At 74.8% G+C, this 57,671-nt stretch carries 19 protein-coding genes and 1 pseudogene (1 of these 20 running past the window's edge); 3 read left to right on the top strand and 17 right to left on the bottom strand.

Annotated elements, in window-relative coordinates:
- The 9 genes from ACH5AO_RS24920 to eccD form a co-directional block, all read right to left on the bottom strand.
- Window positions 1-35,450, bottom strand: the 5' portion of a protein-coding gene (locus ACH5AO_RS24920; RefSeq protein WP_398928187.1) for a lonely Cys domain-containing protein. The gene continues 3,223 nt to the left of window position 1, outside the view; only the first 35,450 of its 38,673 coding nucleotides appear in the window; its start codon is at window positions 35,448-35,450; its stop codon lies beyond the left edge, outside the window.
- 2 nt (window positions 35,451-35,452) lie between these two features.
- Window positions 35,453-35,824 (bottom strand): hypothetical protein, encoded by a 372-nt coding sequence (locus ACH5AO_RS24915; protein ID WP_398928185.1) that lies wholly within the window; start codon window positions 35,822-35,824, stop codon window positions 35,453-35,455.
- A 4-nt stretch (window positions 35,825-35,828) separates the two neighbouring features.
- The gene (locus ACH5AO_RS24910) at window positions 35,829-36,284 is read right to left on the bottom strand and encodes a YbaB/EbfC family nucleoid-associated protein (protein WP_398928183.1); all 456 of its coding nucleotides are present in this window, start codon (window positions 36,282-36,284) and stop codon (window positions 35,829-35,831) included.
- Between the two features lie 23 nt (window positions 36,285-36,307).
- The gene (locus tag ACH5AO_RS24905) at window positions 36,308-39,526 is read right to left on the bottom strand and encodes an AAWKG family protein (protein ID WP_398928181.1); all 3,219 of its coding nucleotides are present in this window, start codon (window positions 39,524-39,526) and stop codon (window positions 36,308-36,310) included.
- Between the two features lie 72 nt (window positions 39,527-39,598).
- Window positions 39,599-40,099: a type VII secretion system-associated protein gene (locus ACH5AO_RS24900; protein WP_398928179.1), complete on the bottom strand. Its 501-nt coding sequence runs from the start codon at window positions 40,097-40,099 to the stop codon at window positions 39,599-39,601.
- 58 nt (window positions 40,100-40,157) lie between these two features.
- Window positions 40,158-40,478 carry a WXG100 family type VII secretion target gene (locus tag ACH5AO_RS24895; protein ID WP_398928177.1) on the bottom strand — a complete coding sequence of 107 codons (321 nt, stop codon included), beginning with the start codon at window positions 40,476-40,478 and terminating at the stop codon, window positions 40,158-40,160.
- Window positions 40,479-40,543: 65 nt separating this feature from the next.
- The gene (locus ACH5AO_RS24890; protein ID WP_398928176.1) at window positions 40,544-40,885 is read right to left on the bottom strand and encodes a hypothetical protein; all 342 of its coding nucleotides are present in this window, start codon (window positions 40,883-40,885) and stop codon (window positions 40,544-40,546) included.
- Window positions 40,886-40,976: 91 nt separating this feature from the next.
- Window positions 40,977-42,458: a type VII secretion protein EccB gene (gene eccB / locus ACH5AO_RS24885; RefSeq protein ID WP_398928174.1), complete on the bottom strand. Its 1,482-nt coding sequence runs from the start codon at window positions 42,456-42,458 to the stop codon at window positions 40,977-40,979.
- Window positions 42,459-42,500: 42 nt separating this feature from the next.
- Window positions 42,501-43,901, bottom strand: coding sequence for a type VII secretion integral membrane protein EccD (gene eccD, locus ACH5AO_RS24880; RefSeq protein WP_398928172.1), 1,401 nt, complete (start codon window positions 43,899-43,901; stop codon window positions 42,501-42,503).
- Window positions 43,902-44,211: 310 nt separating this feature from the next.
- Between eccD and eccCa the strand changes: the two genes are divergently transcribed.
- Window positions 44,212-48,183 (top strand): type VII secretion protein EccCa, encoded by a 3,972-nt coding sequence (eccCa, locus tag ACH5AO_RS24875; protein WP_398928170.1) that lies wholly within the window; start codon window positions 44,212-44,214, stop codon window positions 48,181-48,183.
- A gap of 35 nt (window positions 48,184-48,218) precedes the next feature.
- On the opposite strand, the gene ACH5AO_RS24870 is transcribed toward eccCa, so the two are convergent.
- The gene (locus ACH5AO_RS24870; protein WP_398928168.1) at window positions 48,219-49,397 is read right to left on the bottom strand and encodes a S8 family serine peptidase; all 1,179 of its coding nucleotides are present in this window, start codon (window positions 49,395-49,397) and stop codon (window positions 48,219-48,221) included.
- A gap of 74 nt (window positions 49,398-49,471) precedes the next feature.
- Between ACH5AO_RS24870 and ACH5AO_RS24865 the strand changes: the two genes are divergently transcribed.
- A complete protein-coding gene (locus ACH5AO_RS24865; RefSeq protein WP_398928166.1) occupies window positions 49,472-52,774 on the top strand; it encodes a right-handed parallel beta-helix repeat-containing protein in 3,303 nt (1,100 codons plus the stop codon).
- Between the two features lie 63 nt (window positions 52,775-52,837).
- Here the strand turns inward: ACH5AO_RS24865 and ACH5AO_RS24860 are convergent, their stop codons facing one another.
- The 3 genes from ACH5AO_RS24860 to ACH5AO_RS24850 form a co-directional block, all read right to left on the bottom strand.
- Window positions 52,838-53,299, bottom strand: a complete 462-nt coding sequence (locus tag ACH5AO_RS24860) for an ATP-binding protein (RefSeq protein WP_398928164.1) — start codon at window positions 53,297-53,299, stop codon at window positions 52,838-52,840.
- Between the two features lie 212 nt (window positions 53,300-53,511).
- The gene (locus ACH5AO_RS24855; protein ID WP_398928162.1) at window positions 53,512-54,171 is read right to left on the bottom strand and encodes a hypothetical protein; all 660 of its coding nucleotides are present in this window, start codon (window positions 54,169-54,171) and stop codon (window positions 53,512-53,514) included.
- A 146-nt stretch (window positions 54,172-54,317) separates the two neighbouring features.
- The gene (locus ACH5AO_RS24850; RefSeq protein WP_398928160.1) at window positions 54,318-54,860 is read right to left on the bottom strand and encodes a carboxymuconolactone decarboxylase family protein; all 543 of its coding nucleotides are present in this window, start codon (window positions 54,858-54,860) and stop codon (window positions 54,318-54,320) included.
- Between the two features lie 106 nt (window positions 54,861-54,966).
- Between ACH5AO_RS24850 and ACH5AO_RS24845 the strand changes: the two genes are divergently transcribed.
- Window positions 54,967-55,563, top strand: coding sequence for a MarR family winged helix-turn-helix transcriptional regulator (locus ACH5AO_RS24845; RefSeq protein ID WP_398928158.1), 597 nt, complete (start codon window positions 54,967-54,969; stop codon window positions 55,561-55,563).
- Window positions 55,564-55,576: 13 nt separating this feature from the next.
- Here the strand turns inward: ACH5AO_RS24845 and ACH5AO_RS24840 are convergent, their stop codons facing one another.
- From ACH5AO_RS24840 to ACH5AO_RS24825, 4 genes and pseudogenes are all read right to left on the bottom strand, one after another.
- On the bottom strand, window positions 55,577-56,149 hold the full coding sequence (locus ACH5AO_RS24840; protein WP_398928156.1) for a helix-turn-helix domain-containing protein: 573 nt from the start codon (window positions 56,147-56,149) through the stop codon (window positions 55,577-55,579).
- Between the two features lie 300 nt (window positions 56,150-56,449).
- Window positions 56,450-56,728, bottom strand: coding sequence for a hypothetical protein (locus ACH5AO_RS24835; protein ID WP_398928154.1), 279 nt, complete (start codon window positions 56,726-56,728; stop codon window positions 56,450-56,452).
- A 5-nt stretch (window positions 56,729-56,733) separates the two neighbouring features.
- Window positions 56,734-57,456 (bottom strand): glutamine amidotransferase, encoded by a 723-nt coding sequence (locus ACH5AO_RS24830; RefSeq protein WP_398928152.1) that lies wholly within the window; start codon window positions 57,454-57,456, stop codon window positions 56,734-56,736.
- Window positions 57,457-57,544: 88 nt separating this feature from the next.
- Window positions 57,545-57,671, bottom strand: a pseudogene (locus ACH5AO_RS24825) (hydroxymethylbilane synthase); the annotation flags it as partial.

Below are 57,671 nucleotides of genomic sequence, written 5' to 3'. Positions count from 1 at the left end.
GAGGCGCGCAGCACCTCGGCCAGGGAGTGGGCGCCGGTGAGGATGGACCAGGCGATGACGGCCCTGCGGAAGGCCGGGAGTCCGGTGCCGTCCGCGCCGAGCGCCCGGTGGGCCTGCAGCAGCCACAGGGCCGGTCCCACGCTGCCGCCGACGTAGCGGAAGCCGCGCCCGTCGTGCGCCATCCGGTAGGCGCCCCGCCGGCTTCCGCGGGGGTGCGGCGGGTGGGGGGAGTTGACGCGGTCGGGCAGGGTGCGCCACAGGGCCGTGGGTTCCGGGCCGTACACGGCGGCGCCGAGCGCCCGCATCAGCGGCTCCAGGCCGGGCTCGTCCCGGAGGAACCGGGCGACGGCGCCGGGGGCGGGGGACGGCTGTCCGGGGGCGGCGGGGAAGAACGTCCGGTCGGCCGCCTCGGCACCGTGCCGGCGGGACAGCCAGGTGTGGAGCCGGAGGGCGAGGTCGCGGACCTGGCGCAGGTTCTCGGGGTCGGAGGCGAGCTTCGCCGCGACCGTGAACTCGAAGCGGGCGCTGAGCTGCCGCCACTGCGGGTGTGCGTACAGCGCGGCGAAGCGCACCTTCTCGGCGGTCCCGGCGACCTGCCAGCCCGGCACGGACCACGGGTTCGTACGGCCGTCGGGGCGCTCTTGGTCCGGGGCGGGCGGGACCTGGACGGCGGGCAGGGGGCCGGGCGGCGCGCCGGTCCTGCCGTGCGGCCGTACGCGCAGCCATCGGGTGGGGCCGCCGTCGGCGGATTCCAGCAGGTGGATGCCCGGCGCGCCGCTGCCGGTGCCGTCGTCGGGGGTGACGGCGGCCGGGCCGGTGTTGATGTACACGTCCAGGCCGGTGGCGTCGGCGATGGCCGCGGCCCGTCGGGCGACGGCCGCGGTGTCGTCCCGGCCGGTGCCGGGGTCCGTGGCGCAGGCGAGCACCGTGACGCTGGTGAAGCCGGCGGCGGCCGGTCCGGGGCCGAGGATCCGCCCCACCGTCTCGGCGGTGGCGCCGACGGGGAGGTCGTCGTCGCGGACGAGGGTGAACCCGTCGCTCCCGCCGTGCGACGTCCAGAAGAAGGTGCCGCCCGCCCCGGTGGCGGGCAGGGGGCGGCGCGCGGCGACGCGTTCCCCGCCGGGGCCCCGGTGCCACTCGGTGTAGTGCGTCGCCTCGTGCAGGCCGTCGTAGAAGGGGCCGCGCAGGGCCCAGTCCCGTGCGGTGAACGACGCCTTGCCCACCGGGCGGCCGCCGTGCCGGATGTCCCGGACGACGAGGGCGCCCTGCGCCGGTGCGGGCCCGTGGCCGGTCCACGGCGCGTTCCAGTAGTCGGGTTCCGGATACGACGGTGCGACCGGGGCCGGGGCCAGGGCCGGAGCGGGAGCCGGGAGGGACGGTGCCGGTGCGGCGTCCTCCCCGCCGTCCTCCCTGAGCAGGATGTGCTCGTAGCGCAGGCCGCTGGCCGGGTCGGTCAGGGTCCGGCGGGCGACGACGGTGTGGTCGGTGGGGGTGCGGTGGACGGCCGCCGCGTGCTCCGGGTTCCTGGCGAAGACGGCGACGTCACGGGCGGAGGAGCGTTCCACCTCGAACAGCGCGGGGAGCCGGCCCGCGGGCGGTTCAGTGGACGTCAGCCGGGACAGGGCCGCCTGCCGGGTGTGGTGGGCGACGTGGAAGCGGGGGGTGGACACGGTGTGCAGCGGTGTGGCCGGTCCGCTGCCGTCGGGTGCGGGCAGCAGGTCGGCGGGCAGCCAGGCGGCCCACCAGACGGGGCCGTCGAGCGGCGGTAGCAGGGCGAGGGCCTCGTCGGCGAGCGCGCTGTGCTGGTCCACCTCCGCCTGGAGGTCCGCCGGCCGTGCCGCGACCGCCTTCCGCAGTTCCGGCAGGAGGGCGGCGAGGCGCCGCGCGCGGTCGGGGCCGGACGGGGGCACGGACCGGGCGCGCTCGGCCACGGCCCGGAAGTCCGGGCGTGCCATCAGCAGCGTGGGGAAGTCCGGGCCGCCGTCGGCGAGCGCGGCGGAGATCGCGTTCAGTGCCGCCGGGTGGGCGGCCGGGGCGGCGAGGAGGGCGGCGTCGGGCCCGCCGAGGAGGTGCAGGGCGGAAAGGTGGGCGGTGTCCAGTGCGTGGAGGGGGGAGGTGCCGTGCCGGCGGTGCCACGCCGTCAGGGCCTGTGCGCGGGCGTCGGCCCGGTCCGTGGGGTCCTGCCCGTGGTGGCGCAGGGCGGCGGCGAGTCCATCCGGTACGGAGAGGGTGCCGGTGACGTCGCCGGACAGCCGGCCCGCGCCGGTGCCGTACAGGGCGCGGTGGGGCAGCCGCAGCGCGCCGGGGTCCGGGGCGCCGGGGCGGGTGGCGGGGCGCAGGACGGTCTCGGCCCAGCGGTGGAGCCGTGCCGCGTCCGCCGTGGCCGCGGCCCGTTCGGCCACGTCGCCGACTCCCGCGGCGTGGGAGGCGAGCAGGATCTCGATCAGGGAGTGGCGGCCGTCGGGCAGCAGCCGGGCGAGGACGGCTTCCCTGAAGGCGAGCACGTCGGCCCGGGACACGCCGGGCAGCAGCCCGTACCGGGCGAGGGCGTCGTGCGCCGCCCGGGCGAAGCCGTGGGCCACGGGATGTCCGCGCTCGTGGTGGAGTTCGCGGTACCAGGCGCTGTCGCGGTCCGGTGCCGCGGGCGGGTCGAACCAGGCGGTCAGTTCCGCGCCACGGGCGAAGGCGTCCATCAGTTCGGGGAGCGTGGCGCCCGCCCGGGGGTCGAGCAGCCGCCGCAGCGCGGCCGGGTGGTCGGCGCCGGACCGGCCGGGTTCGAACAGCGGCGCGGCGGCGGCCGCCGGGTCGCCGGTCCGGGCGGCGTGGTGCCGGTGGAGCGTGCGCAGTGCCCGGCGTGCGGCGTCGAGGACCCGCGGGTCGCCGGCCAGGGCGTGTCCCACCGCCCGCTCGTAGGCGCGGCTCGCCTCCGGCCAGCGGGGGTCGGCGTACAGGGCGGCCAGGCGTTCGGCGTCGACGGCAGGGTCGTACGGCCCCGCGTCGGGCCTGCCGGCCGGGCGCGGGGCCGCCGGCCCGGTGCCGGGGGCGTCGAGGATCACGAGGGGGGCGCGGTGGGGCGTGCCGGAGGCGGCCGACAGCCGCCGCAGGAAGGCGGTGGCCTCCCGCGCGGTGACGAGGGCGGAGCCGTGGGGGGTGCCCGCCCACAGGAGCGGTCCGTCCCCCGGCGCGGCGGGGAAGAGCGCGCCGTGCCGCCAGGGCACCGGTGTCCGGTCGTCCGTCCACTGCCCGGTCTCGTCGTCGTACGACGTGAAGTGGGCCGTTTCCGGCAGGGTGGCGAGGGTGCGGTGCCGCGCGAACCACTCCTGGGCGGTGTGGGCGGTGAGGCCGGACCAGGTTCCGTCGGGCGCGACGACCGGCCGGGTGAGGATCTCCCGCTCCCAGTCGGCGGTCCCGGGCCGGTCGGGGACCTCCCGTAGCACCACGTGCGTGTGGGAGCGGCGCAGTGCCTCGTCGTAGCGGACCTCCCGCGACACCTCCTGGAAGCGGACCGTCCGCGGGTACAGGGCCCTGCGCTGTCCGGGGGTGCGTGCGAAGGGCGCCACGTCCCGTGCGGTGGAGCGCCGTACCTCGTACAGCACGGGGTGGCGGCCCTCCGGGGCGGTGGGGGCCCGGAAGGGGCGCAGGGCGGCCGTGCGGGAGGTGACGACGGTGTGGAAGGCGGGCCGGACGGTGTCCGGGGAGGACGGGGAGGTGCGGGCCGACGGCTGCGGGCCGGGTTCCCAGGCGGCCCAGTAGGCCGTGGTGTGCAGCGGGGGGAGCAGGGTGAGGGCCTCGGCGGCCATGTGGGTGAGGACGGTGAGTTCGTCGCGGATCCCGGGGGCCAGTTCGGCGGCGCGGGCGGCGGCCTGGCGCCCGAGGGCCTCAAGGGCCGCGGGCCTGCCGGGGTCCGGGGCGGGGTGGCGGGCGGCCTGCCGCAGCAGGGACCGCAGCCGCGGATCACGCAGCAGGAGCAGCGGTACGTCCTGCTCGGCGGCGCCCCGGGTGACGAGGCTCTGGGCCAGCCCGGACAGCATGTCGTCCAGGCCGTCGTGCTCGCCGGGCGGCCGCGCCGTGACGTGGCGGACCAGGGCGGCGTCCGGCCCGCTGACCAGGTAGAGGGCGGGGACGTGGGTGGCGGTGACGTTGCGCAGCAGGGCCTGGTTCTCGTGCCGCCGGAGCCAGGAGCGCAGGGCGGAGCGGCGTTCCCGGGCCGGTGCGCCGGCGGGCCGGGGCAGGTGTGCCAGGTCCTCCTCGCTCCAGGTGCCGCCCTCCAGGCCGGCGAGTTCGGTGATCGCGGCCGGTTCCGCCGCCCCGGCGGTGATCCAGGGGGTGAGCCAGCCGCTGCGCTGCTGGTAGAGGCGCCGGTGCGGGAGGTGGAGGTGGTCGCGCAGGGTGTCGCCGTCGGGGCCGGCGAGTGCCCGGCGCAGCGCGGGTACGGAGGCGAGGCGGGCGCGGGGGGCGAAGGCGGCGTCGGCCCATGCGTGGAGGCGGGCCGCGTCGACGTCCGCGGGCGCCGGTTCGCCCTCGTCGCGCACGCCGGCACGGTGGGACGCCTCCAGGACCTCGGCGAGCGAGTGGGTGCCGGACCGCAGGTGGTCGGCGAGCAGTGCCGTGCGCAGGCCGAGCAGGCCGGCGCGGTCGCCGCCGGGAAGCGCGGCGAACGCCCGCAGCAGCCATTCCAGCAGCGTGTCGTGGCCGTGTCCGGCGCGGTGGCCGCGCCGGTCGTGCCGGTCCCGGTACCAGGCGCCCGCCGGATCGTGGGCATCCGGCGCCGCGTGTCCGGCCCGGGTGTCGAGGCCGGCGGTGTTCAGCTCGGGCCGGGCCCTCCACAGCCGCCGCAGCGAGGTCCGGTCCGGGTCGTCCGAGGGGTCGTGGGCCGCGGCGGTGAACGCGGCGACGAGGGCCTCCAGCGAGGTGGGGGTGTCCTCGTCCAGCAGGCCGGAGAGCCGCCGGCGCGGGTCGTCCCCGGCGGGCGGGCCGGGGAGGAAGGCGGCGGCCGCCGAGTGCGGGCCGACGTGGTGCGCCAGATAGGCGTACAGGGTGCCGGCCGCCGCGCGGGCGGCGTCCCGTACGGCCTCCTCGTGCGCGAGGAGGCGTCCCAGGGCCGTCTCGTACCGCGCGGACAGGGCCCACCAGCGCGGGTCGGCGTACAGGGCGCCGAGTCCGGGCTCCGCGGCGGGGCGCCGCGCCGGCGCGGGCGGCGGCATGTACCCGGCCTCCCTGACCTTGACGAGCGCGTACCGCAGGGGGCCCTCCCCGTAGCGGCGGACGCCGCGGCCGACGGTGCGGAACTCGGTGCCCGGCGGGTACAGGGCCTCGGCCTCGTCGACGAAGGCCGAGAACATGGCGGTCTCGCGGGCGCTGGAGGCGGGGACCTTGACCAGGGCGCGGTGGGTGCCCGACGGCGGGGTCCGCCGGTGGACGGCGAAGTCCAGGGCGCTGGAGTGCTGGAGGGTGGTGCTGCGGAAGAACGGCATCGTGATCCGCTCGGGGCCGTACAGGGGCGAGTCCGTGCGCGGGCGCCGCAGCGTGCCGGGCACACCGCGGTCGCCCCACCACACGGTCCGCCCGACCGGGGGCAGCAGTTCGAGGGCCTCGGCGGCCATCTCGATGTGCAGGCGCACCTGCGGGTACATGCGGTCGACGAGGGCGTCGAGCCGGCGCCGCAGCCGGTCCCGCTCGGGGCCCGGTCCGAGGTCGGGGAGGGCGCGCAGGCCGGCGATGACGTGGTCGAAGCCCGGTTGGGTGGTGAGGGTGAGGGGGAGGTCGTCGCCCTCACCCACCACGTTCCTCCTGACGGCCCGCCAGGCGACGGTGCGCATCAGCCAGCGGCTCGCGCCCTTTCCGAACCGCTCGCCGTTCAGATACGCCTTGATCAGTTCGTAGTCCGCCAGGCTGTAGACGAACAGGGCGCTCATGTGGCCCGGGGCGATGCGGAGCAGGGCGCGCCGTCCGGCGTCGCCGTACCGCGTGAGCCAGTCCCGCGCCACCGCCAGGCGCTCCTGGTCGTCGTAGCGGGTCGAGCCGGGGGCGAGCAGTTCGCCGACCATGGTCCGCAGGTCGTCCGGGACGGCGATGTCCCCGGTGACGACGTCCGCGGGGTAGCGCGCGGTGTCGCTGTAGAGGGCCTCGTGGGGCGCGCGCAACGCCTGGGCGAAGGCGGCGGCCTGCGGGGTGGTCCCGATGAGGTCCCAGGGCACGAGGTGGTCGCGCGCCCAGTTGTGCATGCGGCCGGCGTCCAGGGTGACGGCGCGGCGTTCCTCGGGCGAGCCCATGCCGATCCGGTGGGAGGCGAGCAACACCTCCCGCAGCGAGTGCAGTCCGGCCGGGACGGTCCAGGCGATCAGCGCCGAACGCAGCGGCGGCAGTTCGGCGGGGGTGGCGCCGATCTCGCGTGCGGCGCGCAGCAGCCACAGGGCCGGTCCGTCGGCGCCGCGCGTCCCGCGGAAGCCGCGGGCGTCGTACGTGTTCCAGGCGGCGGTGTGGGTGCGGTCCGGGGGCACGACCGTCTGCCCCCGGTGGCCGATGCGGTCGGGCAGGGCCCGTGCGATCGTGGCCGCTTCCCGGCCGGCCGCGTAGACCGCGTTCGCGTACGCCTGGAGCACCCGCGCGAGGTCGGGCCGGGCGGTGGGGCCCAGGAGGTGTGCGAGGGGGCCGCCCGGCTGCTGCCAGGCGGGGTCGTGCGGCGGTACCAGGGCCCGGGTGGCGGCGTCGGCGCCGTAGCGGTGGGTGAGGAAGCGGTGGGCCCTGCCGAGGGTCTGCCGGGCGGCGGCGTACACGCCGGGGTGCGCCGTCAGCGACTGGGCGAGGGCGAACTCGAAGTGCAGGCTGCGCTGCCGCCACGGCGCCGTGCCGTACAGACCGGTGAAGCGGGGGGTGTCGGGGGCGCCGGTGATCTGCCAGGAGGAGATCTGCGGGGGCGGGCCGGTGCGGGTGGCTCCGCCGGGGGCGGAGTCCTCGTCCTCGGACTCGGAGAGGCCGGCTTCGTCCTCGGAGTCCGAGGGGTCGTCGGAACTGTCCGCGTCGTCGGACTCCGCGAGGCTCATGCGGTCGGAGTCGTCGCCGGGCCCGTCCGTCCCCCGCGTGCCGTGCGGGCCCGTCGCCGGGTCAGCGTTGATCTGCCCGGCGCCCGGGTAGGAGAGCGCGGCCGGGGTGCCGGGGGCGTCCCCGGGCGTCGTGGCGGTGGACGGGGGCTGCCCGCCGGGGTGTTCGGTCACCCAGGTGGTGGCCAGTCCGTCGGCGTCCTCCAGCAGGTGCGGCAGCCCGCCGGAGACCGCGGCGCGGCCGGCCGCCAGGTGGACCGTCAGCCCGGACGTGTCGGCCAGCCGCCGGGCCCGCGCGCGGGCCTCGGCCAGGTCGGTGACGGTGCCGGCGGGACCGCAGGCCAGCACCGTCACGCTGGTGTACCGGCGGCCGAGCAGGGGCCGCAGCAGCTGCCCGACGTGGGAGCCGTCGTCCCGGCGGACGCGGCCGCCCTCGAGGACGAGGGCCAGTCCCGCGGGGCCGCCGTGCGAGGCGAAGAAGAAGGTGCCGCCGGAGGCGTCCGGCAGGGAGCGGTGCGCCGGCACGGGGGTCCCCGAGGCGTCGCGCCGCCACTGCACGAAACCGGTCGCGGCGTCCAAGTGCGCGTACGCGGCCCGGCGCCGCGCCCAGTCCTCGTTGTCGAAGGAGGCGACGCCGAGCAGGCGTCCGTCGCGGGCGCGGATCTCGCGCAGCACCACGTACCGGTCGCGGTCCTCGTCGTGTGCGCCGTCCGCGGCGGCGCGGAGCAGGTCGTCGGGGGCGCCGACGCGCCGCAGCGGGGGCATGACGGTCGCCGGGTGCGGGGCGGGGATCTCCTCGGCGGAGACGGGCTCGTACGGCACGCCGCGGCGTTCGAAGACGACGGGACTGTGCCGTACGGCGCGGAACGACACTCCGGGCGGGTAGGCGGCCTCCTCCTCGCTGACGTAGGCCACGAACGGGGTGACGTCGCGTGCCGTCGACCGCCGCACGTGCACGAGACCGCGGTGCGTGTCCTGCGGGAGGCCCTTGTTGCGGAACATGAAGCCGAGGGCCGTGTCGCGCCGCAGCGACGTGCTGCGGAAGAACGGCACGGTGATGGAGTCCCGTCCGTAGACGGGTCCGTGCTCGGGTGCGTCGACGGGTCCGGGCACGCCCCGGTCGCCCCACCAGACGTCGCGCCGGACCGGCGGCAGGATCTCGAGCGCCTCGATCGCCATGTCGATGTGCAGGGGCAGTTCGGCGTGCACCTGGTCGGCGATCTCGTACAGCCGGCTGCGCAGGGCCGTGACCTCGGGGGTCGTCGCGCCGAGATCGTCCGTGCCCCACATCCGGTCGAAGAGGGCGTTCATACCGGGCCGGCCGCGCAGGACGATCGGCAGGTACTCCCGTGCGCCGGACTCGGCCGCCTTGCGGGTGACCGACCAGGCCTGGAGGCGCACCAGGCGGCGGCTCATGCCGGCTCCCAGGCGTTCGCCGTTGAGGTGGGCCTTCATGAGCCGGTAGTCGGCGGCGCTGTAGAGGTGCAGTGCCGTCAGGTGGCCGGGGGTGAGGTCCTCCAGGGCCTCCCGTCCCGCGTCGCCGTGGTGGTCGAGCCACTCGGCGAGCGCCCTGCTGCGGCGGTCGGTGACCCGCAGGGTGCCGTCGAGACCGTCGTCGACCAGGGCGGTCAGGTCCCCCGGGATGTCGATGGCCTGGGGGGTGACGTCGCCGCCGTACGTCATCCGCTCGCCGTACAGCTCCCGGTGGGGCGGGGTCAGGCCGTGGCCCTGATAGGCCTGGAGGATCCAGATGTGCAGTCCCGCGCCGTCGCGCAGGGCGATGGCGCGCTCGTCGGCGTCGGTGCTGCCGGTGCGGTGATCGGCGAGGACGATCTCGTACAGGGACTGCAGGTCCGCCGGCACGAGCCAGGACAGCAGCGCGGCCCGGAACATGGCCGCCTGGGCGGGCGAGGACGGCCCGAGGGCCTTGTAGGTCTGCAGCAGCCGCACCGCGGGGCCCGTCTCGCCGCCGACCCGGCGGAATCCCCGGCTGTCGTGCACGGTGCGGTAGGCGCTGCCCGGTGTGTGGCGGGCGCGGGCGCCGGCCGGGCGGGACAGGGTGTCCGCGAGCGGCGGCGGCAGTCCGGGGCCGGCGTGGGCGGCCCGGGTGAAGGCGGTCATGAGCGCGTCGAGGGTGAGCACGCCCGCCTCCAGCGTGCGCAGGCGTTCGAGCTCCGCGGCGGGGTCGGCGGGCGGGTTGTCGGGGTCGAAGAAGGCGCGTGCGGCGGCGTCCTCGCCGTGGCGGGCGGAGAGTTCGGCGTGGAGGCGGAAGGTGGCCTCCCGGGCGGCCTCGGTGACCATGGGCACCCGGCTCAGCAGGCCGGCGAGCTCGAACTCCAGGGCGGTGCTGCGCCGGCGCCACTCACGGTCCCGGTAGAACGGGGCGAACCGGACCGTGGTGGGGGCGCCCGCGGGCTGCCAGGACGACACGGACCAGCCGGGAGCCGTGTCGGTGGGGTCCGCCGGGCCGTCCTCGTCCGTGACGGCGGGTTCCGGCCGGCCGGCCGGGCGGAGGGCGAGTGCGGTGTTGACGTCCGCGGGGTCCGGGTAGGCGGCGGACCGTCCCGCGGGCGCGGAGCCGGCGGACTCCGACGGGGTCAGGGCGGCGAAGTGGAACGTCCCCTCGGGGCTGTGGCGGAGGTTGTGCCCGGGCCAGCCGTGTGCCCCGTCGCTCGCGGTCAGGACCGGGGACGGTGTCTCGAACAGGATCCGCTCGTCGCGCAGCTCGGCCATGGCGGTCTGCCGGGGAGACACCTCCTCGTCCACGAGCGAGTGGTCGAAGGCGTCGTTGGGGATCCAGCCTCCCAGCGACACCCCGGATCCGGTGGCCAGGATGGGGAAGGCGCCGGCGATGTGACGGACGGCCGTGCCTCCGAAGGCGGTGACCTCCCGCTGCCGCCAGTGCGGATTGCCGGTGGGCCCCGTGTTCGCCACGGTCCGGTCGGCGTCGATCCCGCCCGGGAAGAAGCCGACGTACAGGTAGCCGGACCAGGAAGCCCCCCTGCCGTCGGTGCGCAGCAGACCGGGGGTCTCGGACCAGGAGACGAAGGCCGATCCGTCGAGGCCCATCGCGCTGATGACGTGTTCGCGCAGGTCGACGGCCTGGGGCCGGCGAGGCGTCATGCCGCGTTCGAAGACGCTGTCGGGCGTGCGCCCGTCGACGCGCCACAGGGGGGTGCGCCGCCAGTCCGGCCGGTCGCTCCAGATCCAGCGATCGAAGTCCTCCGGTCTCCTCAGTCCGCCCCGTGCCGCGGTCCGCTGCCAGACCTGGTGGGCGGGGAGCGCGGACAGTTCCTCGGCCGTGAGGGGGCCGCCGAGAGCGGTGAGCGGTTCGAAGTACCGTACGCGCTCCAGCCTGTCGAGGGGGGTTGCCTCGATCCGGCGGGCCTGGAGCTGCCCGTCGTCCCCGCCGGTGTAGACCTTGTCGACGACCGCCGAGGACAGGCCGGTGCGCGGCAGCCACAGATCGGTTCCCGCGGTGAGGGCGCGCCTGACCTCGCCGTCGGGACCGTCGAGGAAGGGGTACTTGACGACCGCCTGGTTCAGATCGACCGCCTGTCCCGCCATGACCGAGACGCGCAGCAGCCGCGCTCCGGCCGGCAGCGACTGCGGTTTCGTGGCGGAGAGCCCGAGCCTTCCCCGGGTGACGGTGATGCCGTCGTGCGGCGAACCCTGTCCGGGGCCGAGCACGAGATAGGCGTACGCGCTCGGCTGCCCGGTGTAGGGCCAGCGCGGGACGTCGGCGGGCAGCCCGCGCACGGGCTGCCGCGGGTGCTCGATGACCATCCTCAGCGGGGAGTCGTGGTCACGCACGTGCGTGACCCGTCCCGAGCGGTCCACGCGCGCCGTTCCCGTCACCGGGACGCGGGGCACCGAGGACGCCGGGATCACGAAGACGCCCCCGGCGTTGCCGGTGTGCACCATGCCCGCGACGAAGGGGGGTGCGCCCGCCGTGTTCCCGTCGGCGAAGGTCTGTTCGACGTCGACGGCCAGGGAGGCCGCGACCTCGATGCGGAGCATGCCGACCGGCTGACGCCCGTGGGTGACGGCCTGCCGCGGGTCGGTGAAGGCGAACAGATGGGGCTCGGGTTCCGGCACGCCCTCGTCCAGCATGCTGTCGGGCGGGCGGTGGCTCGTCACGTACAGCACCTGCGGCCGCGCGTTGGTCACGTACGCGGCGGGCAGCCAGGGGATCTCCCGCGCCCACGGGCCGGTGGCGCCGGCGACGGACCGGGTGCGCAGGCGCGCGGACTCCGACGGGGCGGAGACCTTGTACGAGGCCGGCACGGCCGGTCCCCGCAGTGCCGTCCGCCTCCAGACCCCCGGGGCCCCGGTGTCGGGGTCGGGCGGGGTGATCAGCCGCAGCGGCGCGGGCCCGCCCGCCGCCGGTGCCGTGCCGGGGGCGGTCTCCCGCGGCGCGGCGGGCATCGTGATCAGCTTGCCGCTGAAGGCCCAGCTGTCGCGTCCCGTGCGGTCGGAGAACAGCTGCGGCAGGGGGGAGGGCCGGGTCGGGGCGCCGCCCTTCGACATCAGGAACACCAGGGGGGCGCCGAGCGGTGTGACGCGCAGCAGCGGCGCCAGGTCCAGCAGGGCGAGGAACTCCGCGTCGGAGACCCGCATCGGGGGCATGCCGGACAGCCGCAGGACGACGAGGCCCGCGCTGTCCGCGGCGGTCCACACCGCGAGGGGGTCCTGCGCCGGCGCGCCGTCGGCGGTCCAGTCGGCGGGCACCTCCGTGATGCGCGTCCCGCCGCCGGGCTCTTCCTCGGGCCGGCCGAGGACGCGCAGGTCGACGCCGCCGGGTGCGGGGATGCCGCTCCAGTTGTAGCCGCGCTGCGCCCGGCCGTCCGTGAGCTGGTGGTGCGGCCCGAACGCGCCCTTGAGCGCCAGGTGGAACGCGGCGAGGAGCGCGTCGTCCGTCGCGTCCAGTCCGGCCGCGGCGACCTGCGCGGTGAGGATCCACAGCTCCTGCTGCCGGGCCGGGGTCCACGGCTCGGTGGGCGGCAGGTGGAGCACCCGGCGCCCCAGTGTCTCCTTGGCGGCGGCGTCGAGGCCGCCGATCCTGCGGGCCGCGGAGACCACGGCCCACAGGGCGCGTGCGGTGTCGTCGCCGGTGAGCGGGCCCGCCGCGGGGGGCCGGCGCAGCACACCGTGGACGAGCTGCTCGCCGAGCCTGGCGAGCAGGGTCAGCCCGTGCCGGAGGTAGGGGTCGCCGATGTCCTCGGAGAGCCGGGCGTCCGGATTCCCGGCGAGCCGCCGTGCGGCGAGGTCGAGTACCGCGCGGTGGGCGGCCCGCCGGTCGGCGCCGCCCGCGGCGGCGCGCTCCGCGGCGGCCGTCCACAGCTCCATGCGGAACGGGGTGAACCGGCTCAGCAGCGGGTCGTTGGCCCGCATGGTCTCCATCGCGCCGATGCCTCGGAGCAGCCGCGTCCAGTCGGCCCGGTCGGTCTCGGCCTCCGGTCCGAACACCTGGCGCAGCGCCCGTACCAGCCGCAGGGTGACGTGGCGGACGGCGGACGGGGCCGGGCCCTCCCCGGTGTGCAGGCCGGCGGTGACGGCGAGGGCGTCCAGCTCCTCGTCCGTCGGCTCGGGCACGAACTCCGTCACCCGGCCGGGCTCACCCCCGGGGAGGTCGAGGAGGATCCGCGCGTCGGTGTCGAAGCCGCTGCTCATCACGGACGCCCTGGTCACCCGCCGGGAGGCGTTCGCGGTGTGCTGGCCGAGCGGGACGGTCTCCAGGGGGTCGTGGGTGGTGGGCGCCGGACGGTTGTCCAACTGCGCCAGCATGGGATCGCCGGCCGACGCGGACCAGCAGACCTCGAGCCCCATGCGGTGCCCGGGGGGCAGTTCGCCGACCTGCGGCAGGCCGCCGATGTAGCGTCCGCCGTCGGCGGCGCCCAGCCACACGGTACGTCCGTCCCTGAGGGGCAGCTGGAGTCCGCCGGGCAGGCCATGGGCCGCGAAGACGTGGACCGCGGTGTCGTCCGCCGTCCGTGTCTCCTCGCCGACCAGGACGGTGCGTCCGCCGGCGGGCATGAGGTGGACCAGCTTGCGGGCGCGGAGGTAGGTCCGCAGGAGGCGTTCGCGGTCCCGTACGTCGTCGGCGTGCGCCATCGTCCCGAACCGCTCGTTCCGGTCGGAGACGAGGGGGCGGGTGTCGACGTCGCTGTCGCGGAACGGGGTGCCGTCCAGCGCCGTCCACGTCCGGTCCGCGACGGGTGCCGTCACGGGACCGGTCACGGGCTCCGTCACGGACGGCGGCGCGAACGCGACCCACGCGCCCACGGCTTGCCCCGGACCGTGGTCGATCAGCGCCGGGACGTGGTTGCCGTGCCGGTCGCGTACGAGCCGGGCGTCTCCGCTGGACGCCCACACCGTTCGCCCGGTGCGCCGGGCCGCCTCGCGCAGGACCGCGAGGTCGCGCACGTTGGCGGCGAAGGGGACGAGGATCACGAGGGGCGTGTCCAGGGGCAGTGCGGCCAGCTCGGGGTCGGCCGCCAGCCGCCGGGCGAGGTCGTCGGCGTCCCACGCGGTGCCGTCGGCGGTGAGGACTCCCTCCGGCCCGCCGTCGCCCCACACGGCGTAGGCGCGATCGCCCCACGGTGCGGGTTCGTTCGCGGTCTCCGTGTCCGGACCGCCCGCCCGCTCCTCGATCGTGCGGACCCGTCCGAGGTGCACCCGGAGCACGCTTCGGGCCGTCAGATTGCGTCCGGCCGGGGCACCCGACGCGGTCCTCATCAGGGTGTGCGGGGGCAGCGGCGGGACGTCCGGGGCGGTCGCCTCCTCCTCGTCGCCGGCGCGTGGCCGCGAGGCCGTCCCGGGGCCGAACACGGTCAGGCCACCGGCGGCGGGCGACGGCTGGGCGGGGCCCGTCCGCCGTGTCGCCGCGTTCCAGTGGCCCGGGGCGCCGGTGCCGGGATCCGGCAGGCAGTGCACGGTGAGCGGGGCGGCCGGCGCACCGGTCAGCGCCATGGGGGCGCTGTAGGCGAAGGCCGGGCGGCCGGTGCGCTGCGCGAACCGGTCGGCGAGATCGGCGGAGAGGGTGCCGGGGCCGGTGGTCAGGAAGACGACGGGGACGGTGAGCGGCGCGGCGCCCAGTGCGGTGTCGAGGTCCAGCAGGGCGAGGAACTCGGCGTCGGAGACGCGGACCGTGCGGCCGCCGGGCAGATGGAGGCCGACGCTCCCGGGCGTGTCGGCGTGGACGAGGCGCAGCTGGGGGTACGGGAGGCCGGGCCCGGACCAGGCCGGGACGACCGGTCGCGGGGGCGTGCCGGCCGGGCCGGGGACCGCCTGCCGGACGTGGTCGATGACGACTCCGGCCGGGGCCGGCGCCCCGCTCCAGTTGACGCCCTGGGAGAACGGGGTGCTCCCCGGGCCCAGTTGGACGCCGGGCAGCAGCACGGCCGGGGCGAAGGCGTCGTTCTCCACGAGGTGGAAGGCGGCGAGCGCATCGGTGTCGGTGAGGTCCAGTCCCGCGACGGCCGCCTTGGCCGTCAGGGCCCACAGCGTCTCCTGCGCCGCCCGGTTCCAGGGGTCGGCGGGGCCCAGGTGCAGGATGGCGCGGCCCCTGCGTTCCCGCTCGTGCGGCGGCATCAGGGACGACAGGTGGGCTGCCCTGACGGCGGCCCACAGGGTGGTGGCCCGCTGCCGGGGCGTCGGCGCCGCGGTGGCCGGCAGCCCGTACGCGTGGCGGACCACGGCCTCGCCGGCGGTCCGGAAGTACGCGAGGACCAGGTCGACGGCGGGTGAGGGGAACTCCGCGGTGAGCCGGGCGTCCGGCCGCCGCGCCCGTACGGTGCGGGCGTGGTCGAGCAGGGCCACGAGGCCGGCCGGGTCGGCGGGGCGGCCGGTGTGCTGCTCGGTGAGGAACTCCCACAGCTCCATGCGGAACGGGGTCAGCCGGTTCACCGCCGGGTCGGCGGCGCGCAGCTGTTCCAGTGCGGCGATCCCCTGCCACAGGCGGGCGTACCGTGCGGCGTCGTCCTCCACCTCGCTGCCCAGGCCCCGGCGCAGGGCGCGCACGAGCCGCAGCGCGGTCGCCCGGGTCTCGGACGGCACCGGGCCGGTACCGGTGTGCAGTCCCGCGTCGCGGGCCAGCCGGTCGAGGTCGGCCGCCAGGGGTTCGGGGCGGTGGCGGACGATCCGGCCCCGCTCGCCGTCGGCGGCCGCCAGGGCGCTCCGGCGGAGATTGGTCAGGCCCGACGAGCGGGTCGGGGCGTCGGTGACCCGGCGGCTCTCGTTGGCCACGTACTGGGCCTGTGGCACGTCCTCCAGGGGGTCGTCGGTCCTGGGAGCGGGCACGTGGGCCGCGTACTCGCGTCCGGGGTCGCCGTCCGTGGCGCTCCAGCACACCTCCAGCTGGAGGCGGTGTCCCGGCGGAAGTTCCCGCACGTCGGCCAGTCCGGCGATGTAGCGGGCGGCGTCCCGCTTGCCCAGCCACACCGTGCGGCCGTCCCGCAGCGGCAGATGCATCCGGCCGGGCAGTCCGTGGCCGGCGTACACGTACACGGCGGCGTCCGGGCTGACGGGCTCCGCCTCGGCCGCGTGGTAGCGGCCGCCGGCGGGGACCATCTGGACGAGTTCGCGCATACGGCGGTAGCCGCGGAAGTTGTTCTCCCGCAGCCGGACCGAGTCATGGGTCGGCACGGCCATCCGGCCGAACCGCTCGTGGCCGGTGTCGCTCAGCGGCCGGGTCTCGACGTCGCTGTCCCGGAACCGGGTTCCGTCGAGGGCGGTCCATTCGCGGTCCGTGTGCGTCACGGTCGTGCCCGAGGGATCGACGCGGACCCATCCGCCCACGGGGAGAGCGGGGTCCGTGTCGAGCAGGGCGGGTGTCAGGACGGGGCTCGGCCCTCCGGGCAGCAGCGTCCCCTCGCCGGAGGGACCCCACACCGGCCGTCCCAGCCGGTCGGACAGGGCCCGCAGGGCCGTCATGTAGCCGCTCGCGGCGAACGGCAGGGCCAGGACCAGCGGTACGTCCAGGGGGAGCCGGGCCAGTTCGGGGTCGGCCGCGAGGACGTCGGCCACGGTGCCGGGGTCCAGGACCCGGCCGTCGGGCGCCCACAGCTGGCCGGCCGTGCCGTCGGCGCCGACGACGTACGCGGAGTCGGGCCACGGCGCGCGCTCGAGCCGGGCGGCGGGCCGGGTGGCGCCCGGCCTGATCTCGACGGCCAGCGTGGTGCCCGGGATCACCCGGTCCGCGGGCCTCGAGGTCCAGTTGCGGCCCTGGGGCCGGCCCGAGGGCCCGATCAGGAGGGTGCCCGGGCCGAGCAGGGGGTCGCCGGGGCCGGTGAAGGTGCCGGAGGGCGGCCGGAGGGCGCGCACGGAGGGGGCGGAGGGCGCGGGGGCGGGGGGCGCGGAGGGGGCGAAGGTCGTGGGTTCGGAGACCTCGGAGGCCGAAGGGGCCGGCGGCTGCGGTGCGGGTGTCTGTCCCCAGGCGCGCGGGCTGTGGTGGCGGGGGGTCAGGTTCCACCGGGACAGTTCCAGGTCCGCGCCGACCGCGCCGGCGGCCACGAGGAGCAGGAAGGGCAGCGCCACCGGCAGGTCCGGTTCGGCCAGGGGGCTGTCGGCGAAGTAGGAGCTGATCGCCCGTCGCAGGTCGTACCACGTCAGCGGCTCGGCCGTGCCGCCGGCCGCGCGGCTGCGCTCCAGCGCCCAGAAACCCTTCAGGAGCGCCTCGAACGCGCCGCGGTCGTCCTCCAGCTCCGGGCCGTAGACCAGGCGGATCGCGCGGATCCAGCGGAGCACGTCGGCGGCACGCTTCCGGTCGCCCGTCACCTCTTCGGCGATGCGGGCGAGCCGCGGGGCGGCGGGCTCGGGCCGGAATCCGGCCCATCCGTCGCCTTCCGGGAGCTGGAACCGGGGGCCGAGCCCGTCGTCGCCGGGCGCGAGGACCGGCTCGTGGCCGCTGACGGTGGTCCACACCCAGCGGTCGAGGCCGTTGGCCAGGACCTGCCCGGCCGACGGCCACTCCAGCGGGTCCCGCAGCGGCGGGCCGGTCAGGTCGGCCGCGAGGAACAGCGCGACCGTCTCGGGCGGGAGGGCGTTCAGGAGGGGGTCGACGGCGAAGAGGAAGTCGACGACCCGCTCGTGGTCGAGGAAGACGCCGGTGCCGTCGGACAGGGCGAGCGCGGCACCGGTGCCGTCACCGCGCAGCCCGACGAGGTGGGCCGCCCGGAAGGGGAGCGGCTGCGGGGCGCTCTCCTCGAGGTCGGCGTGGCGGCGTACGAGGGTGAAGTCCCGTGTCTCGGGCAGCAGCCCGTACCGGTGCCGGTGGGGGGCGCTCCAGTCGGCGGCCTGGCGGGAGGAGACACCGACGGGCACGCCCTGCGGATCCCGGTGCCTGACCAGCGACACCTGGTCGATGAGCACCCGGGTGCCGTCCACGGCCACGACCTCCTGGGCCCACGGCAGGACGGGGGGTGTCCGCGCCGGGTCGGCGAGCGTCGCGAGGGATCCGCGCGCGGCCTCGACCAGGTCCGCGATCCTGTCGCGTTCCGAGGGCGGGAGCTGCGGCAGCAGCGCGGCCGCCGCCTCGACGGCCGTGCGCAGCAGCTGCTGCTCGGGGGCGTCGGCGGGCAGCGGTGTCCCGAGGGCCCTCCGGCCGAGGGCGAACGCCACCTGCTGGGCTTCCCAGTTGGACATCAGTCTCCGGCGCGTGCCGTCGGCCAGTGGCACGCCGTAGGCCACGGTCGTCAGGAAGCCGCCCAGGCCGCGGACGACCGGGTCGTCGAGGACGCGGGTCAGGGAGGCGGTGAGGACGTCGTCGGGCAGGGGTGCGGCGAACGCGCGCGCGTAGGCGTAGGCCTTGCGGCTCAGTTCGGCGAAATCGGTGACCATCTGCCGGACTTCCGGGGCCGTCATGAACTGGCCGCCGAATCCGAGGTGGCGCAGTTCGGTCAGGACCAGCCCCATGTCGAGCCGGCCCTGGCCGGTGTCCAGCGCGGGGTAGTCGTCCATGCCGACCGCATGGCGCTGCGTGATGACCTCGCCCCGGCTGGTACGCCCCGTCAGCACCGCCGTCAGGTGTTCACGGGGCGCGGGCGTGTCGTCGTCGCCTTCGTCGAAGAAGCCGGGGTCGAGGCGTGAGGACGGCCCGAGCCGCTCCTGGTAGGCGTCGAACGTGTTCTTGGCCCGCTCCTCGAACACCTCGCTGACGCGGTCGTGCTCGGTGCTCAGGAACCGGCGGGTGCGGGGCCGCAGGGCCCTCATGATCCGGTCGAGGGGATGCCGGGACGCGGCCAGCAGGAAGTTCTTGATGAGCGTGTCGTTGCCGAAGACCTGGGCGGCGGGCCCGGCGGCGACGTTCTGGTAGGCGAACCAGGCGTACCCCATCAGCTCGTCGATGTCGGGAATCGCCATGAGGAAGGGGGACAGGTACGGCGGCACCTCGTCGCGGCCGAGGTACCGGCGGGCGAAGACCGCCGCGGTGTCCATCGCCGCGAAACGGCCGGATGCGATCAGGGGCCGCAACGGCGGCACTTCCAGCCGCCGGTCGGCCGCCTCCTGGAGCTCCCGGAGCCCCAGCGCGGGATTGCCGATGGTGAGCTGCGTGTAGGAGGCGCCTCTGTAGTCGTCGGGGGCGGGGAAGACCTGGGTCTTCAGACCCAGCTCGGTAGGGCTCCAGCCGTCACCGGGCGGCAGCAGCGCGGACAGGGGAAGGGGTGCGCGCTGCCGGTCCGTGGTCTCCATCGCCCGCTGCAGCCGTTCGAGCCGGTCCAGCGCCTCCTCCGGGGTCAGGCCGCGCTCCCCCGGGAGGACCGCCGCGGGGTCCGTGACGATCTCGCCGATCAGCGCCTTGATCATGCGGGGCTGGGGCTTTCCGGGCTCGGTCTTCGGTCGCGCGATGGTGAGACGCCCGTCGACCTGGAAGAAGCCCATGGTGTCCAGAACGATCTTCAAGCCGTTGCCGTGGGCCAGCACCTTGTCGCCGGCGTTCTCGTGCTCCCCCAGCTGCATGCCCACGACGACGAAGATCCGCTGGTTCTCCGACTCGATGCCGATGGCGCCGTAGCGGTCGGTGGTCGCCCGGTCGAGGAGGGTGTGGGTGAGGGAGGACGAGGCGGCGAAGGCGGGCAGCCCGTCCTCGACGACCTTCCCGGACGGGTCGACGATCACCGCGCGGGCGTCGGAGGGCGCCACCGGCGGGGCGATCGCGGACAGGGCCCGGCCGGTACCGGCCGACACGTCCACCCAGAGCACACCGCCACCGGGTCCGCCGAGGTGGACGGCGGCGAAGGCGTGGCCCAGCAGCGTGCCCCGGCGTTGCGCGAGGACCAGTGCCGTGGCGCCGGGGCCCGCCGCCGCGACGGCCTTCACGATCGTGTCCCAGTCGCGCACGCTCCGCCAGCCGGGCCCCTGCGCGAGCGAGGCGCGTGCCGAGGTCCGGGTGCCGGCCGAGAGGTCGTCGAGGGCGACGGCGGGGCGCACACCGCGCGGGTACAGCGCGTCGCGCAGGGCGGTCAGCAGGTGCAGGCAGCGCTCGGCCGACCGGCCGCCGTCCGGCTCCCGCGCGGCCACCCGGCGGACCGCGCGCAGCAGTTCCGCACGGTTCGACAGGGCGGTGGGCAGGACCGCTGTCCGGGACGTGGCCTGCGGTGCGGCTTCCTCCGTTTCCGTCCCCGGGCGTACGGGCGTGGCGGGCGGCCCGGATGCGGGGGCGGTGGCCAGGGGGCCGAGGAAGGCGGCGGTCACCCCGGTGCCCTCCACGCGGCGGGTGGTGTCGAGCGTGGAGGCCAGGGCGGGCAGGGCGCGCAGCGCGGTCGTCTGCCGCTCCGTGCGGTCGCGCCGGTCGTCGCGGACCTGGCGCAGGGCCTGCTCGATCTCGTCGAGCCGGGTCCGGTCGTCGTCACGGAAACGGGCTCTGCGGGCGGCGGTACGGGCCGCGCGGTCCTCGGCGCGGCGGGCCGCGGACAGCGCGTCCCCGCTCTCGCGCACGAGCGCGGTGCGGTGCTCGCGTGCGGTCTCGACGGCGTCGCGGGCGGCGGTCAGCGCCGAGTGCGCGGTACGGAGGGCGGCGTCGCGGCCCTGGTGGCGCGCTCGGGGGTCCTCCCCGTGCCGGCGCGCGGTGGGGGCGGGTCCGGGGCCGGGCTGCGGCTCGGCGGCGGCGGCCGTCCGTCGCGTGTCCTCCCCCTCGGCCTGCGCCCGCTGCCCCGCCTGCCGTGCGTCGTCCTCCTGCCGGGCGGCCGGCAGGGCCTGCGCGTCGAGGACCGCCCGTTCGGCGCGGGCCAGTGCCGCCTCGGCGTCGCGGACGGACGCGTCGGCGCCCTCCCGTACGGCGCGGTCCCGCCGGGCGGCTTCGTCGAGTGCCGCGCGCGCGGCCCGGTGGGCGGCGACGGCGGCCGTGTGGGCCTCCTGCGACCGGGACAGTGCCCTGGCCGCGCCGGCCAGGTCCTCGGTCAGTTCCCGTTCCTCGGCGACGGCCCCGCGTTCGGCGTCGGCCGCCTCGGTCCAGGCGTCGACGGTCGCCCACAGCGCGGCCCAGGTCTCGCGGGTGGCGTCGGTGGTGTCGGCGAGGGTGCCGTCCGCGGCGAAGGGCCAGTACCGGGGGCCTTCGGGGGTGCGCAGCACCAGTTCCACCGGTTTGCCGGCGAGGGCGGCCGTGCGGGAGGCGACGAGCAGGGCCCGGGCCAGCAGGCGTCCGTCGGGGTCGGCGCCGGGCGCGAGGCACAGGCGGGCGGAGGAGTCCCGCTCGTCGATGCCGTCCGCCAGCACCGCGGGGAGGTCGGTGAGGGGGTGCCGGGTCCAGTCGCGGAGGTCGTCGGCGTCCTGGCCGGCGAGCATGGCGGGGAGGTCGTAGACGCCCGCGTCGGGGCGTGCGGAGGTCACGCCGAAGCCGAGCAGGTCCTCCTCGGACAGCCGGACGGTCGCGGTTCCGGTGACGTGCCGTACGCCTTCGGAGCCCTCGACGGTGACGACCAGGTCGACGAGGGTTTCGTGGCTGCGGGGGCCGCGCCGCTCGTCGGTGTCCTCGGCCCGGCCGGCCTTGAGGTGGTTCTGGCCGGCGCCCGTGGCCGTGGCTCCCACGGAGGAGGCGTGCGGTTGCTGGGCCACCACCGGGACGTCGATGCCCAGCAGGTGGCGGCTGCCGGACTGCAGGGCGTGGAAGCTGCGGTTGGTCAGGGCGAGGGAGCCGGCCGCCGAGGAGCCGGACACGCTGCCGCGGGACTGCTTGCGCCCCCGGTCCACCGCGATGTCGTCGGCGCTGGTGACGGGCCTGGGGTCGTGCAGCGTGATCGACAGGGTGGGGGTGTGGCCGGGCGTGGCGAGGGGCCAGGTTCCCGGCATCCGGGGCGTGAGGCCCGCCGCGGTGCGGGGCGGGTTCAGCGTGATCCGTCCGGCCCGGACGAGTTCGCCCAGGCGGGTGGCGGCCGCTTCCGAGGACGCGTTGGCCGGCAGCCCCCACGATGCGGCCGGCGCCGGGGCGACCTGCTCGAGGGCCTGTGTCAGCTCGGGGAAGGCGTTGAAGTCCAGGACCGGCGTGTTCCCGGACGGCACCAGCGCGGGGCCGAGGGCGGACGGCTGCGTCTGCCGGGGATCGCGGTCGAGCAGGGCGGGCCGGCGGGGGCCGCGGTGCTCGGCCGGCCGCACCGCTTCCGAGGCCGCGAACCGCAGGGTGGTCACGACGGGGACGGTGACGGTGCTCCGCGGGCGGCCGGTGAGCAGGCGCCGGACCCAGGTGCTCAGCCGGGTCGCCGCGTCGCCGTCCAGGCCGGTGAAGGAGAGGATTCCGGCCTGGAGGAGTCCGCCGGGGAGGTTGGCCGGCCATTGCGTGATCAGTTCGGAGCGGACCGACGCGGTGATGGTGTAGTCGATCCCGTCGAAGTCGGCGGCGTGGTCCGTCCGGGTCGTGGAGCGGTCCTCGCTCGCGGTCTCGGTGCGCCGGCTGCGGCTGCTGGTGGTGGTCAGCGCGAGGGAGGGGCCGACCCGGTCGGTACGCGGGGGGCCGCCGGGCCGGGGATAGCGGGACATGGCCATGACGGCGGTCTGGTGGGTCCGGCCGACCGTCTTCGTGCCGCCGCTGCCCTCGGGGGTGTGCGCCTGCGTCAGTCCCAGGCCGCCGGCCGCCGGGCGTCCGCGCACGGCGCGCAGGCCCGGCGTCTGGAGGGCCGGTTCCGCGACGAGGGAGACCTCGACCAGCCGCGCGCCGCCGTAGGCGTGGTGGAGGAACTGGAACCGTGTCGCCCGCCGCCCCCGCCCGGGCAGGGAACGCAGGGCGTTGGGCTCGGTGTGACGGACGATCTCGGTGGCGACTCCGGGCAGGTAGGAGGCGTGTCCGGGCCGGGTGACGCCGGGTGCCTCGTTCTCCACGAGGGTGGTGAGCTCCTGGCGCAGCCTGTCGCGCCGTTCCACCCCGGTCGTCGGGTCGTCGAGCTGGGTGACGGACACGACGGTGCCGAACCCGAGTTCCTGGGTGCGGGCGAACCGGTCGGGCAGGGGGACGTCAGGGGCGGGCGGTGCGGGGAGGGCCGGCCCGGGGAGGTGGCCGGACCATCGCGGGTGGCGGGCGAGCGCCTCCTCGGGGGCGAGGAACGTCACGGCGCGCGGGAGGTCGATCGCCACCGTGACGGGGGTGTGCTCCCCGAAGCCGACGGCGTTTCCTGCCACGTTGCGCATGCCTCGCCGCACCGTCACGAGGAGGGTCACGTCGGCGCCGATGAGGTGGTGCGTGCCGGCCGCCGACAGGGAGCGGGACACCTTGGTCGCGGAGGTGAGCGTCTGCTCGTCGTCGGCCCGGCGGGCGTAGCTGTGGCGGACGCCGGGGTTGAACCGGTGGCCCGACCGCGTGAGGTCCCTGGGACCCAGCTGGAGGCTCGACAGGGTGGCGCTCCCCTGGTGGGTGCGGCCGGTGGTGCGCTGCCCGCCCGCCGTGTCCGCCACGGTGGTGCCCTGTTCGGTGGTCAGGGAGTCCGAGCCCAGGTGGCGGGGGTGGTGGAGGTAGCCCTCGATCTCCACGAGCATGACCTGGTCGGCCGCCATGCCGGGCAGGTTCAGCCCCTCCAGCACGTACCGGCCGCCGAGGATCTGCGCCGCCCTGGCGATGAGCTGGGCGGGCCGGATCCCGGTGTACTGCGCCTCCGCGGCCAGGGTTCCCGCGTCGTTCCTGGGGGCGCCGGCGACGGCGGCCGACACGCGCTTGTACACGATGCCGCCCCAGGTGTAGGGCAGTCGGGCCGCCGCGGCGAGCGGCGCCGGCAGCAGACCGGCGGCGAACGCCGCCGCCCGGTTGGCGTGCCGTGTCCATGTGCTCGGGACGGCGCCGGCGGCCGGGGCCTGCCGCTCCGCCTCGCCGGGGGACGTGACGGCGCCGGGCAGTCCGGTGCCGGGGCGCCGTGGTGGGAGAGGGGCCGGGTGGACGGGCCGGGCCCCGGCGGCGATCTGCCGGAGGGCCTCCATCAGCGCGGCGGTGCCGCGGAAGGTGTCCACGACGGCGCCGTCGGGCAGCCGGAGCGGTTCCGGCAGGGGTGTTCCGTCGGTGTCGGCCGGGGCGAGCCGACGGAGGTCGTCGCCGGAACCGCCGTGGTCGATCCGCCGGATGACGTGACCGGGGCGGGGTCCGGGGGCGCCCTGGGCCGTGCCGCGTGGCCGGGTGCGGTAGTGCGGGACGAGCAGGGAGACGGTTCCGGGGACGCCGTGCGGGTGGTCGCCGAACCGGACGAGCGGGGTGTCCCCGTCGCCCTCGTACAGGTCCAGGGCGAACGTCGCCGGGACGGTGAACACGTCGCTGCCGTCACCGGCCTCGGCGGACTGCTCGAACCCGACGGCGCCGCCGGTCGTGACGGCGGTGCCCGTCTGCCGGGTACCGGTGTAGTCGGGACCGATGTCGAGCAGTCCCTCGCCGTCGCCGAGCGGGATGCCGAAGCCACCGCCGCCGCCGGCCACCGCGGCGAGCGCGGTCCCGCGCTGGCGTGCCGATGCCACCTCGTACCGGCTGGATCCGCTCTGGCCGATGTCGGGCAGCCGGCGCGTGTGCTCGGTGTCCCGGCCGGTGTCCCGGGCGGCGGTCAGGCGCAGTTGGACCCGGCGGGTGCCCGCCACGGTCCGGGGCAGTTCGAACCACAGGGGGTGTCCGCCGTCGACGGCCTCCCCCAGGGCGGTGGCGAGGCCGAGCCGGTTGCGGAGCTGTCCCAGCCTGCGGAGGTTGGTGAGCTGTGCCTGGCGCAGCGGTTCGTCGAACCGCATCGGCAGGGCGGGGTCGCGGTGGGCCGCGGGCGGCAGGAAGCCCTCCTGGCGCAGCCACCGTTCCGCGCGGTCGAGGAGCACGTCGGCGCCCTCGGCCTTGAACGCCGTCTCGGAGGGGCCGAGACTGTCCAGGTTCTCCAGGCGCGGGGGCAGCTCGCGGGTCTCCGCGGGGCCGGGCCGCTGCCCTTCGAGGGTGGCGCGCGCCGGCACCATCAGGCGCACCCCGTCGTCCCAGGGCCCGAACGTGCCGCGTACCTCGCCCCCGCCGGAGCGGTACAGCGTCAGCTCGTAGGTGACCGTGGCGGGTGTGCGCAGGTGTTCGCCCTTGTCGGAGACGCTGCTCGTCAGGGTGGCCGAGCTGGCGGAGCTGTGTGCTTCGTCGACCTGCCAGTTGGTGCCGAGCCTGCCGACGACCCGGCCGCCGAGGGAGGACCCGAAGGCGGGGTGGCCCGGCGTGTGGTCGGCGGTGAAGCCCGGTCCGCCCGTCGCCTCGACGCCGATCCCGCTGGTGAACTTCGCGGAGTGGTCCAGGGCCGCGCCGCGCGCCAGCTGGGTCTCCAGGGAGAACGTGTCGGCGTGGCTGCGGTCGAACGGCTGCCCGGGGACGATCCGGGCGGTGAGGCGGAGCATGCCCACGGCGTGGTCGTCGGTGTCCGTCAGCACCGGCGAGAACACTCCGCCCCCGGCCTGGAGCTGTGCGGTGCCGCGCAGGACCTGCTCGGAGAGGAACTCCTCCAGGGCCTGGGCGGACTCGGCGCTCAGCCCGGTCAGGGGTGCGAACCGCACGTCGGCGAGCACCTCGGTGAGCAGGCGGCCCGGTTCGGCGACGCTCTCGACGCCCCACAGCGGGATGTCGTCCAGCGCCGCGGGCCGGGGCAGGACGGCCGGGCCGGTGCCGTCGTCCAGGACCCGGTGCTGGGGCAGCCAGACCGTGAGGACGCCGTGGGACCGTCCGGGTGACCAGCCGCCCGAGGCGTCGCGGGGCGTGTCGGCGCGGACCTGCCAGAGGGTGTCCAGGTCCAGGGGCCGGGCCGGGTCCTTCGACCCCTGCCTGCTGACGATCTGGAACGTCTCCCTGACCCCGACGCTCTCCGTGAGCTGGTTGTGGGTCAGGGACATCGTGAGCGACATGTCGCCCCGGTGCAGGACTCCCCTGCCGTCGGCCAGCCGGGCCAGGGTCCAGGGCAGGACGCCGGTGCGGAAGGTGCCCGAGTTCTCACCGGCGGAGGACGACTGTGTCCCCTCGGCCGACTTCTCCACCCGCAGGCCGGGTGAGGTGTCGGCGGTTCCCTCGTGCTTCGCCGAGAACACCGGGTCGCGGTGGGTGAGCCGTACGTCGACGGTGCGTTCACGGCCGTCGTGGTGGACGGTGACGCGGTGGCCCCGGCTGCTGCGCAGGGAGGGGCGGTGGAGGTCGATCTCCTCGACGCCCAGGACCTCCCCGAGGCGGCCGAGTACCGTACCGGCGTCGGCGGCCGGTACGCCGAGCGCCTCGACGATCTGGGCGTGCAGACCGGCGAGGACGGAGGCGGGGGTCTCCTCGAACCACGCGAGGTCCACGTGCCCGTCGTGCGCGGCACCGTAGGAGCGGGCGTACGCCGACAGTTCACCGGACGCGGCGGGTGCGGCGGGGGCGGCCGGCGGGGCGGCGGGCGGGCCCGGGTCGACGGTCACGTCCCGGTCGGTGAGGCCGCCCGTCCGCGCCTGGTGCAGCAGGTGCTCCAGGGTGTCGGCGGTCAGGGCCCGGTCCCAGCCCTGCCGGGCGGCGTACTCCCCCACGAGGTGCTCGAGGGTCCGCCAGGTCAGCGGACCGGTGTCGGTGTTGCCCGGGGCGCTCACCCGCAGCGTCTCCAGCGCCCTGAAGCCCTCCAGGAGCCGCTGGAACTCCGCGGCGCGGGACGGCTCGCCGTCGATGTCCACGCCGTGCGTCACCCGCAGCGCGCGCACCCAGCGCAGCGCCCGCTCGGCGCGATCGGGCATCGACTCGGGAAGTCCGGCGAGTTCGGCGAGCTCCTCCGGCAGCGGTTCGGGGCGCAGTTCGGCGATCCGGTAGGCGGGCCGGTCCGGGTCGTCGTTCTTGACGAGGTGGCCGCCCTGCCGCAGGCCCAGTTCCAGGGCGAGCGACGCGTCGGAGGAGACGACCCTGCGGCGTGTCTCGTTGGCGATCACCTGGGCGGACGACGGGTACCGGAGCCGGTCCGTCCGTGCGGTCGGCCGCATGGCGGTCTCGCACCACAGCATCCACACCGGCTGGTCGGACGGCAGCCGGGAGAGGCTCTTGCGGCGGGCCAGCATCCGGCCGAGCTCCCGCGGCTCGACCACCTGGCTGGCGCCGGTGCTGCGGCGCGGCAGGACCACACTGCCGCCGTCGCCGTGACCGGCCGCGATGTAGGAGTCCTTGAAGGCCCGGGGCAGCGGCATCAGGCCGCTCCTGCGGGACACGACGCCGTCGGATCCGATGTGCGCGTCGTAGTAGTGCCGCACCGCCGACACGGTACGGAAGGACCCTTCGGCCTGCGCCATGTCGCGGGGGTCGAGGAAGGCGCGTCCGGTCAGCCGCTGTCCGTCGGCGGTGGTCAGCGCGAAGGAGTACACGTCGTCCTCGGGGACGCGGGTCCCGTCGGCGGCGGTGACCGGTGCCTGGGGGTCCTCCGGCAGGAGTCCCGGGTCGCTGGGGATCCAGGTGCCGGTGGGCCGGTCGGCCCCGGCGGGGACGACGAGGGCGGGGAACCGCCGGCCGGGCCGGCGGGCGGAGGGGCGCAGCCGCAGGTGGCCGTCGGTGGACCACACCCGTCCGCCGACCCTGTCGGCCACCGCCCGCGCCAGCAGTTCGTTCCGCTGCCCCTCGGGGTCCGCGACCAGCAGGACCACCGGCTCGCCGGGACGCCGCAGGGGGTCGTGGGCGACGATCTCGGCGAACTCCGCGTCGTCGACGAGCCGCTGCTCGCCCTCCGCGTTCCTCAGGACGATCAGGCCGGTGTCCGACCGGACGGCGAACACCACATGGGCCTGCGGTCCCCACGGCGCCGGTGTCTCGCTGACCCGGCCGTCCTGGTCCAGGCCCACCCGGTCGGCCAGCACCCGCGGGTCGGCGATGCCCGTCCAGTTCCGTCCGACGGGCCTCCCGTCGGGGCCGGCCATGATCGTGGAGGGCTTGGGGTGCCCGGACTGCTGGAAGACGTGCGCGGCGATCGCCGCGAGGCTGGTCGCCCTGCCCTGCTGTACGGCACCGGCCGCCGCCACCAGGGCGTCGAGGTAGGTGGCGTGGTCCGGTGCGGTGCCGTCCGGCAGGTGGAACAGCCGCCGGACGATGCCGTCCAGGTCCATCGCCCCGCCGCCGAAGCGCCGGTCCCCCGCGCGGGCGTCGTCCAGCACCCGCAGGGCGACCACCAGTTGGGGCAGCCGGGGGTCGGTGGTGATGCCGGTGCCGAACGCCCGGGTCAGGACGTCCGACAGCGCCTGGTAACGCTCCCGGGTCATCCCCGTCGCGGGCGGCGCGGCCGGACCGCCCGCGGGGGCGGGGGCGGCGGTCCGTATACGGGGAGCGGGCACCGGTGCCGGTACGTGCGCCTCGGGCCGGTAGGTGCCCTCCGTCCGGTCCCACAGCGCCCGGAACCCCTCGAACGCCTCCTCCTCGGCCCGCGTCGCCTCCACCGGATTGACCGCGCCCGAGAACACCGCGCCCGGATCGGCCCCGTACAGCCGCCGCAACAGCGGCAGCAGCGCCGGCTGGAAACGCGCCACCCAGGCCGGCCCGCCGTTGTTCCGCCGCTCACCCGTGAACGGGTCGACGCCCGCGTTCGCCCCCAGGTACACGTTGGTCAGCTGGGCGAAGAACTCCAGCTCGTCCCGCGACGAGTAGTTCGGCCCGCGACGCCGGCCGTCCGCGCCCACCCCGAACAACGGGCCGTCCGGCCACGCGCCGTCCCCCGTCGCCTCGAACGCCTCCCGCACCAGCCGCTGGTCCGACTCGTCCAGCCCGAACTGGTGGACCGTGTGCGCCACCTCGTGCAGCGTCGACGAGTACCCGTCCGGCTGGAACGGGTGGTCCGTCTCCACGGACGTCACCCCGCCCAGCAGGTTCTCCTCCGGCACACCCGCGACACGTCCCCCGACACCGCGCACCCCCTCCCACGAGCGTCCGTCGGCCGTCCGGCGCCCCGCCAGGTCCCGGAACGCTCCCAGCGACGTCAACGCCTCACCCCGAGGCACCACCACCACGCGCGAGCCGCCCTTCAGCAGCCGCGCCGTCACCCCCGGATCACGCAGCACGCGCGCCACCAGCGCCGTCACCGTGCCCCGCGCGGACACCGGCTGCTCCACACCCTCCGGCACCCGCACCATCAACGCCGCCGCGACGTCGGCGAACTCCCCCGCCGGCAGTCCGTCGCGCAGCGCGTCCACCGCGGCCGGATCCGCCGCCAGCGCCTCCCGCTCGACCGACGACAGACCTCCCAGCACCACCCTCCGCTCATCCGCCGACGGCACCGACAGCAGCCGCGCCACGAGGCCCCGCGCGGTGACGTCCTCGGTCTCCCGCAGCGGGATGCGCCGGGCGGTGTCGCCGTCGCCGCCTCCGTCGGTGAGGGTGCGCCGTGCCCGGGCCCCGGTGGACAGGGGGCGGTGCCGTCCGGCGGTCCCCGTCGCCGGGGTGCCGCCGGTGACGGTCGCGGGCGGGGCCGGTGGGGTCGTGGCGGGGACACTGACGTCCTGGTCGGTGAGGCCTCCCGCCCGCGCCTGCTGGAGGAAGCTCTCGAGGTTCTCCGCGGTCAGTGCCCGGTCCCTGCCCTGGCGGGCGGCGTACTCCCCCACGAGGTGTTCGAGGGTCCGCCAGGTCAGCGGGCCGGTGTCGGTGTTGCCCGGGGCGTTCACCCGGAGCGTCTCCAGCGCGCCGAAGCCCTGGACGAGGGTGTGGAACTCCGCCCTGCGGGACGAGTCGACGTCGATGTCCGCGCCGTGCGTCATGCGCAGCGCGCGGACCCAGCGCAGCGCCCGCGTCAGGGGCTGCCGGACCGACTTCGCAAGCCCGGAGACGTCGACGAGGACGGCGAGCGCCAACCTCAGCGGCTCCGGCCGGAACTCCTCGAACCTGTGCACCGGACGGGCCGGGTCGTCGAACTTGACCAGCGCCGCCGGATGCCCCGGGCCCGCTTCGGCGATGGAGAGCGCGCCGTCGACGGCGTGCACGACACGCGCGGTCCGGTTGGCGACCGACTGGGCGGCCGCTGGCTGTTCCAGCGGGTCCGTGCCGGGTGCCCGCAGGGCCTGCCGGCACCACAGGAGCCACACGGGCTGGTCGAACGGCAGCCGGCCGAGGCTCTTGCGGCGGGCCAGCATCCGGCCGAACTCCTCGGCGTCCACGCGACTCGAGTCGGCCGTGCTCCGGCGGGGCAGGCTCATCGCGGTGCTGCTGCCGTGGCCGATGGTGACGTAGGAGTCGGCGAGCGCCCGCGGCAGGGGCTGCTCGCCGCCGCTGCGGGGCGGGTCGACGCCCGGGGTCCCTTCGTGGTGATCGAAGTAGTGCCGTATCGCGGACACCTCGCGGGCGGCTTCCTCGAAGCCCACCATCTCGTACGGGTCGAGGAAGGCCCGCCCGGTCAGCCGCTGCCCGTCGACGGTGGTCAGCGCGAACGACAGGAGGTCCTCGTCCGGGAACACGGTGCCGTCGGACGCGGTGACCGGTGCCTGGGGATCGCCCTGGACGAGGCCGGGATCGCTCGGCACCCAGGTGCCCGTGGCCGTCGATCCCGGGGTCGCGGCGACGAGGGTGGCCTGCGACCAGCCGGACCGGCCGGACGGCGGAGGCAGGCTCAGGTCGCCGTCCGTGGACCAGACCCGTACGCCGGTACGGTCGGCGATCCTCCTCGCCAGTTCCTCGTTCCTCAGCCCTTCGGGGTCGGGCACCAGCAGGACCACCGGCTCACCCGGGCGCCGTGCCGGGTCGTGGACGACGTGCTCGAGGAACTCCTCGTCGTCGACGGCCACGCTCGCGCCGCCGGGGTGCGTCAGGATCAGCAGGCCGGTGTCCGTCCGCTCGGCGACGATCGCGTGCGCCCGGGTGCCCCACGGCGCCGGGGTCTCGATGATCCGGCCGCCCTTGGCGACGGCCACCCGGTCCACCAGCACCTGAAGGCCGGTGTTCGCCGTCCAGTTGCGTCCGGTGGCCCGTCCGTCGGGAGCGGTCAGGGTGGTCGTGGACCGCGGATGACCGGAGGGGAGGAAGGCGTGGGCGGCGATCGCCGCCAGGCTCGTCGCCCTGCCGTGCCGTGCGGCATCGGTCACCGCCGTCAGGGCGGCCCGGAACTCCGCCTGTCCCAGGGGTCTGCCCGCGGGCACGTGGAACAGCCGCCGGACGATGCCGTCGAGATCGAGCGGCCCGGTGCCGAGGCTCCTGTCCCCCGCACGTGCCGTGTCGAGCACCGTCACGGCGTCGCGCAGCCGCGGGAACCCGGCGTCGGCGGTGATGCCGGCCCCGAACGCCCGGACCAGGACATCGGTCGGATCGGTGGCGGGCGGGGTGGCCGGGGCGTTCCCGGTGGCGGGCGGGGCAGCCGGTGGGGCGACGGGCTGGCCTGGGTCGACGGTCACGTCCCGGTCGGTGAGGCCGCCCGTCCGCGCCCGGTGCAGCAGGTGTTCCAGGGTGTCGGCGGTCAGTTCCCGGTCCCGGCCCTGCCGGGCGGCGTACTCCCCCACGAGGTGTTCGAGGGTCCGCCAGGTCAGCGGGCCGGTGTCGGTGTTGCCCGGGGTGTTCACCCGGAGCGTCTCCAGCGCGCCGAAGCCCTGGACGAGGGCGATGAACTCCGCGGCGCGGGACGGGTCGCCGTCGATGTCCGCGCCGTGCGTCGTCCGCAGCGCGCGCACCCAGCGCAGTGCCCGCTCGGCGCGATCGGGCACCGACTCGGGAAGTCCGGCGAGGCGGGCGATGTCGGCGAGCCGGTCCGCCGGCGGCTCGGGGGTGAACTCCTCGACGTTGGACCGGGGGTGGTCCGGATCGTCGAACTTGACCAGCAGGGGCGGTGTTCGATCCTTCGCGGGGTCCACTCCGAGCTGGGCGTCGGAGGAGAAGACCGTGCGCCGGGTCTCGTTGGCGACCGCCTGGGCGGCCGGCACGTACTCCAGCCGGTCCGCCCGGGCGGGCCGCGTGGCCGTCTCGCACCACAGCACCCACACCGGCTGGTGGGACGGCAGCCGGGTGAGGCTCTTGCGGCGGGCCAGCATCCGGCCGAGCTCCTGCGGCCTGACCACCTGGTTGGCGCCGGTACTGCGGCGCGGCACGACCACGCGGCCCCGGTCACCGTGGCCGACGGCGACGTAGGAGTCCGCGAGCCCTCGCGGCAGGGGCCTCGGGGCGCTCTCGCGGGACGCGTCGAGACCCGGCGTTCCCTCGTGGACGTCGATGTAGTGCCGGACCGCGGACACCTCGCGCAGGCCCCGCTCGAAGCGTCGCATGTCGGAGGGGTCGAGGAAGGCGCGTCCGGTCAGCCGCTGTCCGTCGGTGGTGGTCAGCGCGAAGGAGTGCACGTCCTCGTCCGGGAACCGGGTCCCGTCGGTGGCGGCGATCCGCGCCCGGGGGTCGTCCGGCAGGAGCCCCGGGTCGCTGGGGATCCAGGTGCCGGTGGGCCTGTCGTCCCCGCCGGGGGCGGCGATGCTGGGCACCCGCGGGCCGGGGTGGGCACCGGACGGCTGCAGCCGCAGGTCTCCGTCGGTGGACCACACCCGTGCGCCGGTCCGGTCGGCCACCGTCCGCGCCAGGGCCTCGATGCGCTGGTGGTCGGTGTCCTGGACCAGCAGGACCACCGGCTCTCCCGGACGCCGGGCGGGGTCGTGGGTGACGAGCTCGGCGAACTCCTCGTCGTCGACGAGCACGTCGACGCCGTCCGGGCGCTTGAGGACCAGCGGGCCGGTGTCCGACCGTTCGACGACGACCGCGTGGGCGCGGGGCCCCCACGGTGCCGCGGTCTCGGTCATCCGGCCGTTCCGCTGGGCCCCGACCCGGTCCACCACCAGGTTCCATCCGGTACGTCCGGTCCAGTTGCGTCCCGTGGGCCGTCCGTCGGGGCCGGTCAGGGTCGTCGAGGGCTGCGGGTTGCCGGAGCGGTGGAAGGTGTAGGCGGCGATCGCCGCCAGGCCGGTCGCCCTGCCCCGCCGTGCGGCACTGGCCACGGCCATCAGGGCGTCCCGGTACTCCGCGGGTCCCAGGGCCGTTCCGGCGGGCACGTGGAACAGGCGCCGGACGATGCCGTCCAGGTCCATCGCCCCGCCGCCGAAACGCGGGTCCCCCGCGCGGGCGTCGTCCAGTACGGCCAGTGTGTTCACCAGCTGCGGGAACAGCGCGTCGGCGGTGATACCGGTGCCGAACGCCCGGGTCAGCACGTCCGTCAGCGCCTGGTCGCGCTCGCTCGCCGTCCCCGCGGCGGGAGGCGCGGCCGGTGGCGCGGCCGGCCTGCTCTCCGCCGGGGCGGGTGAGGCGACGGTGCTCGGGCGGGGAGCCGGCGTGTCCGCGGCGTCCGCGGTCCGGGCGGGGGTGCTGTCCGACACGGTGTCCCTGCGGGGAGCGGGGGTCGGCTCGGGGCCGGCCGAGACGACGGCCGGACGGGCGGTCGGGCTCGCGGGAGTGCCGGTGGAGGAGGTGACCGTGGTGAGGGGGGCGGTGCTCACGCCCGGCCCCGTCAGGTCCTCGACGGCCCGGAGGGTGTCCGGCGGGAGAACCGGCCCAAAACCGTCGAGCGGGCCGGGACGGATTCCGGCGTGGCGCAGGATCTGCCGCAGGGCCGCCGTGTCGTTCGCGGTACGGCGCCGCTCGCGCTCGGCGGGTGCCAGGGCCGCGTCGTCGGAAAGCAGACGGAGGTGCGTCGGGCCGGATACGGCGGGGGTGTCCGTGAGGGAGAGTTCCACGGCGGCGGCGCCCGGTGAGGGGTCGACGAGGCGCACGTCGACGTGGAGTTGGTCGCCGGACTCCGGCAGGCGCGGGCCGTTGTTGATCCCGGTGTCCAGCAGGGCGCGTATCCGCTCCTGGAAGTCCTGGCGGACGTCGGGGGGGACGCCGGGTCCCGGTGTCACCGGGAGCTCCAGGGTGAGGACCCGCACCCATCCGCCGTCGTCGGTGGGGACGCGCTGCACCGTGGTGCGTCCGGCGGCCCGCTCCTCCCCCACCTCGTCGGGCCGGCCCGACGGGGCGTCGTCGGCCGCGGCCGCCATGTCCACCCGCAGCGTGACCGGGGGGACCGAGGCCTGCCGGGGCCGCCACTGCTCGGGGCGGGCGGGTTCGGTGTGCGCCGGGTGACCGGCCGGTGCCGGCGTCGGTGCCGCCGCCGTCCCGTCGACGGGGGGCGGGGTGGCGGTGCGCGCGTCGGCGGCACCGACGTCGGCGCCCGCGGGGTCGCGGGGACGGTTGCGCGCGGCCGGGTCGTGGTCGCCGGCGGGAGTGCCGCCCTGGCCGGTGGCCGCCGGGGCCCGTCCGGGGGTGGTGTCCGGGGTCGCGGAGGGGGCCGGCGCCGGGACGTCCGGCGTGGTCGCTCCGTCCGGGGCCCGATCGGTGCCCGCCCCGGACTCCGTGCGCGGCCTGGGCGGGGCGCTCTCGGCCGTGGGGTGGGTGGCGTCCGGCACCGGCGCCCCGGTGCCGAGCGGCAGACCGCCCGTGCGGGGCGTCCGGTCCGTGACACCGGCGCCCGGCTCCGGGAGCGGATCCGCCGGGGACGGTGCCAGGTCCGGCGTCTCGTGCACCGTGCCGCCGGCCGTGATGTCCGACGTGGTGTCACGACCGCGCGGCGACGGAAGCGGTGTCGTGGAGGCAGGGGTGTGCGCCGTGGACGAGGAGGGGGTCGTACGGCCGCCGGAGGCGGACGGCGTGGTGTCGGCACCGCCGAGCGAGGAAGCCGTCGGCACCGGGGCCGGCACCGGCATCGGCGTCGTCGGGCCGGGGGTGGACACGGACGGGTCGTCCGGCCACGGGCGCCCCGTCCCCGCGTACGTGTCCGCGCCGGGCGTGCCGGTCGTGCCCGAGCCGATGCCGGGGACCGTGGACGGGTCCGTGTCCGGATACGGGCCGATCCCGGCGTCCAGGTCCGGGGCCCCGCCCGTCGAGGTACCGGTGTGCGTCGCGGGGACGGTGACGGCCGGGGGAACGACGGTGCGCGGGGGCGGCGTCGGTGTGCCGGTGGCCGCGTTGCCCGAATCGACGGTGGGCCTCGGAGCCCCGGACGCCCCGCCCCGCGTCCCCCCGGCCGGACCGAGGACGGAGCCCGGACCGGGCAGCGGGTTGTGGATGCCGGATGCGGTGCGGTTGCCGAAGAACTTGTCGTTCAGGCTCTTGCCGAAGCGCTCGACCCCACTACTGATGATCATCTCGCTGACGGCGCTGGCGCTGCCGCCCGCGAGGGCCATGGGGTCGAACTTCCACTTGCCGTCGAAGAGGCCGTTCACGAGGAACTCGGCGAGGCCCTCGCTCGGCCCCTCGCTGGCGGCGCCGCGGAACGCCTGGCCGCCGAACTGCGCGTACTTGTTGTCACCGAAGTTCTTGAACTGGTGCTTGAAGACGTTCCCGATGTACTTGGAGATGACCGAGCCGAAGAGACCCGCGAAGGCACCCACCGCGGCGGACCGGAGGATGTCGTTCACGTCGAAGCCGCCCGGGCGCCGTTTGCCGTCGTTGAGGGCGATCATCGCCAGGCGCACGGCGAACGTGGTGAGCGCCTCCTGCACCGCCTCGCTCAGGGCGGGCATGAGGTGCGTCTGGTTGAGCAGGCGGTAGAGGACGGTGAGCACGGCCAGCCGGGTGCGGGCCTTGGCCAGGGCGGTCTGGCCGAACGACAGACCGCCCGTGAACACGGACATCGCCGCGATGATCGCCAGATGGGCCAGGAGCAGGAAGGCCTCGGCGATGATCTCGTACTTGGACTCCATGATGTTCCTGGAGTGCTTGACGCGGTTGTCCGCGACCTGCCGCAGCTGGGCGGACAGCTCGGACATGGTGTCCGAGCCGCGCGCGTCGGTGATGGTGGCCATCGCCTCCTTGAAGCGGTCCGCCACCTCGGGCGGCAGGGCACCATCCACCTTGCGGACCAGGTCCGTGATGCGATCGCGCAGGTCCAGCACCCGGTTCCCGTAGTCCTCGTACGGGTCACCGCTCTCGAACGCCATGTCCGAGGACCCCTGCAGCGGCAGTTCGCCGAGCAGGACGAAGAGGATCCAGCGGGCCTCGTCGGGGAATTCGATGCTGTCGCGGATCAACGTCAGTGCTTTCCGCTGCCCTTGTCGCCCACGGCACCGGTCTGCCCCTTGAGCCGGACGATGTCGTCCATCGCCTGGCCCTGGGCGCCCCTGATGCTCTGGAGCTCCTGGAGGTGGCCCTCCACGATGCCGACGAAGGCGTCACCGATGGCGTCGAGGGCGCTGACCACGTAGTCGAGGTCCTTCTTGGCCTGCGGTCCCGCCTCCCGGGCGAAGTCGTCGTCGATCCCGTACCACATGGACGTCGGCTGCGTGGCGGTCACGAAGTCGCCGGACATGCCGCGGATGTCCTTGCCGAGCGCGCGGGCCTCGCTGATGAACGAGGAGAGCAGCGCGGGATCGGCCTCGAAGGCCTTGCCGTATCCGTACGTCATCGGGTCAGCCCTTCTCCCCGTCCTCGGTGATCTCGTCGCGCAGCCTGTCGTCCGCCCGCCGGCGGGCGTCCGCGCCCTTGGCGACGGTGTCCAGCAAGGGGCCGAAGACGTCCTCCCATTCGATGCCGGAGCCCTCGATGCGGGGCTGGACCCCCGGGGTCTCGGACAGCGGGCGGAACGCCTCCAGCACCATCCGCGCCATGTCGGCCTGGGCTTGGTGGGCGGCCTCGGCGACGGCCGCCGACAGCTGTGCGGCGCCCATGGTGCGGTACTTGCCGCCCAGGAACCTCACCTCGCCGAGGTGCCCCTGGCTGTTCACGGTGACCTCCACGCTGCGGTCCCTGGAGCGGACCGTCACCGTGGCCGTCCTGAGCTGCTGCTGGGCTTGGTCCACCGCCTGTCTGGTCTCCTCCAGCTGGGCCATGGCCCTGGCCAGCCTTTCCTTGATCGGTTCCGTCATGCCCGTGCCTTCCCGCGCTTGTCTCAGCGGCCGATCGCCGCGGCCGGGGCGCCGTCCTCGTCGGTGCCCCACACGTCCTCGTCCACGTCGGCCCAGGACGCCCGTTGGCGGTCGCCGCTCTCCGTCTGCTGCTGACCGGGTCCGCCCGCACCGCCCATGGGAGGGGCGAAGGGGGCGCCGCCCATCGTGGCGACGTTGTTGCGGCTCGCCGCGGTCACCGTCTCGTCCTGCTGTCCGCCCCGGCCCACGGAGCGCCGCGTGGTGACGGGCTGGCCGTCGTCGGCCACGGCACGGACCCGCTCGCCCTCGCTGCCGGGTCCGCCGCTGGTCGCCCCGTTGATGCGCGTCCCCATGGGCAGCATCGGCATACCGCCGCCCGCGCCGCTGCCGGCACCCATGCCGTGTTCCGAGGCGTCCGCGGAGTCGAGCAGGTCGTCGTACAGCTCCTCCTCGTAGCCGAGGTCGCCGTACGACGGCGAGTACAGGGAGGATCCGGCGCCGCCGGCTCCCGCGCCGGGGGCCGTGCCGGGTCCCGTGGGCAGCGTCTCGCCGGGGTCGATGGGGGTGCTGACGGTCGTGCCGTCGGGCCGCTGGGTGGTGACCGTGCCCAGGTCGGGGTCGAAGACGCTGGTGCTTCCGTCGGGGAGCGAGGTGGTGAGCCGGCCGTCCGGCCCCAGGGTGGTCGTGCTTCCGTCGCTGTTGGTGATCGACTCCCCCGGCTTCAGGATCTCCGTGGACGTGGAGCCGTCGGGGCGCGTGGTCACCACCTCCCCGCTGGGGAGGTCGATGCTCCGGGAGGTTCCGTCCGGGTAGTCCAGGGTCACCGAGCCGTCGGGGTTGAGTGTCGTGGTGGCGCCGTCCGGTCCCGGCATCGGACCGCTCGGGAGTCCCGCTCCGGCACCGATGCGGTCCGCCTGGCGGTCGTAGCGCTCCTGGGCCTCGCGCTGCTGCTGCTCGGCACGGCTTTCCGCTTCCCGCTGCCGCCGGTCCTGCTCGGCTTGCAGCCGCTCCTGCCGCTCCTGCGCCGCCTGCTGCTGCTCCTCCTGGCGTGCCTGGTACTCGGACTCCGTACGGATCTGCCGCTGTTCCTGCTCCCGCTGCCGCTGCTCCTGTTCGGCCTGGAGCCGCTCCTGCTTCTCCTCGGCCTCGCGTTCCCTGGCCTCCTGCTTCTCCTCCTGTTCCTTCTCCTTCGCCTCCTGCTTCTGCTCGGCGGCGGCCTGCTTCTCCTCGGCCTCGCGCTCCCTGGCCTCCTGCTTCTCCTCCTGCTCCTTCTCCTTGGCCTCCTGCTTGCGCTCCGCCTCCGCCTGCTTCTCCTCGGCCTCCCGCTCCTTCGCCTCCTGCTTCTCCTCCTGTTCCGCCTGCTTGCGCTCGGCGCGTTCCTCGGCCTCCGCCTGCTTGCGCTCGTTCTCCTGTTCCTTGCGTTCCTGTTCCTTCTTCTGCTGCGCGCGATCCGCCGCGGCCTGCTGAGTCAACAACGCCTGCTGCTGGGCGGCCTGAGCTTCCTTCTGCTCCTGCTTGGCCTCCAGCTCGTCCCGCTTCTGTTCGGCCTCCCGCTCCTTCTGGGCCTGCTTCTCCTCCTGCTCCTTCTCCTTCGCCTCCTGCTTCTGCTCGGCGGCGGCCTGCTTCTCCTCGGCCTCGCGCTCCTTGGCCTCCTGCTTCTCCTCCTGTTCCTTCTCCTTGGCCTCCTGCTTGCGCTCCGCCTCCGCCTGCTTCTGTTCGACCTCGCGTTCCTTCTGGGCCTGCTTCTCCTCCTGCTCCTTCTCCTTCGCCTCCTGCTTCTGCTCGGCGGCGGCCTGCTTCTGCTCGACCTCGCGCTCCTTGGCCTCCTGCTTCTCCTCCTGCTCCTTCTCCTTCGCCTCCTGCTTGCGCTCCGCCTCCTCCTGCTTCTTGTTCGCGCGCTCCTCGGCCTGCTTCTGCTTCTCCTCGGCGCGCCTCTCGGCCTCTTCCTTCTCCTTCTTGGCGTCGGCCTTCTCGCGTGCCGCCTGGTCGGTGTTGAACTTCTGCGTCAGGTCGACGGTCTCGGTCTGCACCTTCTTCGGGAACCGCTCGTCGTTGAAGGCGTTCTCGATGTCGATGAGCGCCTGCCGGCCCGCGGTGGAGAGGACGTCCTTGACCGACTTCTGCCACCGCCTGATGGCTTCCTCGCCGATCTTCTTCCAGGTGTCCTTCTGCTCCAGCGGCCCGAACGCACGGGCGCCGCCGTAGAAGCCGGGGGATTTGACGTAGTGGTAGCCGCCGCTCACGCCACGGGGGTTGATGGCGGCCCTGTAACGGACCTTGGTGATGTTGTGGTACCAGACCTCGTCGGTCACCTCGAGCAGCACGTCGTGGAGCCAGCGCAGCGGGTTGCCCATGTAGAGCTGCCAGGTGTTCCAGGAGCTCCACAGGCGCTGGGCGGCACCCTGTACCTCCCTGCGGAACGCGCGCAGGTCGTCGCCGTAGGCGGAGCCGGCGGACCCGGAGGCGGGGAACTGTTCGCTGTAGGCGGCGTAGTTGCGGGCGAGGGCGTGCACGATGTCCTTGAAGACCCCGGCCGCCTGGCCCTTCCACGAGGCGTCCTGCTTGCCGAGGTCGAACTCCCAGTCCTGGAGGTCGCGGGCGCGCTGCCGGAAGAACTGGGCGACACGGTCGAACGCCTCGGCGTTCATGTCGAAGGACCGCAGGTCGACCACGTCGGCGTCGGGGACCGGCAGGTCGTTCCAGGAGAATCCGCGGGTGTTGCCGTTGACGAGCAGATGGTTCAGTGCCTCGCCGCCCCCGTAGCTGTACTGCGCCAGGGCCTTGTTGCTCCAGACGGTGTCCTTGGACTGGCCCTGGAAGTCACGGCCGAGTCCGCTGCGGAACTCGCTGCCCATCACCACACCACCGGCCGGGACGTCGAGGCCGGTGGTCCCCAGCAGGGTGACCCGGGCCTTCTTCATCTTGACCTGGGTGTTGACCCCGGCGTCCCCGATGGCGCCCTTCTTGCCCGAGTAGAAGGGGACGACGAAGTCGGTGTTCTCGACGCGCCACCCGGAGTTCTGCTGCCGCCACTCCAACTGGTCGACGGCGTCGACGATGGCGTCGGGGGGATAGCCCTCGTAGTCCGAGAACTCGACCCTCATCATCGGGATGCCGTCGTTGCCCAGCAGCCGGCCGAAGAGTGTCTCGCGGGCCGGCATCGTGTAACCCGTCAGCACCTTGACGGCGGTGTGCCAGTAGTCGTCGACGGAGTCTGCGGGGAATACGACGTTGTCGGCCACGTGGGGGATCCTTGGGGTGACGTGTCGGTACGGGGGCGGGGGCGGGGGCGGGGGGCGTCCGGGCGGGACGGGTCAGTCCTTGTCCTTGCTCCCGCCGACGCGCTGTCCACCGCTCAGACCGGACTGGACGTCCTCGAAGATGTCGAGGAACTCCTGGCCGTCGATGTCGACGAGGCTCTTGTGCTGCGCGGAGAACAGCGTGTCGATCGTGGTCTGCAGGTTGTCCACCACATCCTTGAACAGCTTGCCCTGCTGTTCGTAGACCTCGAGCAGTTCCTCGGCCGTCTTGCCGATGGCCTGGTTGAGCTTCTCGCCCTTGCCGTGCAGGTGCTCCGCCTTGACCATCTGTCCGATGGCGAGGGGCCGTTGGGAGCCGTAGGCCTCGAACTCCTGCTTGCTGGTGATGTCCGTCTGCCTGATCAGGGTGCCCATCGCGGGTCCGAGGACCGGGTCGTCCAGCGCGATCCGGCGCACTTCCTCCTGGAAGGGCTGCACCCGGCTCTCCAGGAACGCCTGGAGGCCGGCCTTGTCCATGGCGACTTTGCCGGTCTTCGGGTTCGGGTCTTCTGCCACGGCGCTTCTCCTTGGGTCGGGTCGACCGGGTGCGGGAAGGGTCGGTTCCCGCCGGCGGTCAACGCCCGATCTTCACCGAGTCCCACATCTGGGTCAGGGACCGCTCGCTGTACTGGTAGTTCTCGGACACCGACGTCAGCAGGCCCGAGTGCTTGGTCAGCAGCTCCTCCATGGCCTTGACCGCGTTGTCCCAGGACCGCTGCTTGGTGTCGTAGATGTCCCGGTCGTCACCGATCCAGGTGTTGCGCAGCGCGCTGAGCTCCATCTCCAGGTTGGAGAGGGTGACAGCGATCGCCTTCGTCTGGCTGATCATGTCGTCGGCGGCGTTGCTCATCTGCGCGTAGTCGACGTAGATGTAGCCGTCCGTGTAGTCACTCATGGTCTGTCCTCGAGTCGCGTCGGAAGCGAACGGTGGGAAGTCGGGGCCGCGGGAAGGGGTGGGTGTCAGCCGGTCAGCTGGTCGAAGACGGCGTCCGACTGGGCGTACTCGCGGTTGATCGCGTCGACCGAGGCGCCCTGCTGCTTGCCGTGCTCCGTGAGCGTCTGGTTGAGGGTGTCGATCATGTCCTGGACGTTGGTGAGGATGATGTCGGCCTTCTCCTCCCACGCGGTCACCAGGTCCCTGAAGGCGCCACCGTCACTGCCCTTGTAGGCGGTCATCAGGTTGGTCTTGGTGGCCTCCACGTCCTGGCGGCACTTCACGATGCCGGTGAACGCCATTTCCAGCGCCTGGACACCGTTGCGTGTCGCTGACTCCTCTGACTGCTGCATTCCGTTGACGGCCATCGCCAGCCCTCTCGTCGTTCGGTCGTTGGAGGCAGATGCTAAGCACGGCGCCCGGGAATCCCGGCAGATCTGAATGAGCGTCAGATTGCATCTAGCTTGTTTCGGTTTTCCGCGGGGCGCAGCGCGGGGACGTCACCCGGGCCCGGCCGGCCTCGGCCGCCTCGGGGTGCAGGTCGGGGCCGGACGGGAGCATCGCCAGCAGCAGGGCCGGTATGTCGTTGCGGGGCACGTCCTGGTAGCCGAACGCCTCCACGGCCTCCTTGGTGGTCAGCCGGTACTTCACTCCGGTCTCGGTGACGAGGTACACCGTGCCGCCCACGTCGCCGCCGGCGGCGCCCACGGCGCGCACCAGGGCGCCGTGCCCGGGCGGCACCGTGACCCGGTCCACGGGCAGGCAGGCGGCGGAGGACACCCCGGAGGCGTGCTGGGCGACCGGGCCGAGGCCCTCGGTGGTGGCCAGGGCGACACCGACCCGCGTGCCGTTGCCTGCGGGGGTGACGAAGGCGCAGGGCGTCCGGTCGCCGGGAACGGTCACGGCCTTCGGAGGGCTCTGCGGGGACGCCCCCGGACCGGCCGGCGTCCCCGCCGTCGCGGCCACGTTGCCCCGCAGGGCCTCGGAGTTGAGCGGCAGGGGCTTGGGCGCGGCTCCGTCGTACGCCTTCTCACGGGTGCGCGGGTCACCGAGCAGCAGGGCGAGTTCGGTGGCGGTGAGCGGCGCGAGACCGTCCTCGCGCAGGACGTAGTGCCGTTCCTCGGCCCCCGGTACGGCCAGGACGAAGACCTGGCCGACGGTGGTGCCAGCGCCGCCGAGGCGCCGGCCGGGCGTGCCCAGGCCGGGGACGTCGGGCGGGGAGAGGTCCGGTCCTGCCGGCAGGGCGTCGAGGAAGGCGGCCGACACCGGTACGGGCCGCACGGAGGCGTATCCGAGGGCCTCCTCGGCCGCGGCCTCGGCGTCCAGCCGCAGCCGGCTGCCCTGCCAGAGCAGGTACTCGGTGCCGTCCGGGGCGGCGACCAGCAGGCCCTCGTCCTCGCCGAGGCCGGTGCCGTCCGTGTCGTGGGCGACGGCGAGCGTGGTGGTCACGCGGTCGACGGCGCCGGACGCCTTCGTCGTGTGGGTGGCGCACACCTGCCAGGGGGCGTCGGACAGGTCACCGGCGGCGGGCAGGTCGTCGGGCGCGCCCGGGATGCCCACCGGGGTGCCGCGCGGGGTGCCCTTGAGCGACGCGGAGCCCACCGTGGTGGTCTCCAGGCCGGCGCCGCCGAGCAGCCGGGCGGAGGCGTAGTTGCGCACCGGGCGCAGTCTGCCGTCGAGGTACAGGTAGCGGGCTCCGGTGTCCTTGTCGACGATCAGGCCGTTGGAGGTGCGCCAGGAGTCCTGTGTGCCGGGGCTGATCAGCCCTACGACGAAGACTCCGGCGGCCACCAGGACGGTGACGATCACGCCGATGGCGATGCCGCGGTTGGTGCGCCCCAGGGGGCTTTCGGGTGCGTCCGGGTCGGAGCGCAGCATGCTCGAGGTCAGCCTGCCCATCAGGAACATGTGGGCCTGGACCTGGTCGCGTTTGTTCTGCATGGGCTCGTCGTGTCCTTGGGATCGTGCGGTGGGGGCGGCGTGTCAGGCGTTGAGGGCGCGCAGCCAGCCGAAGAGGCCGAGCACCCACAGGGCGAGCGGCAGCATGCTGATGGCCATGGCGGAGTGCAGGAGTTCGGCGGCCCGGCCCCAGTAGGGGACCAGCCGTCGGCCCGGCACCGTCCACGCGGCGATGGCCAGGACGGCGGCGACCGCGACGAGCCCGGCCGCCAGCAGCAGGCGTTCGACGGTGCCGGCCTGGCCCGCCGTGTCCTGGACGAGGAGTGCCCCGCCGAAGGCGCCGGCGGCGACCAGGGACAGGCGCTGCAGGGTGTTGCCGAGGCCCCGGCTGTGCAGGATCAGCAGCACCGACAGGACCGACATGGTGAGGACGGCGGGGAGTGCGGGCCGGTGCGAAAGGCCTAGCAGGCAGGCCGCGCACACCGCTGCGGTGGCCGCGTACAGGCCGGTCATCCAGCCGTCCGCGGCCACGGTGCGGCCGGCCACCACGGACGGGGAGTGCGGCTCGATGCCCTCCTGCAGCTGCTGCGCGTTGGTGGGCAGCGGGGGCATGCGCATGCCGGAGAGCCGGAAGGACATCGAGGGCACGAACGCGCCGAAGATCACCGCGGCGAGCGCGACGAGGGCCGCCACGTGGTGGGGTCCGAGATCGGTGGCGATCATCAGCGCGCCGGCGCCCACCGCCGCGACGGCGACCACCACCACCGCGAGGAACAGGGCGGCGCTGGCCGCCACGGCGGCGACGGCGATCATGGAGCCGCCGGCCGCCGCCGCGCCGGCGGCGAACAGCCGGGAGCCCAGCACCTCGTAGTGGTCGGGGCCGCCGAGGGTGCCGCCGGGGAGCAGCCAGCCGACGGCGGCGAAGTAGGGCGCGGCGGCGACGCCCAGGACCGCTCCCGCCTCCGCGTCGCCGACGGCGCGGCTGGCCGACCCGGCGCCGGCGAGCAGCAGCAGGCCCGCGGCCGCCGCCGCGACGGCGCGCAGGTGGGCGGGCGGGCCGGGCAGGACGAGGACCGCGAGGCCCGCCGCGAGCACGAGGACGAGCAGGCCCAGCAGGACCCGGCGGGACACCGCGGCGCTCCAGCCGAAGGGGCGGTCCCGCATGGTGTCGGCGATGCCGTCGACCAGGTCGTCCAGGACGACCTCGGGCAACGCGTCGGTGTGGGGACGCAGGTAGAGCGTCTCGCCGTCGAGCAGTCCGAGCGAGCCGAGGCTGGCGCCCTCGTCGAAGGGCGGCCCGCCCAGGCGCTGGAGCACCCAGCCGCCGTGTTCCAGACCCTGTTCGGCGAGGTCGTCGCCGGCGTAACCCACCAGGGTGGGCAGGAGGTCGACGACCGGCACGTCGGAGGGGACGGCCAGGTCCACTGACTTCGCCGGCGTGTGCACGGTGACGCGGCACAGGCCTGACGTGGTGGTGTTGGTCATGAGGGAGAACTCACGCTTCGTTCGGCGGGAGACACCGGTCTCCGGCGGATCGATCGTTGGACGTGTGCGCGATCGGGCTGCACACTGCATGCTGAACCGGTTCCTCGCGTACATCCGTCCGAGCGAACCGTGAGACGGATCGTAGACTGCTCGCGGCCGGCGCGGTTCCCGCCCGGTGTCCGGTCGCGGCAGTGCCCGCCGCCTCTTTTCGTGTGCCGTCCCCCCGCTTCGTCCCCGGGCGGCGTCCCCCGTTCCCCGTATCCGTGTCGCGCCGGGCCCGTCCCGGCAGCAGTCCGAAGGAGAGCGCTCCTTGAGTACCGTCCTGTTCCGCAGGCCCGCGCGTCGACGCGGACCGGACATGCCCGACGGGGAACTGAGCCTCCAGGAGCCGCCCACGCTCCCGGAGGTGACACCCGACAGCTCAGCGGTGTGGAACTACCTGCCGATGGCCCTGATGTCGGTGTCCATGATGCTGATGTACATGCGGCCGGGCGGCTCCCGCAGCGGCACGTTCATCTATCTGGCGCTCGGGATGATGGTGGTCTCGGCTGGTGCCATGGTGCTGGGGCAGTACGTTCGCCGCAGCAGTGAGCGCAAGCAGCGCCTCAAGGGCGAGCGTCGCGACTACCTGCGCTATCTGCGCGAGGTGCGGCGCAAGGTGCGCGCCGCGGTGGCCGAGCAGCAGCGGGCCCTGGCCTGGCGTCATCCGGCGCCCGGGGCGCTGTGGTCGCTGGTGGGCACCAGCCGCATGTGGGAACGCCGTGCCGTGGACGAGGACTTCGGCGAGGTGCGGGTCGCGGTCGGCGGGCAGAAGCTGGGGCTGCGGCTCGCGCCCCTGTCGACCGCGCCGGTGGAGGACCTGGAACCGTTGAGCGCCCATGCGCTGCGCAGCTTCATCCGGGCGTACTCCACCATCGCCGACCAGCCCATAGCCGTGTACCTGCGGGCGTGGTCGCGGGTGCTGCTGCGGGGCGAGCCGGAGCGGATCCGCGGGCTGGCGCGGGCGGTGGTGACCCAGCTGGCGGTGGCGCACTCCCCCGAGGACCTGTGGATCGTGGTGTGCGCCTCGGACGAGCGGCGCGCCGACTGGGACTGGACGAAGTGGCTCCCCCACAACCTGCACCGGGGGGAGGCGGACGGGGCCGGTGCGGTACGCATGACCGTCGCCACGGTCAACGAGCTGGAGGCGCTGCTCGGCCCGGAGTTCACCGAGCGGCCGGCCTACGATCCGGACGCGCAGGCCGGGCGTGAGGAACCGTTCGTGGTGATCGTGCTGGACGACGTGGTGGTCCCGGCGGGTCACCGCATGGACGGGCCCGGGTTCCGCAACACCGTCGTCCTCGACCTGAGCACCGCGCTGACCTGGCGGCCGGGGCGGGCGACCCTGCGGCTGGATCTCGCGGAGGAGGAGCTGCGGCTGGTCCGTACCGACCGCGAGCGCAAGGAGCAGTTCTCCGCGCTGGGCCGGCCGGACACGACGGACGTCCCCACGGCCCGGTCGCTCGCCCGGCGGCTGGCCCCGTACCGGATGGGCGTGGGCCGGGAGACCGGTGAACCCATGGCGTCGGACACGGAACTGACGGCCCTTCTGGGCATCGTCGACCTGTACCGTCACGAGCCGCCCGCCCTGTGGGACCGGCGCACCGGCGCGGAGCGGCTGCGGGTGCCGATCGCCGTGGGCCCCGACGGGACACCGGTCGAGCTCGACATCAAGGAGTCGGCCCAGGGCGGCACCGGCCCGCACGGCATGCTGATCGGCGCCACCGGATCGGGCAAGAGCGAACTGCTGCGGACGCTGGTGTTGGCACTGGCACTGACCAACTCCTCGGAGACGCTGAACTTCGTCCTGGTGGACTTCAAGGGCGGTGCCACCTTCCTCGGCCTGGACGAGCTCCCGCACACGTCAGCCGTGATCACCAACCTCGCGGACGAGGTGGAGCTGGTCGCCCGTATGCAGGACGCGCTCCACGGAGAGCTGGTGCGCCGCCAGGAACTGCTGCGGGCGGCGGGGAACTACACCTCGGCGCTGGAGTACGAGAGGGCGCGCGCGGACGGGGTGCCGCTGGCGCCGCTGCCGAGTCTGTTCGTCGTCGTGGACGAGTTCAGCGAGCTGCTCGCCGCGCACCGCGAGTTCATGGAACTGTTCGTGATGATCGGACGTCTCGGGCGCAGCCTCGGTGTGCATCTGCTGCTGGCGTCGCAGCGCCTGGACGAGGGGCGGATGCACCAGCTGGAGTCCCACCTGTCCTACCGCATCGGTCTGCGCACGTTCTCGGCCATGGAGAGCCGCGGGGTGCTGGGGGTCCCGGACGCCTACGAGTTGCCGCCGACGCCCGGCAGCGGCTTCATCAAGACCGGTGTGGAGGCGCTGACCCGGTTCCGGGCGGCCTACGTGTCCGGCCCGTACCGGCGGCGCAGCGGTCCGGTCAACCGGGCGCGGGTGGCCAGCCAGGTGGTGCCCTGGACGGCGGACTGGGTGGTGCCCCGGCAGACCTCCGACCTTTCGGAGGTCGAACCGGAGAATGAGACCGAGGAGGAGGACGGCCAGTCGTTGCTGTCGGTGGCCGTGGAGCGGCTGCGGGACGCCGGTCCGGCCGCCCACCAGGTGTGGCTTCCGCCGCTGGGCACACCCTCGACCCTGGACGAACTGCTGTCCCCGCTCGCCCCGCACGCCGCGTACGGGCTGACGTGCGCCCCCTCCCGGCGGGGGCGGCTCGTCGCGCCCGTGGGCATCGTCGACCGGCCCTTCGACCAGCGCCGCGAGGAGTTGCTGGTGGACGTCTCGGGCGCCGGCGGTCACGTCGCCGTCGCGGGCGGTCCGCAGAGCGGCAAGTCGACGCTGCTGCGGACGCTGATCACGTCGCTCGCCCTCACCCACACCCCGCGTGAAGTGCAGTTCTACTGCCTGGACTTCGGCGGCGGTTCCCTCGCCGGGCTGGCGGACCTGCCGCACGTGGGCGGGGTGGCGGCGCGGATGGACACCGAGCGGGTGGGCCGGGTGATCTCCGAGATCACCGCGCTGCTCGCGCACCGGGAGCGGTTCTTCCTGGAGCAGGGCATCGACTCCATGGCCTCCCTGCGGCGGCGCAGGGCGGCCGGCGAGTTCCCCGACGAGCCGCACGGGGACGTGTTCCTGGTGATCGACGGCTGGTCCACCGTGCGGCAGGACTTCGACCAGTACATCGGCACCTTCAACGCGGTGGCCGGCCGCGGCCTGAACTACGGCATCCACCTCGTCGTCACCACCTCCCGCTGGGTGGAGCTGACCGCCGCCGTCCGCGACCAGGCCGGCACCCGTCTGGAGCTGCGCATGGGGGACGCCATGGACTCCACGATCGACGTGCGCAAGGCGGCCGGCGTGCCCCGGGTTCCGGGGCGCGGCCTGACCCGCGACTCCAAGCTGCACTACCTCGCGGCGCTGCCGCGCGTGGACGGACGGCCGGAGGCCGACGACCTGGCCGACGGGGTGGCCGATCTCGTCGCCCGGGTGCGCGAGCACTGGGCGGGGCCGCCCGCCCCGCCCGTGCGGACGCTGCCGACGCTGCTGCCGGTGGGCGAACTCCCGCCCGTCGAGGGGGACCTGCGGGTGCCGCTCGGCACCGAGGAGGAGTCCATGGGCACCCTGTGGCACGACTTCTCGGCCACCCCGCACCTGATCGTCGTCGGCGACACCGAGAGCGGCAAGACCAATCTGCTGCGCCTGATGGCACGGGCGATCACCGAGCGCTACACGCCGGCCGAGGCCCGGATCATGGTGGTCGACTACCGGCGCACCCTGGTGGAGGCGGTGCCGGAGGAGTACCGGCTCGGCCACGCCGTCACCGTCGACTCGCTCAAGGAGCTGGTCCAGGGCGCGGCACGCGCGGTCCGCACCCGGCTGCCGGGGCCGGACATCACCCCGGCCCGGATGCGGCTGCGCGACTGGTGGACCGGGCCGAGGCTGTTCATCCTGGTCGACGACTACGACATGGTCGGCGGCGGCGGTCCGCTGAACCAGCCGTTCGATCCGTTGCTGGACCATCTGTCGCTCGGGCACGAGGTGGGCATGCACGTGGTGGTCGCCCGTTCGGCGGCCGGGGCAGGGCGGGGCTTGAACGAGCCGCTGCTGAGGCGGCTGCTGGAGGTCAACACGCCGGGCCTCCTGCTGTCCTGCCCACCGACGGAGGGCTTCCTCTTCAGCAACGTCAAGGGCCGCAACCTGATCCCGGGCCGCGGCACGCTCGTCACCCGGCGCAAGCGCGTCGACGTCCAGACGGCCCTGATCGACGCGGAGCGCCCATGAGGGGTCTGCCCGGCCCGCGGGCGGGCGGCGGCCGGCTACGGTGCCGGCCGCCAGCCCCTGGCCTTGCCCAGCGGCACGACGACCATGGCCGCCCCGATCAGCAGCACCACGCACAGGGCGCCGCCGCCGAGGAGCAGGGCCCGGTCGCGGGTGCCCGCCGCCGTGGTGCGCGGTATCCGCGCCGGTTCGGGCCGGGCCTCGGCCCGCGCCCGGGCCGTGGGCAGCACCGCCGTGAGGCCGGCGTAGGCGTCCAGCTTCGGGACGCTGTCGGGATAGGCGGCCTCCTGGAGCCTGCGGGCCACGTCGGCGGCGGACAGGCGCGGCAGGTAGGACCGTACGAGGGCGGCGGCTCCGGCGACGTGCGCGGCCGCCAGCGAGGATCCCGAGCCGAGGAAGTGTCCGTCGCCCTCGACCCCGATGCCGACGACCGCGTCGCCCGGGGCGGAGAGGTCCGGGGCGAGCGCGCCGGGGGCGGCCTCGGGCCGGTCGCCGGCCGGGCCGTGGTCCACGACCGACACCACGTCGGGGACGTGGGCCGGCCAGGAGGCGCGCGGGCGGGTGTCGGGCCTGCCGTCCGCGCCCTCGGGCGCGACGTCGGGGGCCGCGGGCGCGACGACGAGCGCGTCCTTGTCCAGGGCGTACGCGACGGCGTCGGCCAGTTCGTCGCCGTCCCCGGTCAGGGCCTGGCCGACGTAGACGACACCGGCTCCTTCGTCGGCGGCGCTACGGATGGCCCGCGCGACGAGCGCCGCGTCGGCGACGCCCCGGCCGTCCGTGCCGCGCAGGGCGAGGATCTCGGCACCGGGCGCGACACCGGTGACGCTGCCGGGGCCGGTGGCCGACGCGGCGATGAGCCCGGCGGCGAAGGTGCCGTGCCCCACGCAGTCCTCACCGGCGTCGCCGACGGCTCTGACCCTGCCCTCGAGGGCCGGTGTCCCCGTGGCGACACCGGTGTCGATCACGGCCACCGTGACCCCGGCCCCCCGCGACAGCTGCCACGAACGGGGCAGTTGGAGGGCCTGGTGGGTCCAGGGGCGCAGCTCGGCCGTCTTGTCGGAGGCGGTGGCGCAGGTGTCGTCCGCGGCCATGCGCAGGCGCAGCGGGGGCAGGGCCACCGGCCCGTCGGCGGCGGTGGCGGGCGGGGCGAGTACCAGGGCTGGAACAGCGGCGACCGCCGCGAGCGCCATGGCACGACGGCAACGGTCGTACGGCATGGGGCAGATGATATGGGAAGCGGCGGTGGTGTCGGGCCGGCCCCGGCGTCACCGGGAAATCAGGAGGGGCGAGCGTGTCACGGCAAGTTCTGACGGTGGGTCAGGGCCGGGAGGACGGGTTCCGGACCATCGGCGAGGCACTGGCCGCCGCACGCACCGGTGCGGTCGTCCGGATCGGGCCGGGCCGCTACCCGGAGAACCTCACGGTACGGACCCGGATCACGATCGTGGGCACGGGCGACCCGGGCGGGGTGGAGATCTGCCCGCGGCGCGGCACGGCGCTCACGCTGGTGGCCGACGCCGTGATGGTCACCGACGTGGTGCTGCGCGGCGGAAGCGACGACGTGGCCGTCGTGGACGTACCGCGCGGTCAGCTGGCGATGGAGCGCTGCTCGGTCACCGGTTCCGGCTGGACGGCACTGCTGGCGCGCGAGAGCGGATCGCTGGCGATGCGCGGCTGCCGGGTCACCAACCGGGAGGGCGCCGGCATCGTGGACACCTCCGGCGCGCCCAGCGTCGTCGAGGACTGTGTGCTGGAGAACCTGGGCACGTCGGCCGTGGTCCTCGGCGAGGGCTCCCGGTCGACCGTACGCGGCTGCCGCATCCGCGACGCCCGCGGCAACGGCGTCCTGGCCAACGGCGAGGCGCAGGGCGTCGTCGACGCGTGCGACATCGCCGGCACCGACAAGCCCGCCATCGCCCTGGAGGGCAGCTGCACCACGCTCGTGACGGGCACCACCGTCCACGACTGCGCGGTCGGCGTCTACCTGACCAGTTCCTCCCGCCCGGTCCTGGAGGACGTCGCCGTCTCCGGCACGTCGGGCCCCGGCTTCGCCCTGTCCGCCGGCGCCGATCCGCTGCTGCGCCGTTGCTCGTCCAGCCGGAGCAAGGGGCACGGGCTGATCGTGTCCGAGCGTTCGCGCGGCACGTTCGAGGACTGCGAGTTCACCGGTTCGGCCGGCCCCGGCATCATGGTCACGGACTCCAGTTCCCCGTCGTTCCTGCGCGTCACCGTGCGGGACTGCGCCGATCCGGTGGCCGCGGTCCGGCTGGAGGAGGGCGCGAGCGCCGAGTTCGACCGGCTCGAGGTGAGCGACGCGGCGGGCAGCGGGATCGTGGTGTCCTCCCACGCCAATCCCCTGCTGCGCCGGGTGCGGGTGACCGGGGCGGGCCGCTGCGGCGTCGAGGCCCGCGAGGACGGCCGGGGGCGGCTGGAGTTCTGCACCGTCGAGCGCTCCGCCGCCGCCGGACTGCGCGTCGCCGACGGCGCCCGCACCCAGCTCGACGACGGTGTGCTGCGCGACTGCGGGGAGGCCGGTGTCCTGGTGGGCCGTGAGGCCGTCGCCACGGTGCGCGACACCCGGATCGAGGGCTGCGGCTCCAGCGGTGTGGTGGTCGAGGACGGCGGGGAACTGACCCTGAGCCGTGCGGGGATCGGCGGGGCCGGCGCGCACGGAGTGCTGCTCGCGGCGGGTTCCCGCGGCGAGGTGAAGTCGTGCGAGATCACGGGCTGCCTCGGTGACGGCATCCGGGTGGACACCGCCGAGGCCGTGGCCGTCACCGGCTGCCGGGTGCGTGACAACCGGGGCGCGGGCCTGACCCAGTCCCGGCCCGGGGACCGGCTGGAGGTGCTGGACCTCACCAGTACGGGCAACGCCGTCCCCGACGCCTGGGGTGCGGACGTCGCCGCCGTGCCGGGGGCGGCGGACAAGGACTCCGCCGCCGCGGAGCCGCAAGGGCCCCTGGAGGAACTGGAAGGTCTCATCGGGCTGGACGGCGTCAAGAAGCAGGTGCGGACACTGGTCAACCTCAATCAGCTCGCGCAGCGGCGTCAGCGGCTCGGCATGCCGGTGCCCTCCATGAGCCGCCACCTGGTGTTCGCGGGCCCGCCCGGCACCGGCAAGACCACCGTGGCCCGCCTGTACGGCTCGATCCTGGCCGAGCTCGGCGTCCTGCGCGACGGACACCTGGTCGAGGTGTCCCGGGCCGACCTGGTCGCCCAGGTCATCGGCGGGACGGCGATCAAGACCACCGAGGCGTTCATGAAGGCGCTCGGCGGCGTCCTGTTCATCGACGAGGCCTACACCCTCACCTCGGGCGGATCGTCGAACGACTTCGGCCGGGAGGCCGTGGACACGCTGCTGAAGCTGATGGAGGACCACCGCGAGGACGTGGTGGTGATCGCCGCCGGCTACTCCGCCGAGATGGACTCCTTCCTCACCTCCAACCCGGGCCTGGCCTCACGTTTCACCAGGACCATCGAGTTCGGGAACTACTCCGTCGCGGAACTGGTGACGATCACCGAGAGCATGTGCCGCTCGCACCGCTTCGAGCTCGGGCCCGGTACCTCCCAGGCGCTGGCGGCGCACTTCGAGGCGATGGAGAAGGGCGCCACCTTCGGCAACGGCCGTGCGGCACGGGGTGTGTTCGAGGAGATGGTGGACCGTCAGGCCGTCCGGCTGGCGACGATGGCCGAGCCCGCGGAGCGCGACCTGACGCTGCTGCTGCCCGAGGACGTCGACGAGTCCGGGGCGGAGCGGCGGACACAGGCCGAGGACCGTCAGACGATGCTGGCGCGGCTGGAGGCGATGGTCGGGCTGCACGCGGTCAAACGCGAGGTGACCGACCTGGTCAGCCTGCTCACGACGGCCAGGCAGCGGGAGGCCGCGGGGCTGCCCGCACCGCGGATCAGCCGGCACCTGGTGTTCTCCGGGCCGCCCGGCACGGGCAAGACGACCGTGGCCCGCCTGTACGCGGGACTGCTGACCGCCCTGAGGGTGCTGCCCCGCGGCCAGCTCGTCGAGGTGGCCCGCGCCGACCTGGTGGGGCGCTACGTCGGTCATACCGCGCAGCTCACCAAGGAGGTGTTCCAGAGCGCGCTGGGCGGTGTGCTCTTCATCGACGAGGCGTACACCCTCACCCCCGAGGGGGCGGGGTCCGACTTCGGGCGGGAGGCGGTGGACACGCTGCTGAAGCTGATGGAGGACCACCGTGACGAAGTGGTCGTGATCGTCGCGGGCTACACCGACGAGATGCGCGGGTTCCTGGGGTCCAACCCGGGTCTGGCGTCACGCTTCTCGCGGTTCGTGGAGTTCGAGAACTACTCCACCGACGAGCTGGTCACGATCATGGGGCGGCACGCCGAGGAATCGGGATACACCTGCTCCGGGGACACGCTGGAGGCGCTGCGCGCGTACATCGACGCCGTGCCCAGGGACCGTACGTTCGGCAACGCCCGGCTGGCGCGGCAGCTGCTGGAGACGATGATCACGCGCCAGGCCCGCAGGCTGACGGAGGTGGAACGGCCGAGCGTGGACGACCTGCGGACGCTGCTGCCGGGGGACCTGCCGGTGCCCGCGCAGGGGGTGAGCGGCTGAGGCGGGCGCCGGGAGCGGCACGCCGGACGGCACCGGCCGCCGGTCCGGGGCGCCGCTCCTGCCTCACGCGGTGTGCGTGAGGCAGAGGCAGGCCCACACCACGTGCCGGCCGTTCTCCACGCGGGTGCCCCAGTTCTCGCAGAGGGCGTCGGTGAGGCGCAGGCCCCTTCCCCCCTCGGCGAGGTCGTCGTCGTCACGGGCCCAGCGCTCGCGGACGAGGCCGGCGTCGAATCCGGGGCCGCGGTCCCACACCTCGATCCGCAGCCGGTCGGGCGCGCCCCGCCCTCCTCGGACGAGGTGGATGTCCAGGCCGACGGGGGCGTGCCCGTGCCGGACGGCGTTGGTGACGAGTTCACTGGTCACCAGGGCGGCTTCGTCGATCAGGCCGGGGGCGCGCCACTCGCCGAGCCGCTCGGTGACGTGGGTTCGCGCGGCTCGCGCCACCTGGACCGTCGGGGGGTGGTGGGGTGTTCCGGTGGCCTCCGGCGGCGGGGAGGTGCGCGTGATGGTCAGTGACGTCTTCATGGAAGTGCCCTCGCGATTCGGCCCGTTCGAGTCGGCGGCCCGGTCGAATCACCCGTCGGCCCGCCGGGCGGTGCGGCAGTGGGGACGGACGCCACCGCGATCCGGTGTGCGGTGGGCGTCGGTGCGCATCCGCAGGGGGATGGCTCGTACCTCTGGTGACTGCTTCGGTGCGTCGCCTGCCCCTCCTTGGCCGGGACCGGGAAGAGGACCGGTCAGTGGGTGACCGCGAGGACCCGGCGGAGCCGCTGCTCGAGCGTCCCACCGGCCGGGAGGGCGTGGCCGAGGACGGCGCCGCCGATGGTGAACGCCCGGAACTCGTCGATCCGGAGTTCCTCGATGCGTTCCGCGCCGTCGGCCGAGCCGGCGTCGGCCACCCGCGGCCCGTCGACCCGGGCGATGGCGTGGAGGAGCGCGTCGGGGTCACCGGCATGGCGGTGACCGGGCGGCGTCACGCCGCCGACGCCGGGGAACGCGCCGACCTCACGGGCCTGGCGCACGATGCCGCCGATCGTGCCGTGGAGGCGTCCCGGCCCGGTGGTGAGGTCGCCGACCGCCGGGTGGTGGCCGAGCCCGGTTCCCCGGACGACGTCGAGGACGGCCGTGGTGTGCGTACCGCCGACGAGGAGCCCGGCCCCCGGTTCGACCGCCGGTCCGGCGGCCTCGCGCCCGGCGCCCTCTCCCCCGTCGGCCACCTCGACGACGAGTCGTTTGCCGTCGTCCACGATGCGGCGCCCCGGCCGGCGCAGGGCACTGAGCGGACGGCCGGCGTTCCTGAAGCCGACGCAGGGGAGTTCCTCCGCCGTGAACACCGCGGCGACCTCGTCGTACCCCTCGAAGGCGTCCGGGATCGTGGCCTCGTCGTCGGCGGGCATGAACCGGGGGATGATCACTTTCGGTCCGGTGTCTCTCGGCGTCACACGGATGCGATGACGGCGCCGCCAGGAGCGCGCCCCCGGGGGTGCGGTACGTCGTGCGGACGGGCGCACACCCCCGGGAGCGGCCTGGCGGCGCTCCGGCACTACTTGGCGGGCAGGGCGACGACGGGGAAGTCGATGTCCGTGCGCGCCACCGAGTTGAAGTAGTTCGTGAAGACGTTCAGGGCGACGTTGGCGACGATCTCGCCGATCTCCCCGTCGCCGTACCCGGCGGCACGGACCTCCTCGAGGTCCTCGTCGGAGACGAAGCCGCGGGTCTCGATGACGGCCTTGGCGAACCGCAGGGCGGCCTGCGTCTTGTCGTCGGACGCCTTGCCCTGACCGGCGGCCGCGAGGTCGTCGGCGTTGACGCCGGCGCGGTCGCCGAGGACGTGGTGGGCGGCGTAGCAGTACTCGCAGGAGTTCTCCACCGCGGCGACGAGGGCGATCTGCTCGCGGACGGCACCGGACAGGGAGCCCTTGGAGAGGGCACCGCTCTGGGAGAGGTAGGCGTCGAGGACGGCGGGCGAGACGGCCATGGCGCGCATCATGTTCGGCGTCACGCCGAGCGCGCGCTCGACCTTGTTCAGCAGGGACTTCGCGGTGGGGTCGGCGGAGGCGGGGTCGACGACGGAAAGGCGGGGCATGAGTGGTCCTTACCTAGCAGGGTTTTTGCGCCAACGTTGTTTGGCACTGCCAACATAGATTGGCAGTGCCTACTATGGCAAGTACGGATCCCCGTCGGAGAGCGCCATGACTGATGTTCCGGGCACACCGCCCCACGAGCAGCTGATGGTGGGCATCACGCGCCTGGGACAGGCGCTGCGCATCAGCAGTTACCGCAACGCGGGCCCCTACCGGCTGTCCCCGCTGCAGGCGGACATCATCGTGCTGCTGGCCGGGGACCCGCGGCCGCGCCGTCTCAGCGATGTGGCGCTCGCGCTCGCGTCGACCCCTCCGACGATCAGCGACGCGGTGAAGGCCCTCACCGCGAAGGGGCTGGTGAAGCGGCGGCGCGACGCCTCCGACGCGCGTGCCGTGTCCCTGACCCTCACGCGGGCCGGCGAAGTAGAGGCCGAGCGTCTGGCCGAACTGCCGGCGGAGTTCGCCGAGGCCATGTCGTCCCTCACGCCGGAGGATCTCGCGGCCATGCTCCGCGGCATGAGCGCCATGATCAGATCACTGCAGGACCAGCGGGCCATCCCGGTCACCCGCATGTGCCTGACCTGCGCCTACTTCCGCCCCGAGGCCCATCCGGGCAGCGACAGGCCGCACCACTGCGCGTTCGTCGACAACGCCTTCGGCGACGGGGAACTGCGCCTGGAGTGCCCCGATCACCTGGATCCGTGAACCGTTGCCCGGGTCAGGGCAGGCGGGAGTGCGGGGTGTCCGTGGCGGCGGGGTCGTCGGCGACGAGAAGGAGGAGGGCCGCCCGCCGGGGGCCGAGGGAGCGGACCTTGTGGGGTGTGGTGGCCTTGAAGTAGGCGCAGTCCCCCGGGTCGAGGGTGATGGAGTGCGAGGGGAGGATGAGCTCGGCCCGCCCCTCGTGGACGAAGACGAACTCCTCACCGGGATGATCACGGAAGGGGACGTGGTCGGCGTCGTGCGGGGGATGGAGCATGAAGGGGGTCATGCTCTTGGTTCCGGCCTGGAGCGCCATCCCCTCGTAGCGGGTGCCGGGCTCGTCGGCGGAGGTGAGCGCCTGGCGTTCCCCGGCCCGGGTGACGGTGACCTCCGCGAGTTCCTCGGCATCGGCGAAGAGGTTGTCCAGCGGAACGTCCAGGGCCTTGGCGAGCGAGGCGCAGACGGCGATCGACGGGACACTGCGACCGCGCTCGACCTTCGACAGGTAGCTCTTGGTGACGCCGGAGCGCTCGGCCAGCGTCTCCAGTGTCATGAGCCGTTCCTTGCGCAGCTGTCGTACACGGTTGATCACTGAATGGCTTCCCTTCACATGTCCCGCGGTCGGACACCGGCCGGCCGGGCCTCAGTATGTCGCGAGGCGCCCCGCCGTTCGACGCGGCCCCGGCGTCCCGTCGCCGGGGCCCACCCCTGGGCGGGCGGCTCCGGCGGCGCGGCACGGGCGGTGCGTCCGCCGTGACGGGCCACCGGTGAGAGGGCCGCACCGCGAGGGCCGCCCGTGCGGGCGGACGCGGCGCCCGAGCGTCCGCCCGCCGCTCCTCCCCCACCAGGACGGCGCCGCGGGACCCCGCGGCGTACGGGCCGGTCCGTGCCGTCAGGGCCGCGATGCCGCCTCGGCCCTGCGCGCGGCGTTGACGCCGTGATGGGTGAGCCGGAAGTGGGAGCCGGCCGCGCGCCCCCGCTCGGGGCGGCGCGGATCGAGGGGCCTGCCGTCGGCGCCGTACTCCCTGACCCACTGGCGCCGGCGCATCACCTCCGTCGTCACGCGCCTGGCACCGGAGGGAAGCCGGTGCCGGGAATCCCTGAGCGCGGCGAGCAGCAGCCGGCTCTGGTACGCGGTGGGCGTGGCGTCCCGGGAGGTCTTGGTGCCCATGAAGGTCAGGCCCGATCCGGCTCCCCGGCGGGCAGCGCACGCCGGAGCCAGTCGGTGAGCACGGCACGGGCGCGGAGAGCGAGCCGGTCACCGTGACGGCGGGCGTCGTCGCGGATGCGGTCGAGGTCGACGCCGTGGGCGGTGAGTTCGTGGGTGTGCCCCAGGAGCCAGCGTTCGATCCGCGTGTGGTCGGCCTCCAGATGGAACTGCAGGCCGAGGACGGTGTCGCCGACGGCGAACGCCTGGTTCGGGAAACCGGGGGTCTCGGCCAGCCGCGTGGCGCCGTCCGGTAGGGCGAACTGGTCGCCGTGCCAGTGCAGTACCGGCGTGTCACCGAGCCCGGCGAGAACGGAGGCGCCGCCCTCGGGAGTCAGGGTCAGGGGCGCGTAACCGATCTCGAACCGGCCGGTGGGGACCACCTCCGCGCCGAGGACGTGCGCGATGAGCTGGGCCCCGAGGCAGATGCCGAGCGTGGGGAGCCCGCGGCCGATCCACGCCGCGAGGGCGGCGGCCTCGTCGGCGAGGCAGGGGTAGCGCTCCATGTCCCCGACGCCGACGGGGCCGCCGAGGACGACCAGCAGGTCGGCGTCGCCGAAGGCCTCGTCCCCCAGGGGGTCGACACCGGCGTCGAGGTACCGGACGCGGTAGCCGTGCTCGGTCAGCAGCGGGCCGAACACGCCGAGGTCCTCGAAGGCGACATGGCGGATGACAAGGGCGGTACGGGTCATGGGGCACTCCGCTCGTCGGTGGTGACGCCGGGCCGGACGGTCGACGACGCTCACGCGTCGCGGGCACGCCGGCGGCCGGGCATGTGTCTCATCGGGGGCGGTCGTGGTCCCGCTCCCCCGTCAGACCGGCCGCGCCCTGCGCGAGCATCTCGGTGGCGAGTTCGCGACCGAGTGCCGTCGCCGCCTCGTGCGTCTCGGGCACGGGACCGGTGGTG

This window comes from Streptomyces sp. NPDC018964 (genome assembly GCF_044390325.1).
GTDB lineage: Bacteria > Actinomycetota > Actinomycetes > Streptomycetales > Streptomycetaceae > Streptomyces.
This window is presented reverse-complemented; position numbering and strand designations above follow the sequence as displayed.

Coding starts and splice junctions, on each gene's coding strand:
- ACH5AO_RS24870 (WP_398928168.1), bottom strand. CDS start 49,397: ATGCCGTACGACCGTTGCCGTCGTGCCATGGCGCTCGCGGCGGTCGCC.
- ACH5AO_RS24850 (WP_398928160.1), bottom strand. CDS start 54,860: ATGCCCCGCCTTTCCGTCGTCGACCCCGCCTCCGCCGACCCCACCGCG.
- ACH5AO_RS24860 (WP_398928164.1), bottom strand. CDS start 53,299: ATGAAGACGTCACTGACCATCACGCGCACCTCCCCGCCGCCGGAGGCC.
- ACH5AO_RS24855 (WP_398928162.1), bottom strand. CDS start 54,171: ATGCCCGCCGACGACGAGGCCACGATCCCGGACGCCTTCGAGGGGTAC.
- ACH5AO_RS24915 (WP_398928185.1), bottom strand. CDS start 35,824: ATGACGTACGGATACGGCAAGGCCTTCGAGGCCGATCCCGCGCTGCTC.
- ACH5AO_RS24830 (WP_398928152.1), bottom strand. CDS start 57,456: ATGACCCGTACCGCCCTTGTCATCCGCCATGTCGCCTTCGAGGACCTC.
- ACH5AO_RS24835 (WP_398928154.1), bottom strand. CDS start 56,728: ATGGGCACCAAGACCTCCCGGGACGCCACGCCCACCGCGTACCAGAGC.
- ACH5AO_RS24845 (WP_398928158.1), top strand. CDS start 54,967: ATGACTGATGTTCCGGGCACACCGCCCCACGAGCAGCTGATGGTGGGC.
- ACH5AO_RS24895 (WP_398928177.1), bottom strand. CDS start 40,478: ATGAGTGACTACACGGACGGCTACATCTACGTCGACTACGCGCAGATG.
- ACH5AO_RS24910 (WP_398928183.1), bottom strand. CDS start 36,284: ATGACGGAACCGATCAAGGAAAGGCTGGCCAGGGCCATGGCCCAGCTG.
- eccD (WP_398928172.1), bottom strand. CDS start 43,901: ATGACCAACACCACCACGTCAGGCCTGTGCCGCGTCACCGTGCACACG.
- eccB (WP_398928174.1), bottom strand. CDS start 42,458: ATGCAGAACAAACGCGACCAGGTCCAGGCCCACATGTTCCTGATGGGC.
- ACH5AO_RS24890 (WP_398928176.1), bottom strand. CDS start 40,885: ATGGCCGTCAACGGAATGCAGCAGTCAGAGGAGTCAGCGACACGCAAC.